The organism is Actinoplanes sp. ATCC 53533 (genome assembly GCF_003947245.1).
This window is the reverse complement of the sequence record NZ_QHHV01000114.1, coordinates 1-57,310: the sequence shown is the minus strand read 5'-3', so window position 1 is coordinate 57,310 and position 57,310 is coordinate 1. Positions and strand designations below refer to the sequence as shown.

51 protein-coding genes (1 of these 51 cut by a window edge) are annotated in these 57,310 nt (G+C 70.5%); 30 read left to right on the top strand and 21 right to left on the bottom strand.

The genetic code is table 11. The features are described 5' to 3' along the window. The 4 genes from DMB66_RS33215 to DMB66_RS33200 all read left to right on the top strand — a co-directional run. Window positions 1–628, top strand: partial view of an ABC transporter ATP-binding protein gene (locus tag DMB66_RS33215; RefSeq protein WP_370319672.1) — the 3' portion only. 164 nt of this gene lie to the left of the window's left edge; the window shows 628 of its 792 coding nt (coding positions 165–792); the start codon falls outside the window, past its left edge; its stop codon occupies window positions 626–628. A gap of 11 nt (window positions 629–639) precedes the next feature. Next, window positions 640–1,830, top strand: a complete 1,191-nt coding sequence (locus DMB66_RS33210) for a phenylacetate--CoA ligase family protein (protein ID WP_199752761.1) — start codon at window positions 640–642, stop codon at window positions 1,828–1,830. Window positions 1,831–1,879: 49 nt separating this feature from the next. Next, a complete protein-coding gene (locus DMB66_RS33205) occupies window positions 1,880–4,111 on the top strand; it encodes a DUF6351 family protein (RefSeq protein WP_199752760.1) in 2,232 nt (743 codons plus the stop codon). A gap of 252 nt (window positions 4,112–4,363) precedes the next feature. Then, window positions 4,364–5,896, top strand: a complete 1,533-nt coding sequence (locus DMB66_RS33200) for a cellulase family glycosylhydrolase (protein WP_125808073.1) — start codon at window positions 4,364–4,366, stop codon at window positions 5,894–5,896. A 258-nt stretch (window positions 5,897–6,154) separates the two neighbouring features. Here DMB66_RS33200 and DMB66_RS33195 read toward each other — a convergent pair whose 3' ends face one another. The 5 genes from DMB66_RS33195 to DMB66_RS33175 form a co-directional block, all read right to left on the bottom strand. Continuing rightward, entirely contained in the window at window positions 6,155–7,642 is a 1,488-nt protein-coding gene (locus tag DMB66_RS33195) for an aldehyde dehydrogenase (NADP(+)) (protein ID WP_125808072.1), read from the bottom strand. After that, on the bottom strand, window positions 7,639–8,769 hold the full coding sequence (locus DMB66_RS33190; RefSeq protein ID WP_125808071.1) for a mandelate racemase/muconate lactonizing enzyme family protein: 1,131 nt from the start codon (window positions 8,767–8,769) through the stop codon (window positions 7,639–7,641). The genes DMB66_RS33195 and DMB66_RS33190 overlap by 4 nt, the downstream gene beginning before the upstream one ends. Then, entirely contained in the window at window positions 8,766–10,091 is a 1,326-nt protein-coding gene (locus DMB66_RS33185; protein WP_125808070.1) for an enolase C-terminal domain-like protein, read from the bottom strand. The genes DMB66_RS33190 and DMB66_RS33185 overlap by 4 nt, the downstream gene beginning before the upstream one ends. Further along, the gene (locus DMB66_RS33180) at window positions 10,088–10,882 is read right to left on the bottom strand and encodes a 5-dehydro-4-deoxyglucarate dehydratase (RefSeq protein ID WP_255441091.1); all 795 of its coding nucleotides are present in this window, start codon (window positions 10,880–10,882) and stop codon (window positions 10,088–10,090) included. Before DMB66_RS33180 ends, DMB66_RS33185 begins: the two co-directional genes overlap by 4 nt. A gap of 118 nt (window positions 10,883–11,000) precedes the next feature. Then, window positions 11,001–11,948: a LysR family transcriptional regulator gene (locus DMB66_RS33175; RefSeq protein ID WP_125808069.1), complete on the bottom strand. Its 948-nt coding sequence runs from the start codon at window positions 11,946–11,948 to the stop codon at window positions 11,001–11,003. Window positions 11,949–12,043: 95 nt separating this feature from the next. Here DMB66_RS33175 and DMB66_RS33170 point away from each other — a divergent pair, with 95 nt between their 5' ends. From DMB66_RS33170 to DMB66_RS33130, 8 genes are all read left to right on the top strand, one after another. Further along, the gene (locus DMB66_RS33170; protein WP_125808068.1) at window positions 12,044–13,033 is read left to right on the top strand and encodes a tripartite tricarboxylate transporter substrate binding protein; all 990 of its coding nucleotides are present in this window, start codon (window positions 12,044–12,046) and stop codon (window positions 13,031–13,033) included. Beyond that, entirely contained in the window at window positions 13,030–13,524 is a 495-nt protein-coding gene (locus DMB66_RS33165) for a tripartite tricarboxylate transporter TctB family protein (protein ID WP_199752758.1), read from the top strand. The genes DMB66_RS33170 and DMB66_RS33165 overlap by 4 nt, the downstream gene beginning before the upstream one ends. Before the next feature lie 16 nt (window positions 13,525–13,540). After that, window positions 13,541–15,055, top strand: coding sequence for a tripartite tricarboxylate transporter permease (locus DMB66_RS33160; protein WP_125808066.1), 1,515 nt, complete (start codon window positions 13,541–13,543; stop codon window positions 15,053–15,055). Then, entirely contained in the window at window positions 15,052–15,453 is a 402-nt protein-coding gene (locus tag DMB66_RS33155; RefSeq protein WP_125808065.1) for a universal stress protein, read from the top strand. Before DMB66_RS33160 ends, DMB66_RS33155 begins: the two co-directional genes overlap by 4 nt. A gap of 39 nt (window positions 15,454–15,492) precedes the next feature. Further along, on the top strand, window positions 15,493–17,625 hold the full coding sequence (locus DMB66_RS33150; RefSeq protein ID WP_233625026.1) for an MBL fold metallo-hydrolase: 2,133 nt from the start codon (window positions 15,493–15,495) through the stop codon (window positions 17,623–17,625). 9 nt (window positions 17,626–17,634) lie between these two features. Then, a complete protein-coding gene (locus DMB66_RS33145; RefSeq protein ID WP_125808063.1) occupies window positions 17,635–18,516 on the top strand; it encodes a LysR family transcriptional regulator in 882 nt (293 codons plus the stop codon). Between the two features lie 106 nt (window positions 18,517–18,622). Beyond that, on the top strand, window positions 18,623–19,777 hold the full coding sequence (locus DMB66_RS33140; RefSeq protein ID WP_125808062.1) for a mannonate dehydratase: 1,155 nt from the start codon (window positions 18,623–18,625) through the stop codon (window positions 19,775–19,777). 1,025 nt (window positions 19,778–20,802) lie between these two features. Continuing rightward, window positions 20,803–22,185, top strand: coding sequence for a hypothetical protein (locus DMB66_RS33130; RefSeq protein ID WP_125808060.1), 1,383 nt, complete (start codon window positions 20,803–20,805; stop codon window positions 22,183–22,185). A gap of 73 nt (window positions 22,186–22,258) precedes the next feature. Here DMB66_RS33130 and DMB66_RS33125 read toward each other — a convergent pair whose 3' ends face one another. The 3 genes from DMB66_RS33125 to DMB66_RS33115 form a co-directional block, all read right to left on the bottom strand. Next, window positions 22,259–24,274, bottom strand: coding sequence for an AAA family ATPase (locus DMB66_RS33125; RefSeq protein ID WP_125808059.1), 2,016 nt, complete (start codon window positions 24,272–24,274; stop codon window positions 22,259–22,261). Continuing rightward, complete coding sequence (locus DMB66_RS33120; protein WP_125808058.1) at window positions 24,271–25,122, bottom strand: hypothetical protein; 852 nt, start codon at window positions 25,120–25,122, stop codon at window positions 24,271–24,273. Before DMB66_RS33120 ends, DMB66_RS33125 begins: the two co-directional genes overlap by 4 nt. 102 nt (window positions 25,123–25,224) lie before the next feature. Then, window positions 25,225–27,624, bottom strand: coding sequence for a WD40 repeat domain-containing protein (locus DMB66_RS33115; protein WP_158647459.1), 2,400 nt, complete (start codon window positions 27,622–27,624; stop codon window positions 25,225–25,227). A 150-nt stretch (window positions 27,625–27,774) separates the two neighbouring features. On the opposite strand from DMB66_RS33115, the gene DMB66_RS33110 reads away from it, so the two are divergent. Next, window positions 27,775–30,138 (top strand): hypothetical protein, encoded by a 2,364-nt coding sequence (locus DMB66_RS33110; RefSeq protein ID WP_125808056.1) that lies wholly within the window; start codon window positions 27,775–27,777, stop codon window positions 30,136–30,138. 174 nt (window positions 30,139–30,312) lie between these two features. Here the strand turns inward: DMB66_RS33110 and DMB66_RS33105 are convergent, their stop codons facing one another. Beyond that, window positions 30,313–31,047: an IclR family transcriptional regulator gene (locus tag DMB66_RS33105; RefSeq protein WP_125808055.1), complete on the bottom strand. Its 735-nt coding sequence runs from the start codon at window positions 31,045–31,047 to the stop codon at window positions 30,313–30,315. A 47-nt stretch (window positions 31,048–31,094) separates the two neighbouring features. On the opposite strand from DMB66_RS33105, the gene DMB66_RS33100 reads away from it, so the two are divergent. The 4 genes from DMB66_RS33100 to DMB66_RS66095 all read left to right on the top strand — a co-directional run bounded on the left by DMB66_RS33100 (window position 31,095) and on the right by DMB66_RS66095 (window position 34,984). Continuing rightward, the gene (locus tag DMB66_RS33100) at window positions 31,095–32,210 is read left to right on the top strand and encodes a cupin domain-containing protein (protein WP_125808054.1); all 1,116 of its coding nucleotides are present in this window, start codon (window positions 31,095–31,097) and stop codon (window positions 32,208–32,210) included. Beyond that, window positions 32,207–33,034 carry a fumarylacetoacetate hydrolase family protein gene (locus tag DMB66_RS33095; RefSeq protein WP_125808053.1) on the top strand — a complete coding sequence of 276 codons (828 nt, stop codon included), beginning with the start codon at window positions 32,207–32,209 and terminating at the stop codon, window positions 33,032–33,034. The genes DMB66_RS33100 and DMB66_RS33095 overlap by 4 nt, the downstream gene beginning before the upstream one ends. Continuing rightward, a complete protein-coding gene (locus DMB66_RS33090) occupies window positions 33,031–33,738 on the top strand; it encodes a maleylpyruvate isomerase family mycothiol-dependent enzyme (protein WP_125808052.1) in 708 nt (235 codons plus the stop codon). The genes DMB66_RS33095 and DMB66_RS33090 overlap by 4 nt, the downstream gene beginning before the upstream one ends. A 235-nt stretch (window positions 33,739–33,973) precedes the next feature. After that, the gene (locus DMB66_RS66095; RefSeq protein ID WP_125808051.1) at window positions 33,974–34,984 is read left to right on the top strand and encodes a cellulose-binding domain-containing protein; all 1,011 of its coding nucleotides are present in this window, start codon (window positions 33,974–33,976) and stop codon (window positions 34,982–34,984) included. Window positions 34,985–35,042: 58 nt separating this feature from the next. On the opposite strand, the gene DMB66_RS33080 is transcribed toward DMB66_RS66095, so the two are convergent. Then, a complete protein-coding gene (locus DMB66_RS33080) occupies window positions 35,043–36,566 on the bottom strand; it encodes a tannase/feruloyl esterase family alpha/beta hydrolase (protein ID WP_125808050.1) in 1,524 nt (507 codons plus the stop codon). 94 nt (window positions 36,567–36,660) lie between these two features. Further along, entirely contained in the window at window positions 36,661–37,428 is a 768-nt protein-coding gene (locus DMB66_RS33075; protein ID WP_125808049.1) for an IclR family transcriptional regulator, read from the bottom strand. Between the two features lie 235 nt (window positions 37,429–37,663). Here DMB66_RS33075 and DMB66_RS33070 point away from each other — a divergent pair, with 235 nt between their 5' ends. The 5 genes from DMB66_RS33070 to DMB66_RS33050 are packed head-to-tail and all read left to right on the top strand — an operon-like array spanning window position 37,664 to window position 41,791. Further along, entirely contained in the window at window positions 37,664–38,623 is a 960-nt protein-coding gene (locus DMB66_RS33070; RefSeq protein WP_125808048.1) for an ABC transporter substrate-binding protein, read from the top strand. Continuing rightward, a complete protein-coding gene (locus DMB66_RS33065) occupies window positions 38,620–39,432 on the top strand; it encodes an ABC transporter permease (RefSeq protein WP_233625021.1) in 813 nt (270 codons plus the stop codon). The genes DMB66_RS33070 and DMB66_RS33065 overlap by 4 nt, the downstream gene beginning before the upstream one ends. Beyond that, complete coding sequence (locus DMB66_RS33060) at window positions 39,429–40,205, top strand: ABC transporter permease (protein WP_125808047.1); 777 nt, start codon at window positions 39,429–39,431, stop codon at window positions 40,203–40,205. The genes DMB66_RS33065 and DMB66_RS33060 overlap by 4 nt, the downstream gene beginning before the upstream one ends. 22 nt (window positions 40,206–40,227) lie before the next feature. Beyond that, window positions 40,228–41,016, top strand: coding sequence for an ABC transporter ATP-binding protein (locus tag DMB66_RS33055; protein ID WP_125808046.1), 789 nt, complete (start codon window positions 40,228–40,230; stop codon window positions 41,014–41,016). 7 nt (window positions 41,017–41,023) lie between these two features. Continuing rightward, complete coding sequence (locus DMB66_RS33050) at window positions 41,024–41,791, top strand: IclR family transcriptional regulator (RefSeq protein WP_125808045.1); 768 nt, start codon at window positions 41,024–41,026, stop codon at window positions 41,789–41,791. A 29-nt stretch (window positions 41,792–41,820) separates the two neighbouring features. On the opposite strand, the gene DMB66_RS33045 is transcribed toward DMB66_RS33050, so the two are convergent. Continuing rightward, a complete protein-coding gene (locus tag DMB66_RS33045; protein WP_158647458.1) occupies window positions 41,821–42,705 on the bottom strand; it encodes a PaaX family transcriptional regulator C-terminal domain-containing protein in 885 nt (294 codons plus the stop codon). A 285-nt stretch (window positions 42,706–42,990) separates the two neighbouring features. Here DMB66_RS33045 and DMB66_RS33040 point away from each other — a divergent pair, with 285 nt between their 5' ends. Continuing rightward, window positions 42,991–44,511 (top strand): carboxylesterase/lipase family protein, encoded by a 1,521-nt coding sequence (locus DMB66_RS33040; protein WP_233625020.1) that lies wholly within the window; start codon window positions 42,991–42,993, stop codon window positions 44,509–44,511. Between the two features lie 160 nt (window positions 44,512–44,671). Then, entirely contained in the window at window positions 44,672–45,007 is a 336-nt protein-coding gene (locus DMB66_RS61565) for a hypothetical protein (RefSeq protein WP_158647457.1), read from the top strand. Between the two features lie 51 nt (window positions 45,008–45,058). On the opposite strand, the gene DMB66_RS33025 is transcribed toward DMB66_RS61565, so the two are convergent. Next, on the bottom strand, window positions 45,059–45,364 hold the full coding sequence (locus tag DMB66_RS33025) for a hypothetical protein (RefSeq protein WP_125808041.1): 306 nt from the start codon (window positions 45,362–45,364) through the stop codon (window positions 45,059–45,061). 202 nt (window positions 45,365–45,566) lie between these two features. Here DMB66_RS33025 and DMB66_RS65320 point away from each other — a divergent pair, with 202 nt between their 5' ends. Continuing rightward, a complete protein-coding gene (locus tag DMB66_RS65320; RefSeq protein WP_255441079.1) occupies window positions 45,567–45,695 on the top strand; it encodes a hypothetical protein in 129 nt (42 codons plus the stop codon). A gap of 59 nt (window positions 45,696–45,754) precedes the next feature. Here DMB66_RS65320 and DMB66_RS33020 read toward each other — a convergent pair whose 3' ends face one another. Continuing rightward, on the bottom strand, window positions 45,755–46,711 hold the full coding sequence (locus DMB66_RS33020) for a DMT family transporter (protein WP_125808040.1): 957 nt from the start codon (window positions 46,709–46,711) through the stop codon (window positions 45,755–45,757). A gap of 269 nt (window positions 46,712–46,980) precedes the next feature. Between DMB66_RS33020 and DMB66_RS33015 the strand changes: the two genes are divergently transcribed. The 3 genes from DMB66_RS33015 to DMB66_RS33005 are packed head-to-tail and all read left to right on the top strand — an operon-like array spanning window position 46,981 to window position 49,327. Then, window positions 46,981–47,547, top strand: coding sequence for a hypothetical protein (locus DMB66_RS33015; protein ID WP_125808039.1), 567 nt, complete (start codon window positions 46,981–46,983; stop codon window positions 47,545–47,547). A gap of 14 nt (window positions 47,548–47,561) precedes the next feature. Beyond that, entirely contained in the window at window positions 47,562–48,674 is a 1,113-nt protein-coding gene (locus DMB66_RS33010; protein WP_233625019.1) for a sensor histidine kinase, read from the top strand. Further along, window positions 48,671–49,327 (top strand): response regulator transcription factor, encoded by a 657-nt coding sequence (locus DMB66_RS33005; protein ID WP_125808101.1) that lies wholly within the window; start codon window positions 48,671–48,673, stop codon window positions 49,325–49,327. The genes DMB66_RS33010 and DMB66_RS33005 overlap by 4 nt, the downstream gene beginning before the upstream one ends. A gap of 27 nt (window positions 49,328–49,354) precedes the next feature. Here the strand turns inward: DMB66_RS33005 and DMB66_RS33000 are convergent, their stop codons facing one another. Beyond that, window positions 49,355–50,323, bottom strand: a complete 969-nt coding sequence (locus DMB66_RS33000; RefSeq protein WP_125808037.1) for an NAD(P)-dependent alcohol dehydrogenase — start codon at window positions 50,321–50,323, stop codon at window positions 49,355–49,357. A 57-nt stretch (window positions 50,324–50,380) separates the two neighbouring features. Then, the gene (locus DMB66_RS32995; protein WP_125808036.1) at window positions 50,381–51,250 is read right to left on the bottom strand and encodes an AraC family transcriptional regulator; all 870 of its coding nucleotides are present in this window, start codon (window positions 51,248–51,250) and stop codon (window positions 50,381–50,383) included. Window positions 51,251–51,483: 233 nt separating this feature from the next. On the opposite strand from DMB66_RS32995, the gene DMB66_RS32990 reads away from it, so the two are divergent. Then, a complete protein-coding gene (locus DMB66_RS32990; RefSeq protein WP_125808035.1) occupies window positions 51,484–52,191 on the top strand; it encodes an aspartate/glutamate racemase family protein in 708 nt (235 codons plus the stop codon). Between the two features lie 28 nt (window positions 52,192–52,219). Here the strand turns inward: DMB66_RS32990 and DMB66_RS32985 are convergent, their stop codons facing one another. Genes DMB66_RS32985 through sigJ form a run of 4 tightly spaced genes read right to left on the bottom strand, consistent with a single transcriptional unit; the run spans window position 52,220 to window position 55,337 of the window. After that, entirely contained in the window at window positions 52,220–53,047 is an 828-nt protein-coding gene (locus DMB66_RS32985; protein ID WP_125808034.1) for a helix-turn-helix transcriptional regulator, read from the bottom strand. A 2-nt stretch (window positions 53,048–53,049) separates the two neighbouring features. Beyond that, entirely contained in the window at window positions 53,050–53,991 is a 942-nt protein-coding gene (locus DMB66_RS32980) for an SDR family oxidoreductase (protein WP_199752757.1), read from the bottom strand. A 54-nt stretch (window positions 53,992–54,045) separates the two neighbouring features. Then, window positions 54,046–54,402 (bottom strand): siderophore-interacting protein, encoded by a 357-nt coding sequence (locus DMB66_RS32975; protein ID WP_125808033.1) that lies wholly within the window; start codon window positions 54,400–54,402, stop codon window positions 54,046–54,048. A gap of 56 nt (window positions 54,403–54,458) precedes the next feature. Further along, window positions 54,459–55,337, bottom strand: a complete 879-nt coding sequence (gene sigJ, locus DMB66_RS32970) for an RNA polymerase sigma factor SigJ (protein ID WP_125808032.1) — start codon at window positions 55,335–55,337, stop codon at window positions 54,459–54,461. Between the two features lie 116 nt (window positions 55,338–55,453). On the opposite strand from sigJ, the gene DMB66_RS32965 reads away from it, so the two are divergent. Beyond that, on the top strand, window positions 55,454–55,765 hold the full coding sequence (locus DMB66_RS32965; protein ID WP_125808031.1) for an EthD family reductase: 312 nt from the start codon (window positions 55,454–55,456) through the stop codon (window positions 55,763–55,765). A 330-nt stretch (window positions 55,766–56,095) separates the two neighbouring features. Here the strand turns inward: DMB66_RS32965 and DMB66_RS32960 are convergent, their stop codons facing one another. Next, on the bottom strand, window positions 56,096–57,208 hold the full coding sequence (locus DMB66_RS32960) for an ISAs1 family transposase (protein WP_233625025.1): 1,113 nt from the start codon (window positions 57,206–57,208) through the stop codon (window positions 56,096–56,098). Window positions 57,209–57,310 lie beyond the last annotated feature (102 nt).

Sequence of the window (57,310 nt, the reverse complement as noted above, 5' to 3'; positions counted from 1 at the left end):
ACTGCCCACCGAACACGGTGCGGTCACCGACGGCACGATCGACTTCGACGGTACCGACCTGACCCACGCGGAGGCGGCGGACCGGGTGCGTCGTGGCGTCGCGCTGGTCATGGAGGGCCGGCGGGTCTTCGAACACCTCACCGTGAACGAGAACCTGATCGCCGGCGGCTACACCCGCGGCAGCCGGGCCGACTTCGACCGGGTGTACGGATTCCTGCCCAGGCTGGCGCAGCTACGCGGCCGGGTCGCCGGCTACCTGTCCGGCGGCGAGCAGCAGCAACTGGCCATCGGCCGGGCGCTGATGTCCAACCCGCGCCTGCTGATGCTCGACGAGCCATCACTCGGCCTGGCCCCACGCCTCGTCGACGAGGTGTTCGCCATCGTCGCACGGCTGAACACCGAACTCGGCCTCACCGCCCTGCTCGTCGAGCAGAACGCCCGGCGCGCGCTGACGATCGCCCACCGGGGCTACGTGATGGAGACCGGCCGCATCGTCCTTTCCGGCACCGCGACCGAACTGGCCGACAACCCGGACGTCAAGGAGTTCTACCTGGGCCTCGGCGAGGCCGGCGGGCGCCGCAGCTACCGCGACGTCAAGCACTACACGCGCCGCAAGCGCTGGTTGTAGGAGGGTTTTCCGTGCTGGCTGACCAGATCCACGCTTACACCAGCGGCCTGGACGCCGCCGTCGCGGCCGTCATACGGCATGCGACGGACCGGGTGCCCGCGTTCGCCGCCCGCCTCGCCGCGGCCGGCGTGGACGAGGTGACCTCGGCTGCCGACCTCGACCGGATTCCCGTGTTCACCAAGGACGACCTGATCGCCGCCCAGCGCGCCAACCCACCCTTCGGCGGCACCGTGGCGCCGGACGCGGTGGTGTGCAAGGTGTTCGCCTCACCCGGCCCGCTCTATGAACCCCAACTCGCCGGGCCGGACCCGTGGCGCTGGGCTGAGGCGCTCCGCGCGGCCGGCATCGGCGCCGACGACACCATGCTCAACTGCTTCAGCTACCACCTGTCGCCAGCCGGGGCGATGTTCGAGGAGGGCGGCATCGCGGTCGGCGCGACCGTCGTCCCGGCCGGTGTCGGCAATCAGCAGTTGCAGGTCCAGCTCGCTGCGGCGGTCAACGCCAGCGCCTATGTCGGCCTGCCCTCCTACCTCAAGGCGCTGATCGAGACGGCCGGCTCGTCGGAACTGCCGTTCCCCGTACGCCGCGCCGTCGTCACCGCCGAGCCGCTACCTGACTCGCTGCGGGCGTGGCTGACCGAGCACGTCCCGATCGTCCACCAGGCGTACGGAACCGCCGAGGCGGGCCTGCTCGGCTATGAGACCGGACCGGGCTCCGGTCTGGCGGTCCCGGCCGGCGTGCTGGTCCAGGTGTGCGATCTGAGCACCGGGCAACCCCGCGTCGACGACGGTGTCGGTCAGGTCGTCGTCACCCTGCTGCGACCCGACCAACCGCTCGTCCGGTTCGGCACCGGCGACCTGTCCGCCTGGACGCTCGGCGCGAGAGGCACGTTGCGGCTGGCCGGTGTCCTCGGCCGGATAGGCGACGCGGTCAAGGTCCGCGGCGTGTTCCTGCACCCACGACAGGCCGCCGCGGCCCTGGCCCGCGAACCCGACGTCACCGCACACCGGTTCGTCATCGACCGGACCGACCACCGCGACACCCTGCGCTGCGAAATCGTTCCCGCTCTCAGTGCCGACCCGCAGCTACCCGACCGGGTACACGACCTCATCCGCGCCTACCTACGGCTGTCGGCCGACATCGTGTGCGTGCCGTCGCTCCCTGACGGTCCCGCCATTCACGACCAGCGCACCTGGTCCTGAACCCTCGCCGACGAGGCACCCCGAGACGACTACCCGAAGGAGGAGTCCGATGAGACCGATCAGCACGGTCGCGGCCGCCGTCCTCACCCTCATCCTCATCCCCACATCCGCCGTGGCCTCGGACCGCCCCGAACCGGGCCACCTGAAGATCCTCACCCTCTCCAACCGGGCCGACCTGCTCTCCAGCGGCGACGCGCTGGTCGAGGTGGTACTCCCGCCCGGTACGGACCCGGCCCGCCTGCGGGCGGTCCTCGCGACCAGCCGCGGCCCACGCGACGTAAGCGGCGCATTCGCAGTGCGCGCGGGCGGCCGCATGCTGGGACTACTCGACGGGCTCCCGATCGGCCAGAGCCTGCTGACGGCGACGGCCGGCGGCCCTCGCCACCGGCCCGCAACCGCGCGGATCACGCTCACCAACCACCCCAGCGGCGGGCCTGTCTTCTCAGGGCCGCAGGTCGAGCCCTGGGTATGCACCACACAGGACAACGGCCTCGGGGCGGCACAGGACGCCCAATGCAACGCCGCGCCGAAGCACCAGTTCTTCTACCGGCGCACCAGCGGCGCATTCGCCCCCTACGACCCCGCCAGCCCCGCGGCAGACGTCGCGACGACGACCACGGACCGCGGTGTCACCGTCCCGTACATCATCCGTCAAGAGACCGGAACGCAGAATCGTGGCATCTACCGGATCGCGGTCCTGTCCGACCCGCTGCGACCGTGGCCGGCCTGGGAATCCCAACCAGGTTGGAACCACAAGCTCTTCTATCCTTTCGGCGCGAATTGCAACACCTTCCACAACCAGGGCACCGCGCAGAACGTGCAGATCGACCAGGCCCTGTCCCGCGGCTTCATGGTTGCCACATCGTCGTTGAACGTGCTGGGCAGCAACTGCAACTCGATCGTGTCCGCCGAGTCGGTGATGATGGTCAAGGAACGCATCACCGAGCAGTACGGCGAAATCCGGTACACCTTCGCCCAGGGCCTGTCCGGCGGATCGATCCAGCAGCACGAAATCGCCAACGCGTACTCCGGCCTGCTGGACGGAATCCAGCCGAACGCCAGCTACGAGGACATGTGGTCGGGCGCCGTAGCCGAAGTCGATGACTGCCACCTGCTGCTGCGCGCGTTCAACACGGCGTCGCCGGCCCTCTGGGCCGACCGGGCCGACCGGGCCGCCGTGCAGGGCAACGCAGCCCCGATCACCGCGACGGACCGCACCGTCTGTGAGGCCTGGGAAGGGTCCTTCGGCGACTTCCAGAATCCCGCCTTCAGCCGGAACGCCCCACCCGGGGCGTTCGCCCAGTCCTGTTTCCCCGCTCCGACACCGGACCAGCAGGCGCAGATCTACGACGCCGTGACCAACCCGGCCGGCTGCCGGAGCACCTTCCAGGACTTCTCGGTCGCCGTCTTCGGCCAGCGGCCCCGGCGGCTGTGGACTCGCGCCGAGCGGGCCGCCGGATTCGGTTTCGCCAAACTGCCCTTCGACAACGTCGGCGTGCAGTACGGGCTGGCCGCGTTGAGAGCCGGGACGATCACGCCCGAACAGTTCGTCGACCTGAACCAGAACGTCGGCGGAGTCGACATCGACCACAACTTCACGGCAGCGCGCAGCGCAGCCGATCCCGGTGCCCTCCGAGCCGCCTACCGCAGCAGCGTGACACAGGACGCCCGGCAACTGGACAACGTGGCAATCATCGATCTGCGAGCCAACAACAACCTCAACGACATCCACGCTCCCTTCCACAGCTACACACTGCGGGAGCGACTACGCAACGCGAACGGCCACGCGAACAACCAGATCATCTGGACCTTCCCAGGGCCTGGCCTGGCTCCGCCTGCCCCCATCGCCGACGACGCCTTTCTGCTGATGGACCGCTGGCTGGCCGCCGTCGAGGCGGATCGCAGTGCCGCCCCACGCAACGCCAAGATCCTGCGACACAAACCGCCGGACGCGGTCGACGCCTGTTTCATCGGCGGTGTCAAGGTGACCGACCAGACCGTCTGCCGGGCGACGTTCCCGCACTACGCCAACCCTCGCATCGCGGCCGGCGCACCGATGTCCAACGACGTACTCAAATGCGAGCTGACGCCGCCCGACCCGCGGGACTACGGCGTCGCCTTCACCCCCGAGCAGTGGACCCGACTCAAAGCGGCCTTCCCACACGGTGTGTGCGACTTCCGCCATGCGGCCGTCAACCGGGTGCCGTCGGTGCCCTGGCTGACCTATGCGCACGGACCGGGCGGCCGGCCACTCGGACCGGCCCCGACGTCCAGCCCATAGCAGGGAATGGTCGGGAGCGCCGTCCGCCGGGGCAGCCTCGGGCCCGGTCGACCGGCAGCGGGAGCGGCCGTCATTCGGCACTTGTTATTCTATCGACTGACATCTATAGTTCAGCCACCCTTCAAAACCGATCTCCCAGCGGCAGTCGAACGATTGTCGAAACGCTTCGACAGCTCAGCGTGACGATCGGATGACATTGCCGACCGGGTGCGTGGCTGCGTGACACCTTGCTGGCCGGGAGAGGAAGTACCCATGGGTTCAAGAGTGAGGAAGGCTGGATTCGCCTTCCTGGCCGCCATGTTGGCGTTTACCGGATCGGTATCCGGCGTGGCGAATCCGGCATCGGCCGGCGTGGTGGCCCAGCTGACCGCTTCTCAGCTTGTTGCCGACATGGGCGCGGGCTGGAATTTGGGAAACTCGCTGGAAGCCAACGCCAACGGCATCCCCAGTGAAACGGCATGGAACAACCCGACCGTAACCCAAGCCCTTATCGACAGAGTGCAGGCAGCGGGATTCAAGACGATACGCATACCGGTCGCCTATCTGGGACACATCGGGTCCGGCCCGGATTACACGGTCAACCCTGCCTGGCTGAACAGAATCCAAGAAGTCGTCAACTATGCCTACAGCCGTGGCCTGTACGTGCTGATCAACATGCATGGAGACGGCTACAAAAGCGTCACCGGCTCCTGGTTGATCTGCGATTCATCCGCTCAGGCAACAATCAGGGACAAGTATCAGAAGGTCTGGCAGCAGGTGGCGACCAGGTTCCAAAGCTACAATGAGCACCTGATCTTCGAATCCATGAACGAAAACTTCGACGGGCAATACGGAAATCCGACCCAACCGTGTTACTCGAATATCAACACCTACAACCAGATCTTCGTGGACGCCGTAAGAAGAGCCGGCGGAAACAACACCTCGAGGTGGCTGCTCGTCCCCGGCTGGAACACCAACATCGACTACACCGCGGGCAACTACGGCTTCGTGCTGCCCACGGACCAATACCGCTCTCCCGCCATTCCCGGCAATGAGCAACGGATCATGATTTCCGTGCACTATTACGACCCGTGGGACTTCGCCGGAACGGAGGACGGCGCCATCACCCAGTGGGGGTCGGACGCGACCAATCCGGCGAAGACGTCGACCTGGGGACAGGAAGACTTCCTGGACGCACAGTTCAAGAAAATGTACGACACCTTCGTGGTGCGAGGATACCCGGTATTCATCGGTGAATACGGCGCGGTCGACAAGACATCGTTCGACTCATCGAACAACAGGTATCGTGCGAACTTCGCGCGCACAGTGGTTGCCACCGCCAAGAAATACGGGGCAGCCACCGCTTACTGGGACAACGGCTTCAACGGGCAGTACGGGTTGGGAATCTTCAACCGCAGCTCGGCCACGGTGACCCAACAGGGCATCATCGATGCCATCATGGGCGCCAGCCCGCCCCCGAGTTCCCCGCCCCCCAGCAGCCCGCCGCCAGGCGCCACCGGCTGCACTGCGACGATCTCCACCAATGCCTGGACCGGAGGCTTCGTCGCCACCGTCAAGGTCACCGCCGGCGCCGCGGCACTGATCAGTTGGTCGGTGTCCATCACCCTGCCGGCCGGCACCGCGGTCACCAGCTCCTGGAACTCGCAGGCAGCCGGCACCACCGGCACGGTCCGCTTCGCCAACGCCTCCTACAACGGCAGCGTCCCAGCCGGAGGCAGCACCGAGTTCGGCTTCCAGGGCACCGGCGGGCCGCCGACCGGTGCGCCTACCTGCACCGCAAGCTGACACTCGCCGCACCCCGGAACGGAGGCGACCGGTGACCCGGTCGCCTCCACGATCGGGGGACGGCGGGCGGCCGCTTCGGGATGGCGACACGCCAGACACCGTCGGAAACGTGGTCGGCCGTCGCTGTCGCGGTCACGCCGCAGCGCCCGAAGCGCCTTCGGCCGACGCGGCGGCGAGTTCGAAGGAAGGCCAGCCGATGCCAGCATCCAGACGCAGGTCATGGCAGGACTCTGGCTCCGAGATCCTCAGCCGTCACGCCTACGGCGCACCAGGCGCGGAAACCGCCGGATGCGCCACCCCGTCAACACGGCGTGGAAGGTCGCGGCAGTCGTCGCGGAGTTCGACGGGAAGTAGCTCCGCTGGTGCGTTCTGCCAGGCGACCGGGCGCAGGAACCGGCGGATGGCGGTGGCGCCGACGGAGGTGTGCTGGGTGTTCGTGGCTGGCCACGGACCACCGTGATGCTGCGCCCAGGCAACGGCGACGCCGGTGGGATAGCCGTCGTAGACGATTCGGCCGGCTCGTGAGAGGAGCCGTCGGGTCAGGTCACCCGGCAGTCGCGTTTCGTCGGAGCCCCGATGCACGGTCGCGGTCAACGAGGCGGGCAGCGTGTCGAGCGCGGCGAACAGGTCTGCCTCGCCGACGTAGCGGGCGACGACCATGACCGGTCCGAAGCATTCCTCGGTGGCTTCCGGGGGCAGGCCGGCCGCTGTCGTGGTGAGCAGGAGTGGCGTGCCGGGCGACGTGGTGACGCCGAGGCGGGCCGTGCCCTTCTCGTACGCGGAACCGATGCCGGCGTTGAGCATGACCATCGGTGCCGTCGCGGCGATGGTGTCGCGGATCGCGGTGACCAGTTCGTCGCCGGCTTCGCCGTCGGGGACGAACGCGAGCCCTGGTTTGGTGCAGAACTGTCCGGCGCCGAGCGTGAACGACTCGGCGAGCCCGGTGCCGATGTCGGCCGCCCGGTCGGCTGCTGCGGCAGGGGTGACCACGACCGGGTTGAGGCTGCTCAGCTCGCCGAAGAACGGGATCGGGTCGGGTCGCTGGTCGATGACGCCCATCAGCGCGCGGGCCCCCGCGGTGGATCCTGTGAACGCGGCCGCGCGGATCACCGGGTGGGCGACAAGGTCGGCGCCGGGCCGCACGCCGTGCACGATGCCGAGAGCGCCGGTTGGTGCGCCGGCCTGGCGTGCGGCTGCTTCGAGCACGTCGAAGCACAGTTGCGACGTGGCTGGGTGGGAGCCGTGTGCCTTGGCGACGACCGGGCAGCCGGCGGCGAGCGCGGAGGCGGTGTCGCCGCCGGGGACCGAGAAGGCGAGCGGGAAGTTGCTGGCGCCGAAGACCGCGACGGGCCCGAGCGGGACGAGCATGCGCCGCAGGTCGGGCCGCGGGCCCATCGGGGTGACGCCGGCATGGTCGACGGTGGCCTCGAGATATCCGCCGTCGCGAAGGACGTCCGCGAACAGCCGTAGCTGATAGGTGGTGCGGGTGAGCTCGCCGTTCAGGCGCACGGCGCCGAGGGCGGTTTCCCGGTCGGCGAGCGCGACGATGGGCTCGCGATGCGCCTCGAGTGCCTCAGCGAGCGTGTTCAGCAGCGCGGCTCGGCCGTCGCGGCCGAGTGCATTGAGGGGGTCCGCCGCGGCGAGCGCGGCCCGGCAGATCTGGTCGACTTGCGCGGCTGTGGTCTCGGTCGTGACTATCTCGGCAGCGGTACCGGTTCGCGGGTCGATGCTGGGTACGGCAGTCATCGGTTTCCTTCGCGGATGTCGGTGCGGTCGACGGTCCAGGCGCGGGCCTGCTCGCTGAGCGTGACGCCGAGACCGGGCCGGTCGGCGAGGTGGATCCGGCCGTCGCGGATCGCGAGACGCTCGTCGAACAGGGGGTGCAGCCAGTCGAAGTGCTCGACCCAGGGCTCGTGCGGGTAGGCGGCCGCGAGATGGACGTGGATCTCCATGGCGAAGTGCGGGGCGAGGGTGAGGTGGTGCTGCTCGGCGATGGCGGCAAGCCGCTGGAACTGGGTGATGCCACCGATGCGGGGCGCGTCGGGCTGGATGACGCCGACCGCGCCGTGGCGGATCAGCTCGGCGTGCTCGGCGACGCTGGTGAGCATCTCGCCGGAGGCGATCGGGGTGTCGAGGGCGCGGGCGAGCGCGGCGTGTCCCTCGGCGTCGTAAGCGTCGAGCGGTTCCTCGATCCAGTCCAGCCCGAACTCGTCGAGGGCGCGCCCGACCCGCCGCGCGGTGGTCCGGTCCCACTGCTGGTTGGCATCGACCATGAGCGGCACGTGGTCGCCGAGCCGCTCGCGGACGGCGCGGACCCGGGCGAGGTCGACGGCCGGCGACGGGTGCCCGACCTTGATCTTGATGCCGCCGATGCCGGCCTCCCGCGCCGCCACGGCGTTGTCCAGCACCCTCTCGATCGGCTCGTGCAGGAAACCGCCCGAGGTGTCGTAGCAGCGCACGGAGTCGCGGTAGGCGCCGAGGAGCTTCGCGAGTGGTAGTCCGGCGCGTTTGGCCTTGAGGTCCCACAGTGCCACATCGATCGCGGCGATGGCCTGGGTGGCCGCGCCGCTGCGGCCCACCGACGCGCCGGCCCAGACGAGTTTGGTCCAGAGCCGCCCGATGTCGCTGGGATCCTCGCCGATGAGCTCCGCGGCGATCTCGCCGGCGTGCGCGAACTGGGCCCGCCCACCGGCCCGTTTGCTGTAGCCGAAGCCGAGCCCGTCGAGGCCGTCGCCGGTGCGGATCTCGGCGAACAGGAATGCGACCTCGGTCATGGGGCGCTGCCGGCCGGTGAGCACCTTTGCGTCGCTGATGGCGGCGCGCAGCGGAAGCGTCACCGACGAGAGGGCGACCTCGGAGATCCGGTCGCTCATGGCCGTACCAGGCAGGGTCGGCGGGGATCGAACTCCCAGCCGGGCACGAGGTATTGCATGGCCACGGCGTCGTCGCGGGCGCCGAGCCCGTGCTCGAGGTAGAGCTCGTGGGCGGCGGCGAGGGCTTCCCGGTCGAGCTCGATGCCCAGCCCCGGCGCGGACGGTACAGCGATCCGGCCGTCCACGATGCGCAGTGGCGCCCGGGTCAGCCGTTGCCCGTCCTGCCAGATCCAGTGCGTGTCGAGCGCGGTGATCTCGCCGGGCGCGGCGGCACCGACGTGGGTGAGCATGGCGAGCGAGATGTCGAGGTGGTTGTTGGAGTGCGAGCCCCAGGTGAGCCCGAAGTCGTGACACAGCTGGGCTACCCGGACCGCTCCGCGCATGGTCCAGAAATGGGGATCGGCGAGTGGAATGTCAACGGCATTGACCCGTACGGCGTGAGCGAGCTGCCGCCAGTCGGTGGCGATCATGTTGGTCGCGGTGCGCAGCCCCGTCATCCGCCGGAACTCGGCCATCGTCTCCCGGCCTGAGAGGTCACCCTCGGCGCCGACCGGGTCTTCCGCGTACGCGAGAACGCCGCTCAACCCCGAGCAGAGCGCGACCGCCTCGCTCAGCCGCCATCCGCCGTTGGGATCGATGGTGATTCTCGCGCGCGGGAACCGCGCGGCGAGCGCCCGGACGGCGGCGACCTCCTGCTCGCCCGGGAACACGCCGCCCTTGAGCTTGAAGTCGGCGAAGCCGTAACGGGCCTGCGCGGCTTCTGCCAGGGCCACAATGGACTCCGGGGTGAGTGCGGGCTCGCGGCGCAGCTTCTCCCAGTCGTCGACCGGGTGCGGCTCGGCGAGGTAGGGCAGATCGGTCCGGGTGCGGTCGCCGACGTAGAAGAGGTATCCGAGGACCGGCACGGACGCGCGCTGCTGCCCTTCGCCGAGCAGCTCGGCCACGGGCACGCCGAGGTGCCGGCCGGCCAGGTCGAGCAGGGCGCTCTCCAGGGCGGTGACGGCGTGGATCGCGACCCGCTGGTCGAAGGTCTGCACGCCGCGGCCGCCGGTGTCGAGGTCGGCGTAGTGCTCCGCGATCTTTCGCAGCAGGCTCGGGTAGCGGGCGATGGACTGCCCGATGAGTTCGGCTCCGGCGGCTTCGATGGTGCGCCGGATCGGCAAGCCGCCGGGGACCTCGCCGACGCCTTCGTCGCCGGCGCTGTCGGTGACGACCACGACGTTGCGGGTGAAGAACGGCCCGTGCGCGCCGCTGAGGTTGAGCAGCATGCTGTCGTGCCCGGCGACGGGGATCACCTCAACGGCGGCGACTGTCGGGGTCATGCGCGGACCTTCTCGATGAGCGCGGTCAGGTCGGCACGCTCGGCGGGCGTCAGGTCGGTCAGCGGAGGGCGTACCCGGCCGCCGTCGCGGCCCACGGCGGTCAGCCCGGCTTTGATGATCGAAACGGCGTAGCCGCGGGCGCGGTCGCGGATGTCGAGGTACGGGATGATGAAGTCGTTGAGCAGCTGGTAGACGGTGTCGCGGTCCTGGGCCCGAACGGCGGCGAAGAAGCGCAGCGCGTACTCGGGCAGGAAGTTGTACAGCGCCGAGGAGTACGTGCTGACGCCCAGCTGGAGCAGCGGCAGCGCGAAGGTCTCGGCGGTGGGCAGGCCGCCGATGTAGATGAGGCGGTCGCCGAGCCGGGCGTAGGTGCGGGTCATCCGCTCGATGTCGCCGACGCCGTCCTTGAGCCCGATGAGGTTGGGGTTGCGGTCGGCCAGCTCGGCCACGGTGACGTCGTCGAGCACCGCGTTGGCCCGGCTGTAGACGATGACACCGAGCTCGGTCGCCCGGCACACGGCGGTGACGTGCGCGATCAAGCCGGCCTGGGTGGCCTCGGTGAGATACGGGGGCAGGAGCAGCAGGCCGGCTGCGCCGGCGCGCTGCGCGGCGATGGCCTGGTCGGTGGCCTGGGCCGTGCCGCCGGTGGCGGGGCGGACCACCGGCAGCGCGCTCCCGACTTCGCTGACCGCCGCACGGACCACCCTGTCCATCTCGGCGGAGGTGAGCGAGAAGCCTTCCCGGTGCCGCCGGCCGCGAACAGACCGGCAACGCCGAAACTTGCCTGCCAGGCGAGGTGTTGGCGATAGCGAGGTTCGTCGAACTCGAGGCGGTCGTCGAAGTGCGTCACGGGGAACGACAACAGGCCGTGAGCGAGACGGTCGGCGAGTTCAGCGGGCGATGTCAACGTCACCTGACACACGGTATGGACCCACGACGATGCGTGTCCAAGAGTGTTTCCGCATCAGACGATACCTTTTTCATATCGAGGACAGCGAGCGTTCTGGCCAATGCCGGGTTTTGCGAGTGTCGTGGCCAGAGCAGGTGCAGCTCCACCGGCTCGGGGATCGGGGTAGCCAGCGGCACGAAGGCGACGTTCGGAATGCCGAGCAGTGTGGCCGATCCCGGCACGAACGCGATGCCCCGTCCGGCGGAGACCAGCCACAGCATGGTGAGGATCTGGCTCACACTGTGCATCACCCGTTCCTGGGCCAGCGGGACCATGCTGACCACCAGGTCGTAGAAGTAGCGGGCCTTCTGCTGCGAGTGGAAGATCAGTGACTCGCCCGCGAGATCGTCCGACGTCGCTGACCGGTCGAGACGGGTCAGCCGATGCCCGGCCGGCACGGCCAACAGCAGCGGCTCCCTGTGCAGCAACCGGGAATCGAACAGGTCCGCGTCGAACGGTGGCCGCGCCAGGCCCAGGTCCAGGTCCTCGGCGGCGAGCGCGGCGACCTGCTCGCGGGTCACCATCTCGAACAGCTCGATGCGCACCTCGGGCAGCTCCCGCTCCAGCTCGTCGAGCAGCCGGCCGAGGATGCCGAACGTCGACGCGGCCGTGAAGCCGATGCGCACCAGCCCGCGGGTGCCGGAGGAGACCCGTTGTGCCAGGTCGGGCGCCGCCTCGGCGATCGCCAGCATGCGCCGTGCCTCGCGCAGGAACGCCTCGCCGGCCGGGGTGAGCGCGACCCGCCGGTTGGTCCGATCCAGCAACTGCACCCCGATCGCCGCCTCGAGCTTCTGGATCTGGCGGCTCAGCGGCGGCTGGGTCATCCGCAGCCGGGCAGCCGCCCGTCCGAAATGCAGTTCCTCGGCCACAGCGACCAAACCTCGGAGCTGCTCGAGCGTGTAGGTCATGCAAACAAGGTATCAACCAATGCAATAAGAGAGTTGGACAGGCATGAATACCTGGTCATACGCTCGTGATCCACCTCACAAAATGGAGAAGCTCCATGCGTACCAGGGTTTTGGGTGCCTCTATAGCCGTCGTCCTTGCGCTGAGCGCCTGTGGCGGCAACCTTGACGATGACAAGACCGCGACCGGCTCCTCGTTCCCCGAGCGGGCCGTCAGCCTCCTTGTCGGGCAGGACGCCGGCGGCAGCACCGACCTCATCGCCCGCGCCCTCGCCGATCCGGCCTCCGCAGACCTCAAACAGTCGATCACGGTGCTGAACAAGCCCGGCGCGAACGGTGCGGTCGCCGCCAAGGAGCTGGCCGGCGCCAAGAATGACGGCTACACCCTGATGGTCTTCAACGGCTCGCTGGCCTACATCACGCCGCTCGCCGTCTCGAAGGACCAGGCTGTCGACATCAACAACTACGAGGTCGTCACCGGTACCTCGCAGGACGACTACGTCCTGGTCGCCAGCCCCAAGACCGGATTCAAGACCGTGCAGGACATCATCGCCGCGAAACGGCCGATCAAGTACGCCAGCACCGGCGTCGGCACCGGCAGCCAGCTCAGCCAGGAGCTGCTCTTCGCCCAGGCCGGGGTGCGGGCCACCGCGGTGCCGTTCAACGGCGGCCAGCCGGCGCTGACCGCGGTCCTCGGCGGGCAGGTCGACGTCGCCTCCGTCCAGCTCGGCGAGGCGAAAGCCCAGATCGAGGCCAAGAAGGTCACGCCCGTCGTGACCTTCGCCAGCAAACGGCCCACCTACATGCCGGACACCCCCACCGCGACCGAGGCCGGCTACGACGCGCTGGTCCAGCAGTCACGCGCCATCGTCGCCCCCAAGGGCACGCCCCCGGACGTCATCGACCGACTCCGCACGGCATTCCAGAAGTCGTTCACCGACCAGAAGTACAAGGATTTCAACACCCAGCGCATGCTCACCCCGAACGAGGTCGACGGCGCCACCCTGCTGAAGCAGTGGAACGACTCCCTCACCACATACCAGGGACTTGTCGACAAGTACAAGATCGACTTGACTGGCAAATCGTGAGTACGCACGCCGAGGATCTGCCGGCCAGGGACGAGCCGGACGATGGACCGCCGGCCGCCGGACCGGTGACGAACCTCGTCATCGCCCTGCTCGTCGTGATCCTCGGCGGCGCGGCGTTGGCCGGATCGCTGAGTCTGGGCGTGGGAAGTGCCTCCGCGCCCGGACCGGGCACCTGGCCGGCCATGGTCAGCGCCGCCCTGGTCGTCCTCGGCCTCGCCCTGGGAGCCCGCGCGCGACATGCCGACGACGCGGAACGCTTCACCCGTGCAAGCCTGCTCGTGCTGGCCGCCGTGGCGACAATGGTGGTCTTCGTGGCCGTGGTCGGCGTCATCGGTTTCGAGATCCCGACCGCCGTGCTCGCCTTCGTCTGGCTGCGGTTCCTCGGCCACGAGTCCTGGCGAACCTCGATAGTGATCAGCCTGGCAGCCGCGGTCGCGTTCTATCTGCTGTTCGTTGTCGCCCTCGACGTCTCCATCCCGCACATGTTCTGATCCACGGGAGCACAGTTTGGACAGCCTGTCGCCGGTCCTCGACGGTTTCGTCGTGGTCCTCGAGCCGAAGAATCTGCTGTACTGCCTCATCGGCGTCGTCATCGGCATGCTCGTCGGCGTGCTGCCCGGCCTCGGCCCGGCCGCCACCATCGCCATCCTGCTGCCGATCACCTTCGGTCTCGAACCGGTCACCTCGATCATCATGCTCGCCGGCATCTTCTACGGCGCCCAGTACGGCGGCACCATCACCTCGGTCCTGCTGCGCCTGCCCGGCGAGGCGTCCTCGGTGGTCACTGTCTTCGACGGCCACGCTCTCGCCCGGCAAGGCCGGGCCGGCGCCGCGCTGGGAATCGCCGCGATCGGCTCGTTCTTCGGGGGCACGCTGTCGATTGTCGCGCTGACCTTCGTCGCGCCGCTGGTGGCCGGGTTCGCCCTCGACTTCGGGCCACCCGAGTACGCGGCGCTGGCTCTGCTCGGCATCATGCTCGTCGCCACCATCTCCAACGGCAGCAAGCTGAAGGCGCTGATCGCCGCCGCGGTGGGCCTGCTGCTGGCCACTGTGGGCCGGGATGACTTCGTCAGCGCCGAGCGGTTCACCTTCGGCAGCCTCTCGCTGGCCGACGGGCTCGACTTCGTGCCCATCGCCATGGGTCTCTTCGGCCTCGGCGAGATCCTCTACAACCTTGAGGAGCGCCACCGCGCCGCGCAAGCCCCGGCCGCGATCAACGGTGTCTGGCCCAGCCGCGCCGACCTGCGCCAGGCCTCCGGCGCGATCGGTCGCGGCGGGGTGCTCGGCTTCTTCCTCGGCATCCTGCCCGGTGGCGGCGCGGTCCTGTCCTCGCTGGCCGCCTACGCCCTGGAGAAGCGCCGCTCCAAACATCCCGAACGGTTCGGCCACGGCGCGATCGAGGGCGTCGCCGCGCCCGAAACCGCGAACAACGCCGCCGCCACGTCCTCGTTCATCCCGCTGCTGTCGCTCGGCATCCCCGCCAACGCCACCATGGCCGTGATCTTCGGCGCGCTGCTCATCCAGGGCGTCACCCCCGGCCCGCAACTCGTCACCGAGCACCCCGACCTGTTCTGGGGCGTCGTCAACTCCATGTATATCGGCAACGTCCTGCTGCTGATCATGAGCATGCCGTTGGTCGGGGTATTTGTTCGCATCCTGCGGGTTCGCCCCGCGATCCTCGCGCCGATCACGACTCTCATCACGCTGATCGGCGCCTACACCGTCCGTAACGACGTCTTCGACATCGGCCTGGTCATCTTCTTCGGTGTCCTCGGCTACCTGATGAAGAAGGCCGGCTTCGACCCCGGCCCGCTCGTGCTCGCCTTCGTGCTCGGCACGCTGCTGGAGACCTCGCTGCGCCGCTCCCTGCTGCTGTTCGACGGCAACCCGGCCGGCTTCTTCACCCGCCCCATCTCCGGCGTGCTGCTTGCCTGCTTCCTCATCGTCGTCCTACTGCCCGCCGCCCGGACGATGCTCCGTCATCGCCGCGCCGACCGTGACCGCATCAAGGAGCCGGTATGACCGTTCTCATCGGATTTTTGCCTACTCCGGCGGGAGACGCTGCATTCAGCGCAGCCCTGGAGGAGGCCACGCGACGCCACGAACCGGTTGTCATGCTCAACTCGCCCCGGGACGGGGCGCTCGTCAGCGCCGAGGTAGCCGCGCCCGAGCGGATCGCAGCCCTGGTCGCACGGGCCGGAGCAGCTGGGGTATCCCTCGACGTGGTGCAGACGCCGCACACCGGCGATCTCGCCGACCACTTGCTGAGTACCGCTGAACAGCTCGACGCCTCGGTGATCGTCATCGGCCTCCGGCGGCGATCTCCCGTGGGCAAGCTCCTTCTCGGTAGCGACGCCCAGCGGATCCTGCTCGAGGCCGACCGGCCCGTGCTGGCGGTGAAGCCGTCCGAACACCGGTGACGCGCGCCTCGGTGAGCGAAGGAGATTCTCGTGAAAGGAATGCTGGCCGGCCTCTTGCTGATCGGTCTGGGCGTCACCGCCCCGGCACAACGCCCGGAGACCGCCGCTGGGTTCGTCATCGGCGCCGCCACACTGCAAGCGAGCGCGAGCGGAACCAAGGTGACAGTTCCCGTACTGACCGGTGGGCGGCGGAGACTGATGAGCACCGAGGCTGTGCCGGCAGACGCTGCCGCTTCCGTCCAGCGCTCGGTGATCCCGGGATCGCTAGTGGACTACCGCGTGAGCCACGGCGACGTTGTTGTCCCGGCAGATCCGTCTGCGACGTTCCACAAGGCACTCACCAAGGGCACCAACCCCGTCTTCGATACGAAGAAGTACGGCCCGGAGCTGGCGGCACGCGACGGCCGCCCCGGCGACCTCGTGGCCGCCGGCTGGGTATTCGGCAAGGGCCGCGACGAGATCACCATCGGCGACGGGCGGCTGGTGACGCAGGACATCGCCGGCCGGCGCCTGCCGCGCCCCGTCAAGCGGTACGAGGAGACCTACCGGGTCGCCCGCGACGCCCACGTCTACGAGGTGAACACCGCCGACCTGAGCGCCTCCCAACCGTCGTCCTTCGACCGGATCCCCGTGACGCGGAACCACTCGTACACCACCCTCGAACGGCAAGCCGCCTTCGTCGTCTTCGACCGCGACTACCGGCACGCCGATGCCGCGAAGGTCCGCGCGATCTACTACTTCACGCCGCACGACACCTCCGACGGCCTGCCCGTCTGGGACGTCCCGACACAAAGCGCGCTGCTGAAGGACAAGGGCACCGACCCCGTCTCCGGGCGTCCCTATGTCGAAATCCTCGCCACCGGCGTCACTCAAGCGCCCTACACCCGCAGCACCGAGCCCTTCGAGATCGTCAAGGACACCTTGTACTACGTCGGCGACAACGAGGTCGCCCTCTATCTCCTGCACGCGGGCAACCGGCTGATCCTGATCGACGCCGGCTGGCCCGGAAGCGGCTACCAGTACTGGACGAACATCGAACGGATGGGCTTCGACCCCCGCAAGGTCACCGACGTGCTGATCTCGCACGGCCACGGAGACCACTACGGCACGGCCCGCGAGCTCCTCACGATGATCGAAAACGCGGGCGGCCAGGTGACCCTACGCGCATCGCGCGAGGACGTCGAAGGCATCCGGCGGGACGCTCTCGGCAACGCCTGGACCATCCCGCCGGCCATCCCGGCGAGCGAGTCGTGGCTGCGCACCCGCTACACGCCGTACGTCTACGACCAGTTCCTGGAGTTCGGAAGCGTCCGCATCATGCCCATCACCACACCGGGGCACACCGTGGGCACCACGTCGTTCGTCTTCGACGTCGCCGACCCCGCGCGTCGCGGACACCGCATCAGGTTCGGATTCATGGGCGGATACGGCTTCAACGGCCTCGAGCGGCCCACCACCGCCAACGGGTTCCGCCGGCTCAGCTTTCCGCTCGGCCTGTCGTGGCTTCAGCAGCGTGTCGACGTCGACTACGTGTCGCCCTCGCACACCAACCAGTACCCGATCGTCGAGGTCTACCAGGCACTCAAGGCCTACAACAACGACCCGGCCCACCGGCGCCACCCGCTGACCATGCTCGACGCGCTGACGACCGGCGAGTTCGCGAACTTCAACGAGAAACGTTACGAGGTCATCTCCTCCGCGAAGAGCGACACGCAGCCGGGCTACCAGAGCATCGAAACCTACGGGCCGTTCAAGCCCGGCCGGGAAACCGGCGAACCTGACGTCGCCGTCACCCTGCTCGACGGCGGCAAGGTGATCCGCGGCTTCAACAAGTACATGAACGTCAATCCCGCGATCCCACTGCTGAAGGACGGCATCGTCATCGCCCGGGACAGTTACGTACACGACCCGGACGGCTACTACGTACAGGTCTACGCCGACGTGCACGACGCCTACAGCGGCTACCTGCCGGGCAGCGGCCCGGTCGAATCGTACCGCGCGACGCCCGGAACACCGGAGATCCTCCGCACGCAGCGACTCGGCAGCCGGGCCGACGCGGAGGCCATACTCGCCGGCTTGCGGGCCGGCAGCACCTACCGGGTCGACCTCACCCGCGCGAGCACGATCGTCGTGCCGCCCGACAGGCCGGCGTTCCGAGCGACGAATTCCTGATCCTTCGTGATGTACACCCTCGACCAGCTACAAGACTTCGTCGCGGTTGCCGAGGAGGGAAATGTGGGCCGGGCAGCTGTCCGGCTCCAGATGACCCAGCCACCGCTGAGCCGGCAGATCCAACGGCTCGAACGCAGCATCGGCATCGTGCTGTTCGCCCGCACGCCCACCGGGGTGACCCTCACCCCGGCGGGGCGCGTGTTCCTCGACGAGGCACGCCGCGTATTGCATCTGGCGGCGGCCGCCCCTCTGCTCGCGCGGCGGGTGGCGGCCGGCACCGCCGGCTCCATCCGGATCGGCTTCACCGCCGTGTCGGCGTTCACCGTGCTCGGGCACTGGATCGCGGTCGCCGCCGAGCACCTGCCCGAGGTGGATCTCGTGCTGCACGAAATGGTCACCCACGCCCAGATCGACGCACTTCTGGCCGGCGAGATCGAGATCGGCCTGGTGCGGCAGGTCCCGCGCTCGGAGATCCTCGCCTCGCGCCTTGTCCACACCGACACGCTGGTCCTGGCGGCCCCGCGGGGACATCCGCTCACGGTCGTCGGCCGGCCGCTGCGTCTCGCCGACGTGGCGAAACACGACGTGGTGACGTACTCGCCGGTCGAAGCGTGGTACTTCTACGAGCTGGTCGTCGCGGCCTTTCAAGGGGCCGCGGTCAGCCCACGCTATGTGCAGCACATCAGCCAGGTCCATACCGTTCTCGCCGTCGTGAACGCGGGCCTGGGTGTGGCCCTGGTACCGCGTTCGGCGTCCGCCTTGCGACTCGCCAACCTCACGTTCCTCGACGTCGAGGACGTCCAGGAGGACGCCGTCGGCCTGCACTGCGTCTGGCGGGTCAACAACGAGAATCCCGCGCTGACATCGCTCTTGCGGCACGTCGCCGGTTGAGAGGGTCATGCCATCTCGGTATCGGCCCATGCCAAAGCGGTCTTGGATCGGCATGACGAGCGCTGCTTAACGTACCGGTCATCAGTCCGAAATGCAGGAGGGTCCCATGGCCTCAGAGCCACTTGACCGCCGGGGTTTCATCAAAATGACCGGGGTGGCCGCGACCGTCGCGGGCGCCGGCGTGGTAATCCCCGGCGGCGTGTCGCCCGCCCAGGCCGACGGACACCGGCCACGCCGCAAACTCAAGATGGTCGTCGGCACCCAGCGTCGTGCCTCCACCACGGCAGCGTTCCAGGAGTTCACCCGGCACGGCGTAACGCACTGGGTTGGGTACCCACCCAGTCCGCCGCTGGACAAGGGCCGCGGCTACTGGCTGCCCTCGGAAGTGGAGCAGACCCGTGAGCTGGCCGAGCGGAACGGCGTCACCCTCGACATGGTCGCCCTGCCGTTCCTCACCTCGTCGCACATCGACCGCGACTCGCGGCCGGCAATCATGCTGGCCAAGAGCCCGGAGCGCGATCGTGACATCGACGACATCCACAAAATGATCGAGGCGTGCGCGATCGCCGGCGTGCCGGCGTTCAAATACAACATGAGCCTGCTGGGCGTTCTGCGGACCAGCGAGGTACCCGGCCGCGGCGGCTCCACCTACAGCCGGTTCCGCGCCGCGGACCTGTCCAAGAACCCACCGCTGACCAAGGCCGGCGTCGTCGACGCGGACTCCTTCTGGGAGCGCATCGACTACTTCGTCCAGCGGGTCATCCCGGTTGCCCACCACTTCAAGGTCCGCGCCGCCTGCCACCCGCAGGATCCCGGCACACCGCCGGGCGGCTACCAGGGCATCACCAACGTGCTCAGCGTCCCCGGCGGCAAGGGGCTGTTCAAATTCCTCGGCCTGCACCGCAGCCCCTACCATGGCCTCAACCTGTGCGTCGGCACGCTCGCCGAGATGCTCTACGACCCGCCGCGCGAGATCTACGACATCGTCCGCCGGCTGGCCCGCACCAAGCGTCTGTTCAACATCCACCTGCGCAATATCCGCGGCCACCGCGACGACTTCCTCGAAGTGTGGCCGGACGAGGGCGACGTCGACCACGCCCGGATCATCCGGATTCTCGCCGAGGAGGGCTACGCCTATAACGTCGATCCCGACCACGTGCCCGACCATCCGGACGACCCCGGCGGCAAGCAGGCCTACGCCCACGGCTACGGATACCTCCGCGCCTTGATGCAGGCCGTGGAGAGCGCGCTCGACCGGTAGTTCCCAGCGTGCACGAGCTCTGCGCCTTGGTCGAGGCGTTGACCGTCGCTTCGACGACCATCACGCCACAATCGCAACCGTCCTGCTGCGGAAGCGATCTCGGCCCGGCGGGCCTGAGACCCGGGTCACGGTAGGGCAGAGCGCCGGGGACGTAAGGCTCCCGGCGAGCCCATCCGGGCCTGGACCTTCGCTCGCGCCACGGCGATGCGGCGCAACTGGACAGGGCCGAACTCGTCCAGGGCCCGCCAGATCGTGGTGTCCGAGATGACCGGCCGACCGGCCCGAAAGCTGCGCCCGGCCCGTGGTCGACCCGCTCCCGGCAACACTGTGGAGCTTGGTCCGGTGATTACGTCTCCTTCCCCGGGCGACGTGCCGCAACCGCTACGAGGCGCTCGAAGCCGGGCACCTGGGCGATGCTGGTTGTGGAGGCACCGGCAGCAAATAGGTCCCACACGGCTTGTTCGTGATGAAGCCCTTGAGGAAACTGAAGGCCCTGCCATAGCCGCGTCCCTGCCGGTAATGGCTGTATCGAACCATGCAGTTCAGCCCGAATCCGATCCGGTAGGGAATGGACCGGATAGTCCAAGGCTGCGTGGACCGGTAGGCCTTGACGGCCATGCGACCGACCCACCGACCGGCCCGGCCTACCCGGTAAGCCTGATACCCGCCCCAGATCACGCCGGCGGCGGCCTTGCGCAGCGTCCAGTTGGTCGCCCTGGTCCAGCCACGCTCGACGCCCCTCGCCGCCGGGCGCACCAAGTCCTTGCACCAGTTGCTCCGCTTGCCCCGGCACGGCTTCCATCGGCATGCTCGGTGCGGCCGTCGTGGCCTGGCTGGGCAGCGGATACCGCTGCATCAACTGCGACACCCAGAAATGACCCGCGAGCACGGCGACAGTCCGCCGGACCGCGCCGACGGGACGGGTTCGTCGGTGCTGAAGTTCGAAGCAACCTTTTCGGCGGCTGATCCGTGGTAGGGGCGTGACAGACCGAGCGAGGCCGTTGACAGCGGCGGATACATCGTTTGTGGCCACCTTCCGCGGCACGGACTCCAGTGGTGGCAAGCCGATCACCTTGACCGATGACACGCTGCTCGCCCAGCCGGACCTGAACGTCGATCGATCGTTGACGGTCGACCTCGACGCCCGGCTCGGGCAGCCGATCTCGGTGACCGTGCCACGCTCCTCGGCCCAACAGGTCATCGCGGAAGTGGCCGCCTACACCCGACGTCCACAAGGGACAGCCGGTCACATCCTTCTCGGAAACTCCTTCACGACCCTGTATTCCGCCCGGATCGGCCCCGACTCCAGCGCCGAGGACTTCTTCTCCATCGTCGCCGGACAGTGGGCGCGGACCGACGCGAACGGCGGCACGGACGACAGCCCGTACCTCTACTCGTTGTTCTTCCCGGAGATCGGGCGGATGGTGCACGGATACCAGCGCGGCGTGGCCGATCGGGAGCTGGCCCAGGTGCGCGCGGACTTCGGCCGGGCCCAGCCCGGCACGTTCGGTCGCCAGCGGGTGAATACCGGCTGGACCGACTCGAAAGTCGGCGGCTTCGGCCCGTCGCTGACGTTCCGCCTCCCGTTCACCCGCACCGAGTACTACAACACCGACCCGGGGATCGCGTCCGCCGGGCAGTTCCAGGAGTGGTCCACCGAGGGCCAGATCAGTGACAGCGAGTCGGCGGCGTACACGCACTACAGCACCGGCCGTCCGTACCACGAGCGGTGGAACAGGGGCGTCTTCGCACCGGGCCTGTCCGCCGCCACTTCGCTGAGCGGATGGCGAGGCGTCACCCGCGACGGGGACCACCTCCGGATCGACGTGCCGCGGTTCAGTGACGGCGCCGGTCACGTCGGGGACAGTTCGACCACCCGCTCCAGCGCCACCCTGTTCCGCAACGGTACGAAGGTCGCCGACCTGGACGGGGCCCGGCTCCGCGACGTCGACGTCGAGGTCGCGCCGGAGGAGGCGGCGTACCGGCTGGAGTCGCACACCGAACGCGGTTCGCCGTTCGTTCTGTCGACGAAGACGGACATCGCGTGGACTTTCCGCTCCGGCCACGTCCCCGCGACCACACCGACGGCTCTTCCACTGTGGTTGATCCGGTTGAGTCCGGACGTGGACAAGGACAACACGGTGCGGGCCGGTGGCGTCCGAGCCGTACCGCTGTCCATCACCGCCCAGCCGGGCTCCGCCGCCGGCAAGCTGGTCAGCCGTGCCGTCGAGGCGTCGTTCGACGACGGCGCCACGTGGAAAGCGGTACGGGTGCAGGACGGCGCCGCCCTCGTGCCGCATCCGGATGGCAGCGGGTTCGTGTCGCTGCGGGTCAAGGCGACCGACAACAGCGGCACAACCGTGGAACTGACCGTCATCCATGCATACCGGTTCGGCAAGACGAGTTAGTACGGCGTTTGGCGATCCGGAAGAGTTGTTGCCGCTCCATCAACAACAACTCTTCCGGATCACAAGACGCCGGTCAGGAACTGGAGGTGCTCGGGGTCTGGAGGAGCTCCCGCCAGCGTTCGCGAAGCGTGCTTCGCAACAAGTCGTGGAACAGCCGGTAGACGGTCACGTCGTCCTCGCGGTCGGTGACCAGGTATGCGCCGAGGCGCGAGTTGAGCAGCCACGCGATGTCCGCGTCGCCGTAGTGCCCGTCGTTGTCGTCGACGGCGTGGGCGACCAAGGGCCAGATGCCTCGCCACGGCAAGCCGGCGCCGTAGGCGAACGCGACGGCGCGGAGCAGGATGACGGCACGGTACCGGTCGTCGGCTTCGCGCAGCGTCTGATGCAGATCCTGCCGGAACACGCCTAGGACGCCCTGGTCGAGCGCTGTGAGCCAGCCGGGATCGTCGGCCGCGATGACGGTGTCGCGGTCGGTGAGCGAGGACGCGGCGATGCGGGCGATGAGGAACGAGCGTCCCGCGCGGTTGCCGAGAGCCTGGGCGACGTCGGCGATGACCTGCTCCGGGGCGGCTGGGTAGGGGGAGCCGGGGGTGTGTCGCAGGATGCTGTGGACGTAGGCGACGATGTCGTGCTGGTCCCACCATGGAGCGTCGTCCACGGCGATCCGGCGGGCGTCGAGCGTGGTCACCGTCTCGTCGGTCAGCACCGCCGCTGCTGAGGCGGTCGCGGGGTGTTCGCCGGTCGCTAGCGACCGCACCCCGACCAGCAGGCGCAGCCGCGGGCGGTCCCGGTCGGGCTCGAGCTTGGCGATGACCTCCCGGACGAGGGAGCGGGGGTCGGTGGCCTCGTCCAGGGCGTCGATCACGAGGGTGACCGGCCGGTCCTGGCGGGCGAGCCAGTCGTGCCAGGCATGCAGGCGGTCCTGGACGCTGGGGTCGATCGGACCGGCCGCCACGGGCACCTGCAGCGCGTGGCAGATCTCGGCCAGGACTTGGGTGTGCAGCTTGCCGGTGGCCAGGACCGCGACGTCGACCGCGCCTTCCGCCGGGCGTAGCTCGTCCGGGATGGCGGCGACGTCGCCGGCGTACTGGCGCAGGAAGCGGGGGTCGCTGAGGGTCACCAGCCGGGCGAGGACGGCCGACTTGCCGCTTCCGGCGCCGCCGGTGACCACGGTCGCGCCGGCGGTGGCGGCGGCGCTGATCAGCTCGCGCATGAGGACGGCTCGGCCGGTGAACAGCCAGCCCGGCTGCTCATCGCTTCCGACACCCCGAGCCCGGGGACTCCAGTGCGTGGCGAGGTCCTGACGGGGCAGGGCCAGGCTGTGCCGGGCAGCGTCGACCGGGACCGCTTCGTCCTGCTGGTAGTGCGGATTGGGCAGGCACGGATGAGGGCCGGTGAGCTGGCCGCCGTACAACGGGATCAGTGTCTGGTGTTCGCCCAGGTTCTGCTGCACGTCGTCCAGAAAGTCGTTCACGTTGAGGTACTTGTGCTCGCCGTATCGGCGTCCTTCCGGGGTGTTCAGCCCGTCGAGGAACTTCACGATGGCCTCGGTGAGGGCGCCGGTGACGGCCTTCTCGTCGCGGGTCGCCGAGGGGAGGATGAGCCAGCGGCGGTGTGGTCGTTTGCCGAGGCGCAGGACGTCGCGGGCGACCGACCCGGCGTAACACGCGTCCAGGATGATCAGCATGTGCTGCACCGCGGTGTCGGCCAGCCAGCCGATCAACTCCGAGGTGCGCAGCGCGGTGCTGGACACGATCGAGCTGACACTGTCCCGCAGGATCAGGTAGTGGCTGTCGTCGGCCTGTTCGCCGTGCCCGGTCACGAACAGCACCACCGCGTCGGCGTCGGTCCACACCGTCTTGCGGGCGACGTTCTTCAGGACGCGGATCTGGTCCTCGCTGGGATTGTCCGCCAGCTCCGGATAGGCGAGGCTGAACCCGCGCCGGCCCAGGCCGGGGGAGCACAGCCATTGCCGTAGCGCCGCCACCTCCTTCTCGACGGGCAGTGGGCGCCAGTGCGGGTCGTCGTAGTCGCCCGTGGCGATCGCCACGAAATGCCGGCGCAGGATGTCCTCGTCGACGGTGGTCATGCGCCGGCCAGATGCGGCAACCGCTCCAGGATCACCCGGCCCGTCCGGCCGCGGCTGAGATAGCGTTCGACTGCGTGGGTGTCGCCGCCGTTGTCAACGACGATCTCGCCGTCCGGACCGATCTGCGGCCACCACCTCCGCAGCTCACCCGCGCACGCGACCGGGTCTCGCAGGTCGCGTAGGTTCACCCAGGCCGGCACCGCGAGCGGTGCGGCGGAGAGCCGGCTTCGGACCATCCGGAGGCCCAGCGGCGAACCCATCGTCACGAACAGCTCGACCCGGTGCCCGGGGCGCTGACGCAGCAGCTCGTACGCCACCACCGAGCCCAGGGAATGGCCGATCAGCACCCGGCAGCTCTCGTCGACGGCCTGCGCCACCCGGTCGTCGACTTTCGCCTTGACCTCGGGGTCGGTCAGGTAGCGGTGCACCTGGCGCAGCACTCCCACGTACAGGATGCCGGCGGCGGCGCCGCAGCGGTTGTCGACCGCCCGGAGCAGCACCTGCAACGGCCGCGGCACCCGCGTGTACCCCTTGCCGTGCCGCACGTCCCGGTCGGCGACGACGAGCTCGGCGTCGGTCACGGCCTCGCGCAGCGCCTGCTCGACCTCGGTGAGCTCCGGCCCGTCCAGGCCGTCGAGCAGGGCGCCGTCCTCGCCGGACTTGGTCGTCGCGTCGATGTCGGGCAGGAAGATGTCGCCGTAGAACGCCACCTCCAGCGGAGGCCGTTCGACCCGCCGGTCCGCGGCCCGTTCCAGACCGTCCGCCAACGCCGGCGCCCACGCCGAGGCCAGTTGGTGACGACCCAGCTGATGCTTCGCCATCCCGTGCACCCCGACCAGCTCAGTCATGACTACCTCTCCTGGGCCGGGGTGGGACCTCGGGACCGTTTCGGCGGATCCGAGGACGACCTCACCGTACGATCCTGCCTCAACCGGCGCCCCGAGACCATCTCACCCGAACCCGAACGGGTGGTGTTCGTGACGGAGCTCGACAGCGGCCGTCCCGTATCCACCCATGACCAGCACAGGGAGCTCGGCCTGGTGCACGGCGAGGGCACGTACGTCGAAGGGGGTGACGAGCGGCGGCCCGATCGGGACACCCGTGCGGACATCCCACACCCGGACCTGGTTCTCCCGGTGGCCGGCGGTGATCCCCACGATGCGGCCGTCGGCGAGCGTCGCGGTGGCCAGCGAATCGATCACGCCCGGCTCGGCGATCCGCACCTCGGCGACGCGCGTACCGGTGGACAGATCCCAGGTCACGACGGTGCCGTCGCCGTAGCCGCCGGTGACGACGACGACTCGGTTGTCGGGCATCGTCACGACCGCCGCGGCGGCGATCCCGGGCCCGTGGGAGATCGGCGGCAGGTCGAAGGGGGCCTTCGTCGCCAGATCCCATCCATGGAGGGGGTACGGCCCGGCCCGGCCGGCCAGCACGATCAGACGTCCGCCCGGCAGCGTGGCAGTGGCCAGGGCCTGGTAGCCACCGTTGCCGTTCGCGCGGAGCACGGCCACGGCGCGACCGTCGGTGAGGTCCCACACCCGCACGGTCGCGTCGCCGAAGCCACCGCCGGTGAGACCCACCACCCGGCCGTCCGGCAGCACGGCGGTCGCGAGGGACTCCACCCATCCGGTGTGGCCGGTCAAGTTCGCGATCAATGCTCCGCTGCTGACGTCCCGGAGCTGCACCACGTGGTTGTGTGGACTTCCGGCGATGAGTGCCACCACGCGCTTGTTCGGCAGCACAGCCGTCGTCAGTTCGTACACACCGTCGGTCGAGCAGTCGAAAGTGCTGATCACACGGCCGGTTCGCAGATCGCACACGGTGATCACGCCATCGGCCAGTCCACCGGTGACCGCCACGGCCGTACCGTCGGGCAGTTGGGCCGCGGCGACCGCGATGACGGCGTGCCCGCGAATCTTGACCGAAGGCCCGGTCAGCGCACGCGCGAGGTCCCAAATCCGCACGGTGCCGTCATCGCCGCCGCCGCTGTTGGCGGTGACCGCCACGACCCGCCGGTCGGGCAGCACGGCGGTCGCCACCGCGCACACCGAGCTGCCGACAAAGCCGACGAGGGAGCCGCCGAGCTTGGTCGCGGAGGCCAGATCCCACAGCCGGATGGCATCGTCACTCCCACCGCTGACTGCGACGCGCCGACCGTCCCCGAGCTCAGCGACGGCGAGAGTGCTCAGGCCGCCACGGTGGCCGGAGGGCGCTTCGGCGATCAGCGTGCCGGACTCGACGTCCCGGATGTGCAGGGCGCCGTCGCTGTCCCCGGTGACCGCTACGGTCCGCCCGTCATCGAGGGGGGCCACGGCGATGGCGCGCAGACCCGCGGAGCCGGTCGGCAGCTGCCAGGTGAGGCGCCCGGTGCTCAGGTCTCGTGCCTGCACCGCCCTGCCGTGACCGGCGACGGTGATCGCGATGACCCGTCCGTCCGGCAGGCCCGCCAGGGCGACCGTGAGGACGCCGCCGCCGGGTGCCGTCAACGGCGGGCCGAGCGGCGCCCCGATCGCCAGGTCCCAGGTCTGCAACGTGCCGTTACTGTCACCGGTCACGGCGAGGACACGCCGGTCGGGCAGCGTCGCGGTGGCCATCGCCCGTACGTGCCCCGGCATGACCAACGGCGTGCCGACCGGTGCACCGTCGGGCAGACGCCAGACCCGGACTCCGCGATCGCCCCATCCTCGCGTCATCGCCACGGCACCACCGTCGGGTAGCACAGCGGTGATCACCTCCGCTATTCCCTCGTCGTGCCCGGTGGGTACGTGGGCGATCGCGGTGCCGGTGGTCAGGTCCCAGACCACGGCAGCGTTCTCCCGGTAGCCGCTGGTAGCGGCTACGGCGAACACCCTGCCGTCGGCAAGTGACGCGGTGCCGAGCGAGTACACCCGTGGCAGCCGGGCCAGCACCTCGTTGTGGTCGGATCCCTCGATCCTCCACAGCCCTCGCCAGACGCCACCCACCTCCGCGTCGCCGGCCCGGTGGCCGAGAATGGCCTGCATGCTGAGAGCGGCAGCGTTGTGCGCGGGGTCCGACCATCGCCACTGGTAGGTGACCTCTCGGACCGCCCGTAGCAGCGGGAACGCGTCCTCGGAGACACTTGTCCCGACGGCGCGCAGGCGCGCCGGATCGAGGTACGGGACGAAGGCGTCGGGGACGACGCGGCTGGTGAGGGTGCCGCCCGCGGCGGCATGCTCCACCAGGTGGCGCCGGACGTACGCCAGCGGTGACCGGTCACAGCCGGCGGTGGCGGGGACGTCGGCCAGCCGCGCCAGCTCACGGGCGATGCGCGCTTCCACCACAGCGATGTCGTCCGGCACGGCCTCCGGCTCACGACGCTCGATCAATGTCCACCACCATCGACACATTCCTCCGGTACGCGGGACGTACGACCAGCTTCACCTGAGACTCCGGGCCCCGCAAGACACCGTCGCCGAGCACACGGGTACGGCAGGATCGTCGCAAGGGCGTGATCCGCGGGGAGACAGGAGGTGTCCATGACGCGAGAGGACCACCGGGCCATCACCCAGGCGCTGGTCGCCTTCGCCCACGAACGCCTGGACCGTGCGGCCCCACCGCCCGCCTATGTGCGCCGCCACCTGCTGAGGCACGCCCGCTCCGGGAACGTCCTGGACCGGGTCCTGGATCCGCGCCTGCTGCCCTACCTGGACATCACCCGCTTCTGGCGGCGTGGGCAGGACTCCGAGGTGCCGGCTGGATCCCTGGAGAACCTCCTGCGCCGGGTGGCGCTGGCCTGGGACTACGACCAGCCCGCTGCCAACGCCGCCATGCTGGCCCTGGCCCTGGCCGAGCAGGGAACAGTCGCCGACCGGATCAGCCCGCGACTGAACTGGCGGCCGCGATGGGTCACCTGGACGCCGACGACCTCCGTACCGCTGGGATCCGGGCATGTGGCGACGGCCGTGCTACCCGGCGGCCGGGTGGTGGCGGTCGACGGCGACACCTCGGCTGTCACGGCGCGGAATCTCGCCACCGGAGAAATCCTGTGGCAGCGGTCGAAGGGATTCGTAGCGGGCTGCGGAGAGCTGACCGACGGACGCGTGGTCCTGTTCGTGGAGGACTGGAGCCGGGAGGAGAGGCAGATCGTTGTCGCGGACCTGTCGACCGGTGCCGAATCGGCGCCACCCATCCCGGGCAGCTTCGTCGCGGCCGTTCGCGGCGGTGACGGACGGCTCCTCGCCGTTGTCGACGCCTCGGGGAGGGGACTTCGCCGTACGGCACTTCAGGTCTGGGACATCGAGCACTGCCGCGTCATCAGCGCCCCGTACGAGGTCGAGCGGGTCGACGCGACGTGTGTGACCCCGGCGGGTCGCACGCTGCTCGTGACGATGCTGACCCAACGCGACGCGAGAACCCTCGAGCCCGAACGGACAGCGCTGGAGTTCCGCGACGCCGAGACGTTGACGCTCGTCTGCACCGTGCCGGAGTTCGCGGTGCGACCGGGGTCGACCACCTGCCTGGCCACCGTGGGCACGGGGGAGTCGAGGCACCTCGTCCTCGTCCATGGGGACGGCGCCGAGACGAGAGCCTGGGACGCGACCACAGCCGTCCCGGAACCGGCCGCTCCGATCGATCTCATCGTGGCAGCTGTCGCCACCGGACCGCTGCCGGACGGAGGCACCGGCATCGTGCTGGCAGATCCGCAATGGCGTTGTGTGGACTCCAGTGATGGTGCCGAAGTCGCCATTCCGCTCGTCACCACGCTGACCCCCGTCGTGTATTTGTCGTCGACGATTTCGCCGGGCGAGCGCTGCGACCTGGTGCGTGGCGCGGGACCGTTCCTCCAGCTGGGCGACGGCCGGGAGGTAGCCGTCACGACAAGTGCCCGGTACAGGAGTTTCCTGCGGGACATCCGCTACTCCGGTTCGCGGCGCCGGGGCGCGGCCGCCGCCACCGCGGCGCCCCAATCCACACTGACGCTGCCGGCCGGCCGGCGCGCGATGCTGACGGTGGGGAGACGCTCCGTGCACATCGTCGACTTGCGGACCGGCACGGAGATCGGCCGTCCTTTCACCGGACACGTCGACAGCGAAAGGGGTACGGCCCATGTCCACGACGCCCGGGCCGGGATCTCGGCAGCCGGGCGGCTGGTGGCGGTGAGCGCAGGGGCGGACGCGGCCTGGCTCTGGGACGTCGAGACGCGCGAACCGATCAAGCGGCTGTACGCACACCGCAAACACGGCGTAGGAGTGGTGGACCTCGCCCGGACCCGTGACGGGCGACTGTTCGGTGTGGTGGGCAGCCAGCGTGCGGACGTCGCAACCTACGATCTGTCGACCGGGCAGCCGACCGGAGCCGCCGTCTGGCCGTTCGACTCGGGCGACGACTACAGCGTCTTCACCATCGCGACGGCCGTCGATCGCGGTGACCGGCCCCTCGCGATCGTCGCGAACCAGCGCGACCGGGCCACCCTCATTGATCTTCGCACCAACAGCCCGCTGCAGAAGCTGACGCCCCGAAGGGCCATGCCGTACGGCAAACAGGCAGCGGCCATGACGGCGGGCGCGGGCGGGGACGTCTACATCCTGCTCGGTGCGGAGATGTGGCGCATCGGATCGGGCCGGGACCCGGCGATCCCGTGCGGATCTCTCGAGGCCGACCGGGCGGGCCTCTGGGGCGTACGGCTGACCACGCTCAGCTCCGGGGACACGGTCGCCTTCACCCTGCACGCCGACGGCCGGATCCGGGCATTCTCCGTTCCCGACGGACGGGAGATCGGCAGCCCGCTGCCCACCCTCGGCATGACAGTGGCAGTAGACGTGGAGCCGGACGACACCCGCGGTTGCGAGGTGATCCTGCGCGGCGTGGATGGATGGGCCTGCGTCCGATGGAGCCCATGAGTCTGCCACCGCGTCACTCGGCGGAGTGACGGCACACTCCGGGACGGTCGTGACGGGATGGCTACTGATAGAACCCGCGGCGCGCGCGGGGGCCCGGGCCTGTTCGGCCCGGAGCCGGCGAAGAAGGCCGTCATCCACGGGGTGAGAATAGATCCCTGGGTTCGAAACACGGCGTCAGCTGATCGCGCCGGTGATCGCGGCCGCTGTCCTTGACAACTCGCTCACCCATTCCGCTATCCGGTCGCGGCGGAAGCGTGCCGTGGGCATCGCGATGGCGATGGCCGCGACGGCGGACTCCCGGGGGTCTCGGATGGGGACGGCGAGGGCGGTGAGCCCGGCCTCGGTGCGCTGGTCGTTGATCGCGAAGCCGCGGCTGCGCACCTGGGTGAGCTCTCGGCGCAGCCTGGGCAGGTCGACCTCGGGGTGTTCGGCGTACAGCGCCGTGAGCTCGTCGGCCGGCAGCGCGGCGAGCAGGGCCTTGCCGCCGGAGGTGAGGTGCGCCGGCAGGGTGCGGCCGGCCCGGCTTCCGACGCGCAGCACCTGGGTGCATTCCGCGGTGGCGATGAAGCGGGTGTCGGTTCCGGCCAGCACCAGGAGGTTGACCGACTCCTGCACCTGTTCCACCAGCTTTTGCAGGTGGGGCAGTGCCGCCTGGCGCAGCAGCGCCACCGGCGCCCGGGTGGCGGGCGACGGGCGCAGGACGTCGCCGGCCTCGTAGCGCCGGTCGGGTCGCTGCTCGGCGAACCCTCGGTAGACCAGCATGGCCAGCAGCCGGTGCGCCGTCGACGGCGAGACGCCCAGCCGTTCGGCGGCGTCGCTGACCCGCAGCGGTCCTTCCTGCTGGAGCACGACCGCGAGGTGCAGGGCGTGGTCCACCGACGCGATCGGGTAGGGCGGTTCATTCCTCACAGCAGAAAAAGTTATCCCGAGGGAAGGAATTCCGCCAGGCTTGGCGGATGACTCAAGGCACGTCACCGGTACGCGTCCAGGCCGCCGAAGGCGCCGGCCAGCCTGAGCGGACCCCGGAGCTGGAGGCCCTCTACCGCACCTTCGAGCGGCAGTTGCTGATCCCGCTCTGGACCGAGATCGGTGAGCTCATGCCGCCGGAACCGTCGTCGCGAGCGGTGCCGCACCGGTGGCGGTGGAAGGAGCTGCTGCCGGCGGCCGAGCAGGCCGGGCAGCTGGTGCCGGTGGGTCGCGGCGGCGAGCGGCGGGCCATCGCGCTGGCCAATCCCGGGCTGGGCGGCCGGCCGTTCGCGACCCCGACGCTGTGGGCGGCGATCCAGTACCTCAACCCCGGCGAGGACGCCCCGGTGCACCGGCACACCCAGAACGCGTTCCGTTTCGTGGTCGAGGGCGAAGGGGTGTGGACCGTCGTCAACGGCGACCCGGTCGCCATGCGGCGCGGTGATTTCCTGCCGCAGGCCGGCTGGCACTGGCACGGCCACCACAACCGCAGCGACCGGGCGATGGCCTGGATCGACGGGCTCGACATCCCCTTCCAGCACTACACCGAGGCGACCTTCTTCGAGTTCGGGCCGGACGAGGTCGAGACCCGGGAGGCGGCGGCGCGATCACGCTCGGAGCGGTTGTGGGGGCATCCGGGACTCCGGCCGCTGACGCACCTGCGGCCGGCGCCGGCGACACCGCTGCTGGCCTACCGCTGGGAGCACACCGATCACGCGCTGTCCGAGCAACTGGCGCTGGAGGCGGACGGTCATCCCGTGACGGTCGAGCCGGGCCACGCCGCCGTCCGCTACACCAACCCGACCACCGGCGGCGACGTTCTCCCGACGATGCGCACGGAGTTTCACCGCCTGGCCCCGTACGCCGAGACCTCGGCCCGCCGGGAGGTCGGCTCCTCGGTCTTCCAGGTCTTCGACGGCTCCGGCCGGGTCACCGTCGGCGGATCGAGCTGGACCGTCGAGCGCGGCGACCTGTTCGTCGTCCCGTCGTGGCAGCCGCTGTCGCTGGCCGCCGAGGCCGGCATGGACCTCTTCCGCTTCACCGACGCACCGATCTTCGAGCGGCTCGGACTGGACCGCTCCCATCAGGAAGGCACCCGCGCATGAGGCTCGCGACCGTACGCACCGAGGACGGGCTCCGCACCGTCCGCGTCGAGGACGGCGGATACGTCGACGTCGGCCCGGGGGACGTCGGCGAGTTGCTGCGCCGCGCGGACTGGCAGGCCGTCGCCGCGGCGGCCGCCGGCCCGGTCGTCCGGATCGCACCGTCCCGGCTCGCCCCCGTCGTCACCCGCCCGGGAAAGATCGTCTGCGTGGGGCTGAACTACCGCAGTCACATCACCGAGATGGGACGCGACCTGCCGGAGTTTCCCACCCTGTTCGCCAAGTTCGCCGATGCCCTCATCGGCCCGTACGACACGCTGACGCTGCCGCCGGAGTCCGACGCGGTGGACTGGGAGGCCGAGCTCGCCGTGATCGTCGGCCGCGACATCCGGCGCGGCGACCGGGCCGAGGCCGAGGCGGCCATCGCCGGTTACAGCGTGCTGAACGACGTGTCCCTGCGCGACTGGCAGTTCCGAACCCGGGAGTGGTTGCAGGGCAAGACGTGGGAGGCCACCACCCCGCTCGGTCCCTGGCTGGTCACGCCGGACGAGCTGCCGGCCGGTGCCGAGATCAGCTGCACCATCGACGACGAGACCGTGCAGAAGTCCACCATCGGCGACCTGCTGTTCGACGCGGCCGACCTGGTCAGCTACGTCTCGACCATGGTCACCCTGCATCCGGGCGACCTGATCGCCACCGGCACCACCGGCGGGGTCGGTCACGCCCGCAAACCGCCGCGTTATCTGAAGGACGGCCAGACCGTCGTCACCCGCATCGAGGGCATCGGTGAGCTGGTCACCCCGGTGCGGCGGGAGAGCCGGCCGTGACCGCTGCCGCCGCCCTGGGGTGGATGGCCGGCGGGCATGACTACTTCCTCTCGTGTCTGCAGGCGGTCGGCGACGACGAGCTGGCCGGGCCGAGCCGGCTGCCCGGCTGGACCGGCAGGCATGTGCTGTCCCACGTGGGCCACAACGCGCGGGCCCTGGCCCGCTTGGCGCACTGGGCCGCGACGGGCGAGCCCACACCCATGTACGCGAGCACGACGGCCCGGGCGCAGGAGATCGAGACCGGTGCCTCGTGGCCGGCGGACCGGCTGCGCGACTTCGTGGTGGCCGAGCAGGACCGGCTGGCCTCCGCGCTCGGCCGGATCGCCGCGGATGGCTGGCAGGCTCCCGTCGTCACCGCGCAGGGCCGCACGGTCCCGGCGCGCACCATTCCGTGGCTGCGCAGCCGCGAGGTGTGGATCCACGCCTGCGACCTGCCGTCCGGCGGTGACTTCGCGGCCTTCCCGGCCGCCTTCCTCGACGTGCTGATCACCGACGCTCTCGAACGCCGCCGGACGGTGCAGTCGGTCGACATCGACGTCCGGGCCACCGACCGCGGCGGACCCGCCGGCGAGGGCGAGGGCGGGGGTGAGCGCGTGGCGGGCCCCGCGGCGGATCTCGCACGCTGGCTCACCCGGGGAGAGCGGTCGCCGCGGCTGCGTACCGGCACCGGCGCGCCCCTGCCGTCGTTGCCTCCCTGGCTGTAGATACGTCCACCCCGCCTCGACGAGGAGCAACCCCAGGTCCACGAGTCGAGCAGCATCCAGGGCGGTTGATCGAGACAGGCGAAGCGACCACAGTTGACGGCGGCATTGACCGTCGTCACGAAGTTGTCATACAGTTGCGATGCAGCGATAGTCATCGATATGTTCCGTGGGCGGCCCACCGCGACCCCGGGGAACCGATTTCGCCCCGTCCCGCAGTGCACCTGAGGAGGGCCGTATGCGCCTGTCCCGATTCCGTCTGCTCACCACCACCGCCGCCGTGGCCGCCACGATGGCCGCCGCGATGGGCATGGTCGCGGTGACCGCGCATGCCGCGGCCGCCGGTTGCCAGGTCACGTACGCGGTCAGTTCGCAATGGTCCGCTGGCTTCGGCGCCACCGTGAGCCTGACCAACCTGGGCGACCCGCTCACCGGCTGGACGCTCACCTGGTCCTACGGCGCAGGCCAGCAGGTCACCCAGGCCTGGAACGCCGCCGTCACCCAGAACGGCACCCAAGTCACCGCACGCAACACCTCCTGGAACGGCGACCTCGCCACCAACGCCGGCGCCAGCTTCGGCTTCAACGGCTCCTGGACCGGCAGCAACCCGGCGCCCACGACCTTCGCCCTCAACGGCGTCACCTGCACCGGGACTACCGCCCCGCCGACCTCGGCACCCACCACCGGCCCCACGACCGGCCCCACCGCCGGTCCGCAGCCGGCGAACTCGATGGGCTTCATCGGCTGCTCGATGGCCGAGAACGTCGCCCAGGGGTACGTGGCCGACGGCGGCAAGCGCATGTGGGGCCCGTACGGCACCGGCGGCCTGGTCGTGCAGTCCTGGACCGACCCCAACTCCAGCGCCTGGCAGAAGTTCGACCAGCAGGTGGGCAGGTTCGGCCGGCCGACGGCCGTCTGGGTGCAGATCTGCATCTTCGCCTCGAACGGGGCGACCTACGACGAGGTCAAGCGGCTCATCGCCAACGCCCGTCAGCACGCGGCCGCCGGCGCCACGATCTACATCTCCGGTCAGCCGCTCTACGACCCCGGTCAGACCTGTTCCCTGGCCGGTGCCAACGGCCCGCAGCTGACCGACAGCCTCGCCCGGCAGGCGGGGTCCGACCCGACGCAGAACGTGACCTACCCCGGCCAGTTCCGGCTCCGCGCCGGTGAGGTCGCCGACGGTTGCCACGCCAACACCACCGGCCAGGCGTCACTCGGCAGGCAGGCCCTCGCCTTCTGGGGCTAGCAGCCTGGCGCCGGGCAGCAGCCCGGCGCCGGCCGTGAACCGGTCGCGCCCACTCCGTTCAGCGGAATCCGCCGTCGCAGGTGAAGTTCTTCGCCTCCGTGGTCGCGCCGTGCCCGGAATACCGGGCCACGAGGGGGAATGGGCAGACCGGGCGGGTGAGCACCACGGTTCCTGCGGCGTCGGTGCGCTGTCCGGTCAGTTTGTCCGGGGCTTTGCCGTGCTCGACCCACCGCACGACGGCTTCGAGCTGGTCGACGGGCGCGGCGCCCTGGCCGCCGCCGCAGTGACCGACGCCCGGTGCGACGAAGAAGCGGGCGAACTTCCCGGCCTGCTTGGCGCCGCCCAGGGCCGCTGTCAGCCGCTGGTAGTAGTCGACGCTGCCGCGGAAGAAGATCAGCGGGTCGGCGGTGCCGTGCCAGAAGACCACCTTGCCGCCGGCGTCGCGGAATCGGGACAGGTCCGGGTCGTCGGTGGCGATCACCGCCTGGTACTGGAGCACCGATTGCTGGAAGAGCAGCAGATACTGCTCGTAGGTCATGGACTGCCAGTCCCATCCCGGGTTCTGCAGGAGGAAGTACCGGAACCATTCCAGCCCGACGAAGAAGGGCGCGCTGTTGTTCAGCGCCCGCAGGTCGGCGTCGCGCTCCAGGCCGTACCAGAGGAACCCGCCGTCGGCGTCGCGCGGTCCCGCCCACATCTTGGTGATGAGGTCCGCGTCCGCGGCGGTGATGGTGCCGCACGGGGTTGCCGTGCCGATCAGGGTGCGGGCGTCGAACCGGCATCCTTTCCAGTCGCCGACGATCCCGTCTTGCACCCCGTCGCGTCGGTCGCAGGCCGCGGTCGCGGCCTGGGTGGCGGCGGCGAGCGCGCACGGCGCGACGGCGTGGCCCGCAAGCCGCATCTGCAACGGGCCCCACAGCTGGGCCGGGTGGAATTTGGTCCAGTTGATCGCCGGTGCGCCGGCGGCGATGCCGTCGTAGTCGGTGGGGTAGCGCTGCGCCTCCATCAGCCCTTGCCGGCCGCCGGTGGAGCAGCCGTTGAAGTAGCTGTGGAACCTGGACGTTCCGTAGAACAGCCGGACCAGGGCCTTCGCCGCCACTGTCATCTCGTGGACGCCGAGGTAGCCGAAGTCGGCGATGAGTTGCCAGTTGAGCGTGCCGTCCGGGTTCAGCGCGAAGCTGCCGCTGCCGCCGGGGTGCCCGGCGTCGGTGGCCACGGCCGCGTATCCGTCCCGTAGTGCCGCGACCGGTGCGGTGCCGGGTGTGCCTCCCGCGAAGCCGCCGCCGCCGAGGCCCTGGAGCCGGCGGTTCCAGTTCTGCGTGGGTAACCACACGCCCACCCGGATCTGATCTCCGGCTGGGGGATTGGTGAGCACCAGTTGGACAGCGCAATGCGCCGGTGCCGACGCGGTGGCGGGTACGGAAGCGGCACTCACGACCGTCGTGTGCGTCAGGTGCACCGAGGCGAGGCTCGCACACTCCGCTTTCGGCCCAGCGGTGGCGACGCTGGAGCCGGCCAGTACGACCAGGGCGGCGGTGCCGAGCGCGACCACCTGGGTCAGCGTCCCGTATCGAGGTCTCATCGCGGTCCCTTCCGTTCGGATGGGTACACCGTGATGACGAGTGGGGCCCGGCACAACGCGCGGCTTCCGGCAGCCGGAAGGCGGGGCGACCGGATCAGCCGGCGGCGCGGGCGACCCGGTCGGCGTCCTCCCGGGCCCGCAGCCGGGCCCCGATCGCGGTCGTCGCCGCGCGCAGCGCGGGCAGGCCGGACCAGATGTTCGGCCGGGTGCTGGGCATGACGAGGCCCACGGCGGCGATGACGCCGTCGGTCCCGGTCACGCCGACGGCGATCGACGAGGCGCCCACGACCATCTCCTCCCGCGTCGAGGCCGCGCCGGTCCGGCGGATCTCGTCGAGCTGCGCGGTCAGGCGCGCCGGTGCCACCACCGTGTACGGGGTGAGCCGGCACAGCCGGGCCAGCGCGCAGCGCACCACCTCGGGTGACGCCCACGCGAGGAGCACCTTGCCGACAGCGGTCGCGTGCAGGGGCAACGTGCCGCCGGGCCGGGACACCACGGGAACGGACCGGACGCCGCCCAGGCGCTCGACGTACAGTGCCTCGGTGCCTTCCCGGACGGCGAGGTGCACGGTGGCGCCGGTGGCCGCGTAGAGGTCCTGCAGATGCGGCAGCGCCAGCTCCCGCAGCTCGGCGTGCATCGGCGAGAGCATGCCGAGGTGCCACAGCCGGGACCCGATCTGATAGGTCCCGTCCGCGCGCCGTTCGAGCGCCTGCCAGTCGACCAGCTCGCGGATGTGCCGGTGAGCCGTGGCCAGCGGCAGCTCCGCACGGCTGGCGATCTCGGTCAGCTTGAGCCGCCGGTGGGTCGCGTCGAAGGCGTCGAGGATCGAGAGCGCGCGCAGCGTGACGGATCTACCGGCCATGGCAGCCCTCTCTCGCCAGCCGCGCCATCCGTATGCGCCGCTGGCCGGAAACGTACTCGAAATCTCGTCCATTTGACAGATCTGTTGATTGCCGTTACCGCATTGTCGCGCGGACCGTGCCTTCCGAACACTTCCAGCCAGTGGAAGCCGTTCGTTGGATCCGCGCCCCGCTCGGCTCACCATGACGGCACCTCGTTGCGGCGGGGTTGACCATTTGTGGATCTGGAGGTCCTCCATGCGCCGAACCCTCATCGCAGCGGCGGCGGTGGCCCTGTTGGGGCTGGCCGGCTGTGCCTCACCGGCGGCCGATAGCGGCGGGTCGCAGACCGACGCGTCGAAGAAGGTCACGGTCGGGGTCATCCCGATCGTCGACGTGGCACCGATCTATCTGGGCAAGGAGAAGGGCTTCTTCTCCTCTCGCGGCATCGATCTGAACCTGGTCGCGGCCCAGGGCGGCGCGGCGATCGTGCCCGGTGTCGTCGCCGGGCAGTTCCAGTTCGGGTTCTCCAACATCACCTCGCTGATGATCGCGGCGAGCAAGGGCCTGCCCATCAAGATCACCTGCGCGGGGAACTCGTCCACCGGTAAGGAAGGCGCCGACTTCGGCGCGGTCGTCGTCAACGCCGACAGCCCGATCCGGACCGCCAAGGATCTGGCGGGAAAGACCGTGTCGGTGAACACCCTGAAGAACATCGGTGACACCACGGTGCGCGCGTCGGTGCGGAAGGCCGGCGGCGACCCGGACAAGGTCAAGTTCACCGAGCTGGCGTTCCCGGAGATGCCCGCCGCCCTGGCCGGCAAGAAGATCGACGCGGCGTGGGTGGTGGAACCGTTCCTGTCGGTGGCCAAGGCGCAGGGCGCCCGGGTGGTGGCGTGGAACTTCGTCGACACCGCGCCCAACCTGCCGGTCGCCGCCTATTTCGCCACCACCAAGCTGGGCCAGGACGACCCGGATCTGGTGAAGCGGTTCGCCGAGGCCATGGCGGAGTCATCCGGCTATGCCCAGGCCCACCCGGATGAGGCCCGGACGGTCATCACCACCTATACGAAGATCACCGCTGAGCAGGCGAAGTCACTCACCCTGCCGCAGTGGCCGGCCACCATCGACACCGCGGCGCTCGGGGTGCTTGCCGACCTCGCCGTCTCCGACAAGCTCGTGACGGCCAAGCCGGACCTCGCGGCCCTGCTCCCGTGACGTACCCCGGGTACCGTGCCGTGGCGGGAAGCCGCATCGGGTTCCCGCCGTGGGCGCAGACCGTGACCGGTGTCGTGCTGGTGGCGGCCCTGTTCGAGATCGTCCCGCAACTCGGTCTCGTCTCCGCCGCCTACCTGCCGCCGCTGCACGAGGTCGTCGGTGCCCTCGCCGAGGAGGCCGGCCGGTCGCAGTTCTGGTTCGCCCTCTACGAGACGCTGCGTGGCTGGGCCATCGGCCTGGCCATCGCCGCGGTCGCGGCGACCGGTCTCGGGGTGCTGATCGGCACCACGCCGTTCCTGTTGGTCGCGACCCGTTCCACGATCGAGTTCCTGCGCCCGATCCCGTCGGTGGCGCTGATTCCGCTCGCGGTGTTGCTGTTCGGCGCCGACCTGCGCTCCAAGCTGCTGCTCATCGTGTACGCGGCGTTCTGGCAGGTGCTCATCCAGGTTCTCTACGGTGTCCAGGACGTCGACCCGGTAGCCGACGACACCGCCCGGTCGTACCGGTTCAGCCGCTGGGGCCGCATCCGCTACGTCGTCTGGCCGACCGCCCTGCCGTACGTACTGACAGGCCTGCGCCTGGCCTCGACGGTGGCCCTGGTGCTCGCGGTGACCGGCGAGTTGGTGATCGGCGCCCCCGGCCTCGGCCAGCAGATCGCCCTCGCCCAGTCCGGTGCGGCCATCCCCACCCTGTACGCCCTGGTCATGGTCACGGGACTGGTCGGCATTCTGATCAACACACTGGCGCGCTGGGCGGAACGCCGCCTGCTGTCCTGGCACCCCTCGATGCGCGGGGAGGTGCTCCCATGATCGGCCTCCTGCGGCGACTGGCCGCCACGATGACGCTGCCGGTCCTGCTGGTGCTCGCCTGGTGGTGGACCTCCGATGCGAGCACCAACTTCTATCTGCCGCCGCTGCGGCAGATCCTGGCCGCCTTCGCCGAGGTGTGGATCGGCGACCGCTTCGCCACCGACGTGCTGCCCAGCCTGGCCCGGCTGGCCGCCGGCTACCTGATCGCGGCCGGGGTAGGCGTCGCCGCCGGGGTGGTGATCGGCCGGTCCCGGCTGGTCCGCGGGATCGCCGAGCCCGGCCTGGAATTCCTCCGCGCGATCCCACCACCGGTGCTGATTCCGATCCTGATCCTGTTCGCCGGCATCGGCGACCAGATGAAGATCATCGTGATCGCGGTCGGGGCCGTGTGGCCGATCCTGCTCAACACCGTCGAAGGCGTGCGCGCCGTCGACCCGGTGCTGATCGACACCGCCCGCTCCTACCGCATCGGCGGGCTGGGGCGGCTGCGGCACCTGACGCTGCCCGCCGCGGGACCGCAGATCTTCGCCGGCCTCCGGCAGGCCCTGTCGATCGCGATCATCCTGATGGTGATCAGCGAGATGTTCGCCGCCCGCGAGGGACTCGGGTTCGCGATCATCCAGTTCCAGCGCACCTTCGCCATCCCCGAGATGTGGTCGGGGACCATCCTGCTCGGCCTGCTCGGCTTCGTCCTGGCCACCCTCTTCCGGGTGGTCGAGCGCCGGGTCCTGTTCTGGTACTTCGGCCAGCGCGCCGCGGCGCGCGACCACTGACCCGCGAAAGGCACCCGCCCTCATGCTCGAAGTCGAACACCTGCGCAAGATCTATGACGGGCACGGACGATCGGTGGAGGCCCTGCGTGACCTGACCTTCCGGGTCGGCGCCGGCGAGCTGGTCTGCCTGGTCGGCCCGTCGGGCTGCGGCAAGACCACTCTGCTCAAATGCGTGTCCGGGCTGCTGGCGCCCACGTCGGGCCGGGTGGTGCTGGAGGGAACGCCGGTGAGCGGGGCGCCGGCGAACATGGCCGTGGTGCTGCAGGAGTACGGCCGCAGCCTGTTCCCCTGGATGAGCGTCGCCGCCAACGTCGAACTGCCCCTGAAGCAGAAGAAGCTGCCCGCGGCGCGGCGACGGGAGATGGTCGCACGGGCCCTCGAAGCGGTCGGCCTGTCCGATGCCCACGCGGCGTACCCCTGGCAGTTGTCCGGCGGCATGCAGCAGCGCGTCGCGATCGCCCGGGCCATCGCCTACGAACCCCACATCCTGCTCATGGACGAGCCGTTCGCCGCCGTCGACGCCCAGACCCGGGCCGAGCTCGAGGATCTGGTCCGCCGGATCTGGGCCGGGTTCGCGATGACGATCCTCTTCGTCACCCACGACATCGACGAAGCCGTGTACCTGGGCCAGCGGGTCGTGATCCTGTCCAGCTCGCCGACCATCGTCCAGGAGGACCTGGCCGTCGACCTGCCCGCCGAGCGCGACCAGTTGACCACCCGCGCGCAGCCGAGATTCACCGAGCTGCGCGGCCACGTCTACGAACAGATCCAGAAGGCCAAGGCCACCGCACCACCAGCCGCCGGCGTTTGACGCCCGCATGGCAGGACGCACGAGCCAGCCCGGCCAGTCGGTGACCTCCCGCGTGCTCGCCATTCTGGACGCCTTCGACATCGCCCATCCGCGCCTGTCGCTGTCGGAGATCTCCCGCCGCTGCGGGGTGCCCCTGGCCACCACCCACCGCCTGGTCGGCGAGCTCGTCGCCTGGCGAGGGCTTTACCGCTGCGACGACGGCCACTACGAGATCGGGCTGCGGCTGTGGGAGGTCGGGCTGCTCGGCCCGCTGCACATCCGATTGCGGGAGATCGCCCTGCCGTTTCTGCAGACGCTCTACGAGGCCACCCGCGAGAACGTGCACCTCGCCGTCCGCGACGGCGACGACGTCCTCTACGTCGAGAAGCTCGCCGGGCATCGCTCGGTCCCGATCGTCTCCCGCATCGGCGGCCGGCTGCCCCTGCACGCGACCGGCGTCGGCAAGGCGCTGCTCGCCCACGAGACCCCCGGCTTCCGGCGTGACTACCTCGCCCGCTCCCTGGCCAGGCCGACGCGCTACACCATCGTGGAACCCGGCCGCCTCTCCGCCGACCTGGAGCAGACCGCGCAACGCGGCTATGCCGTCACGCGCGAGGAGATGACGCTGGGCACCTGCTCGGTGGCAGCCCCCGTCCTCGACCGCGCCGGCCGGCCCGTCGCAGCGGTCGGCGCCGTCGTGCAGAGCGTCCTGGTCGAGCCGGCCAGACTCGCCCCACCCATCCGGCTGGCCGCCGAAGGCATCGCCGCCCGCCTCGACGCCACTTCCACTGGGTGAAAGGAAGGGTCTCGCGCTGGCTGCCGCAGTCAGCGAGCGTGCCTGCTGATCCGTCCCCACTCCTGGGTCGCCTGCGGCAGCCATTTGGCGTGCTGGCGGCGGAACAGCTTCACGGCCCGGGCACCGATCCATCCCGCGGGCAGCAACTCCGTGGGCAGCGCGGGGTCCAGCAGCGCCAGGCGCCGCCACGCGTGGACGAGCCTGGTCGTGCGGACGAGCGGATCGTCGGAGGGCTGGCGGGTGAACTCGGCCAGGAACGCCTCGTACTCCCGCTCCACGTCGTCGAGGTCCCACGCCTGCCGCACGATGACGGCCGGGTCGCCGCCGGTGAGATACTCGGAGAGGAAGATCTGGCAGTCCTCGAACACCCTGGCCTCGCGCAGGGTGATCTCGGCGTCCTTCGCGCGGTCGGTGTGGGTACTGATCCAGACCCCGGGCCCGAGCGGGCCGAAACCGGACCAGCGCAGCCGGGTACGCACCAGGTGCCGGGCCGCCCGGTTGGACTCCGCGGCCCGCGTCACCACGACGAGCCACCGCCGGTCCCAGCCGGGCTGGGACGCGGCGAAACCGAAGATCCGCTCGGCGCCCATGGCGAGGAACTGCTCGAACGCCGGACTCAGCTGCCACCAGGTGAACCGTCCCGACCGCTTCGTGACGAGCCAGCCGTCCGCCGCGGCCCGGATCAGAGCCTGCCGGCAGGCGGTCTCCTCGACGCCGAGGCGGCTCATCACCTCGATGAAGGCCGAGGTCGGCGCCGCCGACCCCGTCGGGCGCAGGTAGTCGCCGAGAACCGTGATCAGCAGCCCGCGGACACCGCCCAGGCCGGCGGCATACCTGCGCGACCAGACGAACCGCTCCGGCGTTCCCGGGCCGAAGGGGCCGGCCGGCGGGGCCGCATCGGGCGAGTCAGCCATGCCCACACCGGCGGCGGAGAGTCCGAGGGCAGCGCATCCGGGCATTCTATGGCCGCCCACCGGCGCAGCGGAGGAGGCCCGTGGAGCGGGAGCACCAGGCGCTCCTGGTCGAGCTCACTACGGCACGAGTCATTCGACGATTGTGTTGACCGCCGCAACATCATCGTCTTACGGTGAGTCGCGCGTTCGATCATGTCGCCCGTCCCGACGCCGGGGTCGCGACCGGTGAGCGCCCGTGCCCTCGGCCGCCGGTCAGGGGATTCGCACGGTGAGGGAGGAGCCGCAGTGAACGAGTCGACCGATCCACCCGTCGCGACAGCAGCCGGGAGGGTACGAGGCCGGTGGGAGAACGGCGTTCGCGTCTTCCGGGGCATCCCCTTCGCGCAGCCCCCGACCGGTCCGCTGCGGTTCGCCGCGCCGCGCCCGCCCGAGGCGTGGCCGGGCGTGCGGGAGGCATTCACCTTCGGACCGCCGCCGCCGCAGGAGCCGTGGGGCCCCGCGCCAGCGCCGGGAGACCGACCGGCCGGCGACGACTGGCTGACGGTCAACGTGTGGACCCCGGCGCCGGATCCGGCGGCCCGCCGCCCGGTCCTGGTCTGGATCTACGGCGGCGCCTACAAGGTGGGCTCGGCCGACGACCCCGGCTACGACGGCGGCCGGCTGGCCCGCGACGGTGACCTGGTGGTGGTCACCTTCAACCACCGGGTCGGCATCGAGGGCTTCGCCCTGATCGACGGCGCGCCGGCCAACCGTGGCCTGCTGGACCAGGTCGCCGCGCTCGAATGGGTCCGGGACAACATCGCCGCGTTCGGCGGGGACCCGGACCGGGTGACGGTCTGCGGCGAGTCCGCCGGCGCCGGCTCGATCGCCGCGCTGCTGGCCATGCCCCGCGCGGCCGGCCTGTTCCGGCGCGCCATCACCCAGAGCGTGCCCGGCACCTACTTCTCCGCCGAACTGGCCGCCGACATCGCCGGCGTCCTGGCCGCCGAGCTCGGGCTCCGCCCGACCGTCGCGGACCTGGCGCGGGTCGACCCGCGCACGCTGCCCGAGGCGGGCGCCACGCTGTCGGCCAAGATGACGCAGTACGGGGATCGCTGGGGTCCGGTGGCCTTCACCCCCACCCCGTTCTCTCCCGTGGTGGACGGCGACGTCCTGCCCGTCGTCCCGTGGGCGGCGCTCGCCGCCGGGTCCGCCCGCGACATCGAGCTGATCGCCGGGCACACCCGCGACGAGTACCGGCTCTTCCTCGCCATGGCCGGGCTGCTCGGCCCGATCCCCGAGGAACAGGCGGCGGCCACCCTGCGACTGTTCGGGCCGGGCCCGGATCCGGCGGCCGCTTACCGGGTGGCATACCCGGGCGCCCCGGCGGAGCGCCTGTTCGAGCTGGTGCAGTCCGACTGGCTGTTCCGCATGCCGTCACTGCGTCTCGCGCAGGCCCACATCCAGGGCGGCGGCCGGGCCCACGTCTACGAACTCACCCTCACCGCCCCCGGCAACGGCGGAGCGCTCGGCGCGTGTCACGGCCTGGACGTTCCGCTGACCTTCGGCGTCTACACCGGATTCGGCGCGACATTGATCGGCCCGGAGGCGACACCGGAGGTGGAGGCGGCCTCCGCCGCCCTGCGCGCCGCCTGGTCGCGGTTCGCCGCCACCGGCGACCCCGGCTGGCCCGCCTACGACGCGGAACAGCGTTTGACGTGGCTCCTCGACGCCCAGCCCAGCACCGCCCCATACCCGGAAGAGCAGTCACGCCGACTCTGGCAGGACCACGCCTTCGCGGCGCTGCCCCTGCGCGCCACAGTGTGACGAGCTCGGACCCGTCCCCCACCCCGCCGACCAGGCGGGGATACCGCGGGCCCCGATCCCGAGCAGACATCGGCATTTGTCGATTTTCGGACACGGGGCTGCGGATGATCTCGGCCCGTCGTTACCTTCGGCGAAACGTCGATTTCATCGGGGAGTCACGATGTTCACCACAGTCAAACGCGCCGTTGTCGCTTCCGCCTTCGCCGCCGCCGCGGCGATCACCCCGGCCGTTCCGGCCGCCGCCGCCGCGGCCCCGGTCGTTCCCTGTGCCGACGGGTACGTCTGCGTCGCCCTGATCAAGGGCACGATCATCTGGGTGCCCGAGGGCCAGTCGCACACGTTCCCCGGCGGCGACACCATGACGGGGATCGCCAATCAGACCAAGACGCAGTACTGCGTCGGCGGCTCACCGAACTTCGGCCTGGCCGCCGGCGTCGAGATCGTCCGCACCCAGCCCGTCACCGGATTCGGGCCCGGCCGGATCTGCCTGACCTGAGCGCCTCACCCGCGACGCTGAGAAAGCCGCAGGGCGCGAGGGCCGGCGCCGTCAGGCGCCTGGGTCGCTGTCGTCCCAGTCGTCGAGGATGGCCTTGCCCGGGTCGTCGCCGCTGTACCAGTCACGCACCCGGAACCCCTCGCCGTCATCGTCGCTGAGCTGCTCGTTGAGCTCGTCGGCGGAGGTGAACTCGCTCCGCGGCGCGAACCCGGACTGCCGCGGCACCGCCGCCGCGCGCAACGACAGGATGGCGTGCACCTGGGCCCGGGCGATCTCGTTCGCCGCGTCGACCGCGGCGAGCCTCTCGGACATCTTCAGCAAGCGCAGCGCCTCGGCGGCGTGCTCGTCCGGGGTCATCGCATCTCCTCGATCTCACGGAGTTACGCCTGCTCGGGTTCCTGGTCCTCCTCGGCACCGCGTACCACCCCATCAGAGCATGCCCGGCATGGTCGGCGGACAGCGAACCGGCCGGGCCGCGGTTGTCGTCCGGGCGGATTCAGGGTAGCTATCCGGTATATCCCGGAGGCCCGTTCGGCTGTGCGCTGTGCGGCTCAAGCCGATGACGACCTTGCCCCGCCGGACCCTCTTGACCATGGCCGCGCTCGGCGGCTCCGCGCTCGCCACCGGTGCCGCGGCCCCCGCGTGGGCGGCCACGCCGACCGGGACCGCGAACGCGGATCCGGAGTGATACGCACCGATGCGTGACGCGATCACCGGGACGGCGATCGGCATGCTCTGACGGGCCGCTCACCGGGTGAGGACGCCGGGCCGCCGGGTTTCCCGGCGACCCGGCGCCTGCCGGTGGGAACGGGAGGCGGTCACGACCGCGCCGAGTAGCAGGAGGCCGCCGACGGTGATCGGTACGGTGAGCCGCTCGCCGAGGATGACGACGGCGAGCAGCGCCGCCGTCAACGGTTCGAGCAACGTCAGGACGACCGTGACCCCGGCCGCGGTGGTGCGCAGCCCCGCGTAGAACAGCCCGTATGCCACCGCGGTCGCGGCGACGCCGAGGTAGGCCAGCATCGCCGCGGTGGCGGGCATGATCAGGCCCGGGAGGTCGTTGCTCACCAGCGCGAACGGCAGGAGCGTCAGGGCGCCGACGGCGGTGGAGACCGTGGTGAGGACGACCGGCTGGGTGTGCCGGCTGACCCGTCGGCTCAGTACCGTGCTGCCCGCGTACCCGATGCCGGAGCCGACCGCCGCGAGCAGACCGGCCAGCGGTCGCGGTGCGGCCTCGGTCGGCGCCCCCTCGAAGCCGGTGATCAGGGCCAGGCCCAGGACCGCCGTGGTCACGCTGAACAGCGTGCCGCGGGCCGGCACGCGCCGGGAGCGGGCGGCTTCCCCGCCGGCGATGAGGACGGGCGCGAGGCCGAGGCTGACGACGGTGGCCATCGCGACACCGCCCCAGGCGACCGCGAGAAAATACAGCGCCTGGTACGCGCCGAGGCCGACGCCGATCAGGGCGAGCAGTCCCGGTTGGGCACGCAGCGCCGAGACCACCGGCCGCAGCCGCCTCGCCAGGAAGATCAGCAGGGCGAGCGCCGCGATGGCCAAGCGGCAGAACCCGAGGCTGACCGGGCTCAAGCCGGTCGATTGACGGATCAGTTGCACGACCACGCCGGTCGTGCCCCAGAGGAATCCGGCGGCGGCGATGGCGATGACACCGCGCTGCGCGGCGGTTGACGGCAGGAAGGATCGAGACATGGGTACGCGCTCCGAATGGTCAGCTGATGAGGGCAGCGTCGGCGGAGCGCAGGCATGAAGAAAGAACCGACCACGCGATCGTGGTGGCCGGCTGTCAGCTCATCGCTCCGTCAGGAGCGGGGAGGGGGCAGAACGCCCGTGAACGGTCTCACCGGCCGACCGTAGCGGATCGCCGGCGACGTTCTCGGAGTAGGGGGTCTCGTGGGGGAGCGCGAAGATCGCCGACGTCGGCGATGCCCCGGCGTCGCTCGCGGATGAGGATCGACGGCATGTGGACAACACGCCTGGCGGTCATCGCCGCCCCCACCCTCACCGTTGCCTACGGCCTGATCCGGCTGCTGGACGGGCTCGACGGCGCGCACGGCCCCGGCCTCCTGTGGACCGTCGGGCACCTGGCCTTCTTCGCCGCGCTGATCCTTTTCGTACGGGTCCTGCTGACCGCGCGCCGGATGGCCGGCGGCGGTGCGGTCGCCACGGCCGCCGCCGTCGCCGGGGTGGCTGGCGTGTGCTGCGGCCTCGTGCAGATCGGCATCGACATCGTGGTCGGGGTCGTCGCCGCCGACCGGGCCGCGATGGGGCGGATGTTCAGCGACGTCCAGGAGGTGCCCGGGGTCGCGTTCGTCGTCTACGGGCCGGGGCCCGCGCTGTTCTACCTCGGGCTGATCGCGCTGGTCGGGCACCTCGCCGCCGTCCGCACCGTGCCGGTGTGGGCGCCGGTGCTCCTGGTCCTCGGCGTCGGTGTCACGCTGGCCGGCCTCGATCTGCTGCCGCTCGGTGGCCTGTTGATGCTCGCCGCGCTGGCGCCCCTCGCCCGCCGGCGCCCGGCATACGCATGACAGCATGGCGCATCGTGTTCTCCTCGCCGGTCCGCCGCTGGGCGCGTTCCCCGTGGTCGGACGCCGCGCTCGCGGCCCTGGCCGCCGTCGCGCAGCTCTGGCCGCTGCTGTTCCGGGAGGGCCAGTGGCACTGGTGGGGCTACGTCGCCGCGGTCGGCTCCGCCGTGCCGCTGGTGGCCCGGCGCAGCCTGCCGTTGCCCGTCCTGCTGGTCAGCGTCGCCTTCGGCGCCCTGTACGACCTCGTGGACGCGGTCGCGGCGCAGCCACTCTGGTACGGCACGCTGATCGCCCTCTACACGGTGTCCGCCCGGTCCGGTGCCCTCGTGCGGTGGGCCGCGCTGGCCACGATCATCGGCGGAGGGCTCCTGACGGTCGGCTCGGCCGACACCGCGATGCGCGGGGTCGTCCTGAACGTGACCGCCTACGCGCTCGGCCGCGGGGCCGCCGGAACCCGCGCGCACGCCGCCGTCCTGGAGGAGCGCGCCGTCCGGCTCGAGCGCGAGCGCACCCTGGAGGCCGAACGGGCCGCCGAACGGGAACGGGCCCGCATCGCCCGCGACATGCACGACATTCTCGGGCACGCGGTCAGCCTCATGGTCGTGCAGGCGGAAGCCGGGCCGGTGGTGGTGCGCCGCGACCCGGAACGGGCCATCGCCACGTTCGACTCCATCGCCGACGCCGGCCGGGACGCGATGGACCAGCTCCGCCGGACGCTCGACGTCCTCAAGGAGGAGCGCGAACCGCGCACCCCGCGGCTGACCGTCGACGACCTGCCCGAGCTGGTCAGGCAGGTGGCGGGCGCCGGGCTGGAAGTCGGCTACGAGGTGGCGGGCGAGCCCCGGCGATTGCCGCCCGACTGCGGGGTGGCCGCCTACCGGATCACCCAGGAGGCGCTGACGAACGTCGTCAAGCACGCCGGTGCGTCCCGCGCCGACGTGCGACTGAGCTGGCAGGAGGAGAGCCTGGTGATCGAGATCCAGGACGACGGCCGCGGCGCCGCGGCGGGGCCGCCGTCCGGCGGCAACGGGCTGACCGGCATCCGGGAACGCGCCGCCGCGTGCGGCGGGGCCGCGTCGGCCGGCCCGGCGGCCCGGGGTTTCGCGGTACGAGCGTGGCTGCCGCTGTGACCCGGGTGGTGGTCGCCGACGACCAGGAATTGGTACGCGCCGGATTCGCGATGATCCTGGACGCCCAGCCCGACATCGAGGTGGTCGCCGAGGCGGGCGACGGGTTCCAGGCGGTCGCGGCCGTCCGGGAGCACCGGCCCGACGTGGTGCTGCTCGACATCCGGATGCCCGGCATGGACGGGATCGAGGCCGCCCGGATCGTGTGCGCCGAGACCGGCTGCCGGGTCGTCATGCTGACCACGTTCGACCAGGACGACCACGTCTTCGACGCGCTGCGGGCGGGCGCGAGCGGGTTCCTGCTCAAGGACGTGCGCCGCGACGATCTCGTGCACGCCGTACGGGTGGTCGCCCTGGGCGAGTCGCTGCTCGCGCCCTCGGTGACCCGGCGCCTGGTCGAGCAGTTCACCGCGGGCGAGCTGGCGCGCCCGCTGCCGGCGGAACGGCTGACCGTGCTGACGGCCCGCGAGCGCGAGACGCTCCGGATGCTCGCGGAGGGCATGTCCAATCCGGAGATCGCCGCCGCCATGGTCGTCAGCACGCACACCGCGAAGACGCACGTCAGCAACGTGCTCACCAAACTCGGCCTGCGCGATCGCGTCCAGGCCGTGATCGCGGCGTACGAGACCGGGCTCGTCGTGCCCGGCCGGCGGTAGGCCGCTGACCGGGCGGGCACGGGCGGTTCAGTCTTCCGCCACGGTGATGGTGACGTTGCCGACCTTGTGCCCACCGTCGACGTAGCGGTGCGCCTCGACGATCTCGGCCAGCGGATAACTGCGGTCGATGACGACCCGGAGCCGGCCCTGCCCGATCAGTTCGCGCAGCTCGGCCAGGGCCGCGTGCTTGCGCACCGACATGCCGGTCCGGACCCGCGGGCCGCCGGTGACCGCGGTACGGAGCGCGAGGACGTTGTTGACCAGGCCCGTCGTCGGCAGGTAGCAGCCGCGCGGCGCCAGCACCGGCCGGCAGCGGGCGAACGAGCTGCGGCCCACCGTGTCGAAGACGGCGTCGTACCGTTCGCCGCTGGTGGTGAAGTCCTCGGCCGTGTAGTCGAAGACCCGTTCGGCGCCGAGCGACTCGACGAGCTTGACGTTCCGGCCGCCGCACACGGCGTGCACGGTGGCGCCGGCCTGCCGGGCGAGCTGGACGGCGTACGTGCCGATGCTGCCGGAGCCGCCGATGACCAGCACCCGCTGGCCGGGCCGGACCCGGGCCAGCTCGCGGAGGAAGTACCAGGCGGTGGTGAATCCGTCGACGCTGGCCGCGGCCTCCGGGTAGCCGACGTTCGGCGGCATCGTGATGAGCGACGCCCGCTCGGACAGGCACTTGTATTCCGCGTTCGCCCCGACGCCGAACCCGGTGAACCCGAAGACCCGGTCGCCGACCGCATACCGGCGCGCGGCCGGACCGACCGCCGTGACGTCGCCGGCGAACTCCAGCCCGAGCACGCGGACGCCCGGACGAGGGCGGAGCGGGCCGAGGATGAGCCGGCCCCAGCGCGGCTCGCCCCGGCGCATCCCGCACTCGGCGGAGGTGACCGTGGTGGCGCGCACCCGGATCAGCACCTGGTCGCCCCGGGGCACCGGCGTCGGCAGGTCGACCTGGGTGAGAACCTCGGGCGGGCCGTACGCCTTGAACATCACCGCTCGCATGCGCGGCATCATCCGGCAGTGCGGCTGTGACAGCGCTGAGTGCTTCCCGCGGGGTCGTCACGCCGGTTCGACGGGCAGCCACAGCTCGCAGGTCGCGGTGCCGAAGTCGGCCGCGCGTTCGAGGACCGTCACGATCGAGGGGCCGGGGCGCAGCCGCCACGGGTTGGCGGGGAACCACTCGGTCGCGGTCGCGGCCCAGGCCTCCTGCAGCGCGCGCGGATGGGGCCCGGCGGTGCGGAAGACCGCCCACCTGCCGGCCGGCAGCTCGACGGCGTCGAGGTCGCCGGGGGCCGGGGTGTCCCGGGAGACGGCGACGCCGTGCAGGTAGGTCAGGTCGCGGCCCTCGGTGCCGTCGGGGTCGAGGTCGTCGCAGACCTGCAGCAGACCTGTCGGTTCCGTGTCGCCGAGGGCCTTGAGCCGGAGATGCTCCTCCCGCGGCAGCGCGGTGACGTGCCGCTCGATGTGCGGGTTGACGCCCCGGCGGATCAGCGGCACCCGGGCCGCGTGCCCGACGAGCCGGAACGCGGGGCGGTCGACGATGCGGGTGTCCATGGGGCTGCTCCCCTCGACGGTCAGGCGGAACCTGAGCTGTGGTTGGGCGCGAAGGGGGCCTCCGTCGCGGCGAACGTCACCGGGCCCGGCGCCGTGGACCGCCCGGAACGCGCGCCCGAACGCCTCGGTGGAGCCGTAGCCGTGCCGGACGGCGATGCTCAGCAGCTCGTCCTCGCCCCGGACCACGTCGGCCGCGGCGAGGGTCATGCGGCGCCGGCGCACGTACTCCGACAGCGGCATGCCGGCCAACGACGAGAACATCCGGCGCAGGTGGTATTCGGTCGTGCCGAGCGCCCTGGCCCATCCGTTGACGTCGATCTCCTCGGTGAGGTGCTCCTCGACGAGCTCGACGAGCCGGTTGAGTGCCGAGATCATGAGGCCTCCTTCCGATGTCGATCCTGGCGGACGGCGCCCCGGCCGCGCCCGACCGCGGCGGCCCGATCCGATCATCCGATTGGATGCCCGGGACGCGGACCTACGCACGCCGCGGGAGAGCCACGGCCGGGGGAGTGGTCGTTGACCCGGCCCGGCCGGCCATTCGATCATGGTGCCATGCGCTTGAAGATCGTTTGTCACCCGTCGTCGAGCCGCCCCGACGGGAACGCCGGGTGTTGACGATCGGGATGCTCGGCGGCATGAGCTGGGAGTCGAGCGCGATGTACTACCGGCTGGCCAATGAGCTCGTGCGCCGGCGCTTGGGTGGGCTACATTCGGCTCGGTGCGTCCTGTACTCCGTCGACTTCGCCGACGTCGAGGCGATGCAGGCCGCCGGTGAGTGGGAGCGGGCCGGCCACCTCCTCGGCGAGGCCGCCGCGGCGCTCGAGGCCGCCGGGGCCGATCTCGTGGTGCTCTGCACAAACACGATGCACAAGGTCGCCGACGAGGTGCAGGCGCGGATCGGCATCCCGCTGCTCCACCTCGCCGATGCGACCGCCGCGGCCGTGTCGCGTTCCGGCTTGCGCACCGTGGGGCTGCTCGGCACCGCGTTCACGATGGAGCAGGACTTCTACCGGCAGCGGCTGGCCACGCACGGGTTGGACGTGCTCGTTCCGGAGGCCGAGGATCGTGCCGAGGTGCACCGGATCATCTACGACGAGCTGTGCCTCGGCATCGTGCGGGACACCTCACGTGAGTTCTACCGCGGCGCGATCGGGCGGCTCGTGGCGGCGGGCGCGCAGGGCATCGTGCTCGGCTGCACCGAGATCGAGCTGCTGGTGACGGCGGCGGACAGCGCGGTCCCGGTCTTCCCGACCACCCGGATCCACGTCGAGGCCGCCGTCGAGGCCGCGATCGAGGGCGCCCTGACGATCACTTAGGGGCAGGCCCGCGCGGCTCTGCCCACATCTACCACGACTGGCCGGCCTGCCGGCCGCCGATCACCTTCAGGACCTCCAGCTTCTCGTGGCTCTCGCTGCCGGGCTGCGCGGTGTGGACGATCAGCTGCTGCGACTGGTCCGGGTCGATCAGCCGCTGGCAGTGCAGGTCGACCGGGCCGACCTCCGGGTGCACGAGCCGGACCGGGCCGCAGTAGCGGCTCGCCACCGGATGCTCGCGCCAGAGCGCGGCGAACTCCGGGCTTTCCTCGAGCAACGCGCCGACCAGCGTGGCCGCGCGGGAGTCCGGGCCGTCGCGGATGAACGAATCGTGCAGGTCCGCGGCGATGAGCGGCCCCTCCGCGGGCCGGAGCAGCCGCGTCGCGGGATCGGTGAACCAGCGGTAGTGCAGGCTGCGTGCGAGACCCCGGTGGACGCTCTCGTCGCCGATCAGGGCGACGGACAGCGGGGTCTGCAGCAGGGTCTCGCCGAGCGGGCTCACCACCTGCGCCGCGGCGTCTCGCAGACCGTCGAAGATGCGCATCATCCCCGGGTTGACGTGGTCGTCTGTGGAGCGGCGCGGGACTGCGTACCCGGCGAGCCGGAACAGGTGGTCACGCTCCTCCATGGACAGGCGCAGCCCGCGGGCGAGCGCACCGAGGATCTGCTCGGAGGGGTGCGGACCGCGCGGCTGTTCGAGGCGGCTGTAGTAGTCGATCGACATGTCGGAGAGCACCGCGACCTCCTCGCGGCGCAGGCCGTGCGTGCGCCTGCGCCGCCCGCGCGGCAGGCCGACGTCCTCCGGTTGCCGGGCCGCACGACGGGTACGCAGGTATTCGGCCAGCCGGGCGCGGTCCATCCTCAGGCCGCCGCGAACTCGACGCCGGCCAGCCGCGAGGAGACGTCCCACAGCCGGGCCGCCGCGGCCTCGTCGCGTGCCGGGCGGTAGATCTTCAGCTCGGCCGGGCCGCCGGTGAACTGGCCGAAGCCGTCCGGGCCGTAGAAGTGGCCGCCCACGGCGTCCGGGCTGGTGGCCGCGTACAGGGCCGGGAGCAGGCCCCGGTCGATGCCCTGGACCAGGACGCCCCAGCGGGCCAGGCGCGTCATGACGGCCTCGATCGGCGAGGGCCGCTCCCGGCCCATGTTGGGGCCGGCGGCGTACAGGCCGGTCAACGTCGTACCCGGGTGGGCGGCGTTGCTGACGATCCCCCACCCGGCGGCTCGCGAGCGCCGGTCGAGTTCGAGCGCGAACATCAGGTTCGCGAGCTTCGACTGGTTGTACGCGCGGACCGGCGCGTACGCCTGGTCGCTCTGCAGGTCTGCCCAGTTGAGCTTGGCGTGCCGGGCGGCGCTGCTGGTCATGGTGGTCACCCGCGCCTGGCCGGCGCTCAGCAGCGGCAGCAGCCGGCCGGTGAGCGCGAAGTGCCCGACGTGGTTGGTCCCGAACTGCAGCTCCAGGCCGTCGGCCGTGGTGTGCCGGGTGGCCGGCGTCATCAGACCGGCATTGTTGATCAGGATGTGGATCGGTCGGCCCTCGGCGTTCAGGGCGTCGCCCAGGGCCCGCACCGACCTCAGCGAGGCCAGGTCGAGCTCGCGGAGCGACACGTCGGCACCGGGCGCCCCGGCGCGGACGCGGCTCAGCGCGGCCTCGCCCCTGGCCTGGTCGCGAACCGGCAGGAGAACCTCGGCGCCGGCCGCGGCCAGGCGGGTCGCCAGACCGAGTCCGAGACCGCCGCTCGCTCCGGTCACCACGGCGAGCCGTCCGGTCAGATCAATGGTGTTCCGCATGGTTACCTTCCGCATGCCTCAACGCTGACGCCATCTCTCGTCGGGAACCATGTCCTGTCAGTACCAGGCTCAGCCGCGGTGCCAGCCCCGCAGCTTGGCGGGATTCAGCACGACCCAGAGGGCCGTGGCCCGGTCCTCGTGGCAGCCGACGGCGATCACGGCCACGGCCACGCCGGCCCGGCGGGCAACCAGGGCGGCGCGCCCGTTGGCGCTCTCAACCGTCAGGTCGGTGCCGGGCAGCAGGGCACGAAGCAGCCGGGCAACCCGGGCCGCCCCGCGCACGGCACGATCCGGAGCGGGCACGCGGCCACCGCCGTCGCACACGGCGACGGCGTCCGGATCGAGGGCGGCCTCGATCACGACGACGTCGCCCGCGCGGCAGGCCGCGGCGAGCCGGCGTACGACGTCATCATGAACGGGGCGCATCGCCCGCACCTTCGTTCCCTGTCTCTCGCTGTCACGAATACAGACAGGGCAGGCAGCTACTTTGTGACGCCGGCCATGGCGGCGATCTTGTCCGGGTTCAGCATCCACAGCAACTGCTCGATCCCGGCCTCGGAGGCGACGATCGTGGCCATCCCCAGCAGCGTGTCACCGCGGCGCATGACGACACCGGCCTGCCCGTTCATCGTGACCCACTGCACGTCGACGCCCTCCCAGTACCAGGTCGAGAACGCCGCGACGTACTTCGCCACCCGGGCCGCGCCGGACACCACCTTGCGGGAGACCTGCCGCTCGCCGTTGCCGTCGGAGACGCTCGCCACATCGGCCGCGAACAGCCTCTCCAGCGCCTCGAGATCGCCGCTGCGGGCGGCATCGAGGAAGGTGGCCAGCAGCTGGCGCTGGGCGGCCCCGGGCACCGGCATCTTCCGCTCACCGGCGACGTGCTTGCGAGCCCTGCTGACGAGCTGGCGCACGGCCGGCTCGGTGGACTGCAGGATGTCGGAGATCTGCCCGTACGGGTAGTCGAACGCCTCCCGCAAGACGTACGCCGCCCGCTCATGCGGGGTGAGCTTCTCCATCAGCGTCAGGACCGCGAGCTCGAGCGCCTCCCCACGCTCGGCGCCCAGGAACGGGTCGGCGCTGGTGTCGACCGGCTCCGGCAGCCACGGACCGATGTATGTCTCGCGCCGAACTCGCGCGGACTGCAACTCGTTGATGGCCAGCCGGGTCATGGTCGTCGCCAGGAACGCGCCCGGATTGTGCACCACGCTGCGATCGGTCGCCTGCCAGCGCAGCCAGACATCCTGCACCAGGTCCTCGGCCTCGCTGGCGCTGCCGAGCATGCGGTAGGCGATCCCGAAAAGACGTGACCGCACGCCCGTGAAGATAGCTGCCGCCTCGTCGAGATCCCCGGCCACCGATGCCCCCCAAGATTGTCCGCGGCTCCCAGGCTAACCGCCGGCCCAGCCCGTTCCGGTACGAGATGAACGTCACCCTCGCGCGTATACTGACCGGACTCTGAGGAGGGTGTCCCATGGCACACCGCGTCTTCTTTCTCAACAAGCTCCGCGAGGGCGTCGACCCCGCCGCATACGAGCAGTGGGTCCGGCAGACCGACTATCCAATGGCCCGCGGTTTCCCGTCGATCGAACGCTACGAGGTCACCAAACTCGACGCGACCCTCGAAGGCGGTCCGCCCGCATACCACTACCTGGAGGTCCTCGAGATCACCAGCATCGACGAATACCGCGAGACCCTCGCCACCCCGGAATTCAGGCAGCTGCTGGACGAATGGTCGCAGTTCGTCGCATCAACCGAGTCCATCCACGGCGGGATCATCGAGTAGCAGCGGTGGGCGAACCCACTGATGCTCGGTGCTCGGTGCTCGATGACGTCGACCGCCAGGCCGTAGCCCAGGGGGATCCCTACGAGCGCAGCGGTGTTGGCCGACCTACGATCGGCGCCCAACCGCTACCGTGAGTCGACGCGCACTTCATTCGGCCAAATCGTCACCGCGACCGACGGCTTGAACTGCCGGTGAGAATGCTCCTGTACCTGAGGGTTCGGCGGCAGGGCAACGACGATTCAGGGTGGGATCTGCTGACAATCTCGGCGGGGATTCAATAGGTTTGCAGGAAACGTCGGGATCGCCTTTTTGTGGGGTTTTCTGGCAGGGTCATTGCGTTCTGGGGTTGCTGCTGATCACGGCGGTGATGAGGTCGTGGGGGCGGCGGTTGGCGCGTCGGGTGGCGCGGGCGATGTTGGTGTCGCCGCTGATGCGATGGAAGCCGATCGCGGTGTTACGCAGGGTTGCCATGACGGCGGGTCCGTTACCGGTCCGGGCCTGATGTGAATCTTCACGGAACGTGACATCTCGTACGTGGTGCACGAGATTTTCGATTAGCCACTCGGCCCGAATCCATCGCTGCAGGTCGATCGGGTGGGCGTCGGTGGCGGGCAGCGAGATGGTCAGGTACGCGGTCTCGCGGGTGGTCTTGCCGCTTTTGGTGGTGGTGCGGGTCCGGGTGATCCGGATGGCCTGCTCGGCGTGGGGAAATCCGATCCCACCGGGCGTGTGCAGGGTGATGGCCTTGACGGTGCGGGTCTCCCGGCGGCCGTGACCGTGGTCGCGGGTCTGATGGCCGATCGGGACCTGCGCCCAGGGCAGCGTCTTGAGCTGGGTGAACAGAGTCGGCTGGTTTCCCTTCGCGGGGATCAGCAGGTGAGCGCCTCGCGCAGCGATCTCGTTGGCGTGGCCGACCTGCGTGTGCAGCGCGTCGGCGACGAAGATCAGGTCTTTCAGGCTGCCCAGGAGGTGTTCGAGGGCGTCCAGCAGCGGGGCGAAGGCCGGGATTTCGTTGGACTTCGCGCTCACGGTGACCTGCGCGAGGACGATCCCGGTACTGGCGTCCAGGGCGGACAGCAGGTGCACCTGGCTGCCGTCGGGGCGGCGGGCGCCCCGAAGGGTCTTGCCGTCGACCGCGATGACCTGCCGATATCGAGGCCCGCGGGGCCGGTCTGACGGCTGGGTCCGGGCGCGTAACCAGCCCGCGAGGATCGTGGCGAGCAGGTCGGCGTCCAGGCGGATCAGTAGCCGCCACATCGTGGTCGTGGCCGGCATACCCCGAACGAACCCGAGCCGGGCTCGGGCGATGTCGTCCAGATCGTGCAGCCAGTCCGCGATCGCGGCCACCGACGTAGCCCCGGCCAGCACCGCGCACACCGCGACCGCCAAGAGCCCGGCGAGCGGGTAACGCAGCCCACGCGGGCTGCGCGGATCCGGCACCACTGCCAACGCTCGCAGCAAACCGGCCTGTTCACCCTCGGTTACCGGGCGGACTGGCGTGTCGGAGGGGGTAGCAACTGCGGACAGTACCGGTATCGGGCATGC

Bases quoted from the DNA above. Each gene is read 5' to 3' on its own strand.
- DMB66_RS33205 (WP_199752760.1), top strand. From the start codon at position 1,880: ATGAGACCGATCAGCACGGTCGCGGCCGCCGTCCTCACCCTCATCCTC.
- DMB66_RS33200 (WP_125808073.1), top strand. From the start codon at position 4,364: ATGGGTTCAAGAGTGAGGAAGGCTGGATTCGCCTTCCTGGCCGCCATG.
- DMB66_RS33195 (WP_125808072.1), bottom strand. From the start codon at position 7,642: ATGACTGCCGTACCCAGCATCGACCCGCGAACCGGTACCGCTGCCGAG.
- DMB66_RS33190 (WP_125808071.1), bottom strand. From the start codon at position 8,769: ATGAGCGACCGGATCTCCGAGGTCGCCCTCTCGTCGGTGACGCTTCCG.
- DMB66_RS33185 (WP_125808070.1), bottom strand. From the start codon at position 10,091: ATGACCCCGACAGTCGCCGCCGTTGAGGTGATCCCCGTCGCCGGGCAC.
- DMB66_RS33175 (WP_125808069.1), bottom strand. From the start codon at position 11,948: ATGACCTACACGCTCGAGCAGCTCCGAGGTTTGGTCGCTGTGGCCGAG.
- DMB66_RS33170 (WP_125808068.1), top strand. From the start codon at position 12,044: ATGCGTACCAGGGTTTTGGGTGCCTCTATAGCCGTCGTCCTTGCGCTG.
- DMB66_RS33155 (WP_125808065.1), top strand. From the start codon at position 15,052: ATGACCGTTCTCATCGGATTTTTGCCTACTCCGGCGGGAGACGCTGCA.
- DMB66_RS33150 (WP_233625026.1), top strand. From the start codon at position 15,493: ATGCTGGCCGGCCTCTTGCTGATCGGTCTGGGCGTCACCGCCCCGGCA.
- DMB66_RS33145 (WP_125808063.1), top strand. From the start codon at position 17,635: ATGTACACCCTCGACCAGCTACAAGACTTCGTCGCGGTTGCCGAGGAG.
- DMB66_RS33140 (WP_125808062.1), top strand. From the start codon at position 18,623: ATGGCCTCAGAGCCACTTGACCGCCGGGGTTTCATCAAAATGACCGGG.
- DMB66_RS33125 (WP_125808059.1), bottom strand. From the start codon at position 24,274: ATGACCACCGTCGACGAGGACATCCTGCGCCGGCATTTCGTGGCGATC.
- DMB66_RS33120 (WP_125808058.1), bottom strand. From the start codon at position 25,122: ATGACTGAGCTGGTCGGGGTGCACGGGATGGCGAAGCATCAGCTGGGT.
- DMB66_RS33110 (WP_125808056.1), top strand. From the start codon at position 27,775: ATGACGCGAGAGGACCACCGGGCCATCACCCAGGCGCTGGTCGCCTTC.
- DMB66_RS33100 (WP_125808054.1), top strand. From the start codon at position 31,095: ATGACTCAAGGCACGTCACCGGTACGCGTCCAGGCCGCCGAAGGCGCC.
- DMB66_RS33095 (WP_125808053.1), top strand. From the start codon at position 32,207: ATGAGGCTCGCGACCGTACGCACCGAGGACGGGCTCCGCACCGTCCGC.
- DMB66_RS66095 (WP_125808051.1), top strand. From the start codon at position 33,974: ATGCGCCTGTCCCGATTCCGTCTGCTCACCACCACCGCCGCCGTGGCC.
- DMB66_RS33080 (WP_125808050.1), bottom strand. From the start codon at position 36,566: ATGAGACCTCGATACGGGACGCTGACCCAGGTGGTCGCGCTCGGCACC.
- DMB66_RS33075 (WP_125808049.1), bottom strand. From the start codon at position 37,428: ATGGCCGGTAGATCCGTCACGCTGCGCGCGCTCTCGATCCTCGACGCC.
- DMB66_RS33070 (WP_125808048.1), top strand. From the start codon at position 37,664: ATGCGCCGAACCCTCATCGCAGCGGCGGCGGTGGCCCTGTTGGGGCTG.
- DMB66_RS33060 (WP_125808047.1), top strand. From the start codon at position 39,429: ATGATCGGCCTCCTGCGGCGACTGGCCGCCACGATGACGCTGCCGGTC.
- DMB66_RS33055 (WP_125808046.1), top strand. From the start codon at position 40,228: ATGCTCGAAGTCGAACACCTGCGCAAGATCTATGACGGGCACGGACGA.
- DMB66_RS33050 (WP_125808045.1), top strand. From the start codon at position 41,024: ATGGCAGGACGCACGAGCCAGCCCGGCCAGTCGGTGACCTCCCGCGTG.
- DMB66_RS33045 (WP_158647458.1), bottom strand. From the start codon at position 42,705: ATGGCTGACTCGCCCGATGCGGCCCCGCCGGCCGGCCCCTTCGGCCCG.
- DMB66_RS61565 (WP_158647457.1), top strand. From the start codon at position 44,672: ATGTTCACCACAGTCAAACGCGCCGTTGTCGCTTCCGCCTTCGCCGCC.
- DMB66_RS33025 (WP_125808041.1), bottom strand. From the start codon at position 45,364: ATGACCCCGGACGAGCACGCCGCCGAGGCGCTGCGCTTGCTGAAGATG.
- DMB66_RS65320 (WP_255441079.1), top strand. From the start codon at position 45,567: ATGACGACCTTGCCCCGCCGGACCCTCTTGACCATGGCCGCGCTCGGC.
- DMB66_RS33020 (WP_125808040.1), bottom strand. From the start codon at position 46,711: ATGTCTCGATCCTTCCTGCCGTCAACCGCCGCGCAGCGCGGTGTCATC.
- DMB66_RS33015 (WP_125808039.1), top strand. From the start codon at position 46,981: ATGTGGACAACACGCCTGGCGGTCATCGCCGCCCCCACCCTCACCGTT.
- DMB66_RS33000 (WP_125808037.1), bottom strand. From the start codon at position 50,323: ATGCGAGCGGTGATGTTCAAGGCGTACGGCCCGCCCGAGGTTCTCACC.
- DMB66_RS32995 (WP_125808036.1), bottom strand. From the start codon at position 51,250: ATGATCTCGGCACTCAACCGGCTCGTCGAGCTCGTCGAGGAGCACCTC.
- DMB66_RS32985 (WP_125808034.1), bottom strand. From the start codon at position 53,047: ATGGACCGCGCCCGGCTGGCCGAATACCTGCGTACCCGTCGTGCGGCC.
- DMB66_RS32980 (WP_199752757.1), bottom strand. From the start codon at position 53,991: ATGCGGAAGGTAACCATGCGGAACACCATTGATCTGACCGGACGGCTC.
- DMB66_RS32975 (WP_125808033.1), bottom strand. From the start codon at position 54,402: ATGCGCCCCGTTCATGATGACGTCGTACGCCGGCTCGCCGCGGCCTGC.
- DMB66_RS32965 (WP_125808031.1), top strand. From the start codon at position 55,454: ATGGCACACCGCGTCTTCTTTCTCAACAAGCTCCGCGAGGGCGTCGAC.